The organism is Bacteroidales bacterium (assembly GCA_014860575.1).
Lineage (GTDB): Bacteria > Bacteroidota > Bacteroidia > Bacteroidales > JAAYJT01 > JAAYJT01.
On sequence record JACZJK010000005.1, the window covers coordinates 115,343 to 173,013 of the forward strand.

The 57,671-nt window shown below is 43.0% G+C and carries 49 protein-coding genes and 2 tRNA genes (2 of these 51 running past the window's edge); 21 read left to right on the plus strand and 30 right to left on the minus strand.

Features of this window, described 5'->3' with window-relative positions:
- Together IH597_00925 and IH597_00930 are read right to left on the minus strand one after the other, a co-directional pair.
- Positions 1 to 166, minus strand: partial view of a bifunctional enoyl-CoA hydratase/phosphate acetyltransferase gene (locus tag IH597_00925; GenBank protein MBE0661003.1) — the 5' portion only. Its footprint begins 731 nt before the window's first position; the window shows 166 of its 897 coding nt (coding positions 1-166); its start codon is at positions 164 to 166; the stop codon falls past the left edge of the window.
- 234 nt (positions 167 to 400) lie between these two features.
- Positions 401 to 1,669, minus strand: coding sequence for a peptidase M64 (locus tag IH597_00930; protein ID MBE0661004.1), 1,269 nt, complete (start codon positions 1,667 to 1,669; stop codon positions 401 to 403).
- A gap of 362 nt (positions 1,670 to 2,031) precedes the next feature.
- Here IH597_00930 and IH597_00935 point away from each other — a divergent pair, with 362 nt between their 5' ends.
- The gene (locus tag IH597_00935; GenBank protein ID MBE0661005.1) at positions 2,032 to 2,919 is read left to right on the plus strand and encodes a T9SS type A sorting domain-containing protein; all 888 of its coding nucleotides are present in this window, start codon (positions 2,032 to 2,034) and stop codon (positions 2,917 to 2,919) included.
- Positions 2,920 to 3,133: 214 nt separating this feature from the next.
- Positions 3,134 to 4,492 (plus strand): magnesium transporter, encoded by a 1,359-nt coding sequence (gene mgtE, locus IH597_00940; protein MBE0661006.1) that lies wholly within the window; start codon positions 3,134 to 3,136, stop codon positions 4,490 to 4,492.
- A 333-nt stretch (positions 4,493 to 4,825) separates the two neighbouring features.
- Here the strand turns inward: mgtE and IH597_00945 are convergent, their stop codons facing one another.
- From IH597_00945 to IH597_00960, 4 genes are all read right to left on the minus strand, one after another.
- Positions 4,826 to 7,711 (minus strand): PKD domain-containing protein, encoded by a 2,886-nt coding sequence (locus IH597_00945; protein ID MBE0661007.1) that lies wholly within the window; start codon positions 7,709 to 7,711, stop codon positions 4,826 to 4,828.
- Positions 7,712 to 7,840: 129 nt separating this feature from the next.
- Positions 7,841 to 8,428: a gliding motility lipoprotein GldD gene (gene gldD / locus IH597_00950; GenBank protein ID MBE0661008.1), complete on the minus strand. Its 588-nt coding sequence runs from the start codon at positions 8,426 to 8,428 to the stop codon at positions 7,841 to 7,843.
- The gene (gldE, locus tag IH597_00955) at positions 8,428 to 9,678 is read right to left on the minus strand and encodes a gliding motility-associated protein GldE (GenBank protein ID MBE0661009.1); all 1,251 of its coding nucleotides are present in this window, start codon (positions 9,676 to 9,678) and stop codon (positions 8,428 to 8,430) included. The genes gldD and gldE overlap by 1 nt, the downstream gene beginning before the upstream one ends.
- Positions 9,679 to 9,912: 234 nt before the next feature.
- Entirely contained in the window at positions 9,913 to 10,341 is a 429-nt protein-coding gene (locus IH597_00960; GenBank protein MBE0661010.1) for a single-stranded DNA-binding protein, read from the minus strand.
- 206 nt (positions 10,342 to 10,547) lie between these two features.
- On the opposite strand from IH597_00960, the gene IH597_00965 reads away from it, so the two are divergent.
- Complete coding sequence (locus IH597_00965) at positions 10,548 to 11,474, plus strand: CPBP family intramembrane metalloprotease (GenBank protein MBE0661011.1); 927 nt, start codon at positions 10,548 to 10,550, stop codon at positions 11,472 to 11,474.
- Between the two features lie 57 nt (positions 11,475 to 11,531).
- Here IH597_00965 and IH597_00970 read toward each other — a convergent pair whose 3' ends face one another.
- The 7 genes from IH597_00970 to IH597_01000 form a co-directional block, all read right to left on the minus strand.
- Positions 11,532 to 11,996 (minus strand): biopolymer transporter ExbD, encoded by a 465-nt coding sequence (locus tag IH597_00970; protein ID MBE0661012.1) that lies wholly within the window; start codon positions 11,994 to 11,996, stop codon positions 11,532 to 11,534.
- Between the two features lies 1 nt (position 11,997).
- Positions 11,998 to 12,570 carry a biopolymer transporter ExbD gene (locus tag IH597_00975; GenBank protein ID MBE0661013.1) on the minus strand — a complete coding sequence of 191 codons (573 nt, stop codon included), beginning with the start codon at positions 12,568 to 12,570 and terminating at the stop codon, positions 11,998 to 12,000.
- Between the two features lie 12 nt (positions 12,571 to 12,582).
- A complete protein-coding gene (locus IH597_00980) occupies positions 12,583 to 13,041 on the minus strand; it encodes a hypothetical protein (protein ID MBE0661014.1) in 459 nt (152 codons plus the stop codon).
- 2 nt (positions 13,042 to 13,043) lie between these two features.
- The gene (locus IH597_00985) at positions 13,044 to 13,871 is read right to left on the minus strand and encodes a MotA/TolQ/ExbB proton channel family protein (protein ID MBE0661015.1); all 828 of its coding nucleotides are present in this window, start codon (positions 13,869 to 13,871) and stop codon (positions 13,044 to 13,046) included.
- Between the two features lie 64 nt (positions 13,872 to 13,935).
- Positions 13,936 to 14,025, minus strand: a tRNA-Ser gene (locus IH597_00990).
- 118 nt (positions 14,026 to 14,143) lie between these two features.
- The gene (locus IH597_00995; protein MBE0661016.1) at positions 14,144 to 15,187 is read right to left on the minus strand and encodes a type I asparaginase; all 1,044 of its coding nucleotides are present in this window, start codon (positions 15,185 to 15,187) and stop codon (positions 14,144 to 14,146) included.
- A gap of 4 nt (positions 15,188 to 15,191) precedes the next feature.
- Positions 15,192 to 15,977 carry a TatD family hydrolase gene (locus IH597_01000; GenBank protein ID MBE0661017.1) on the minus strand — a complete coding sequence of 262 codons (786 nt, stop codon included), beginning with the start codon at positions 15,975 to 15,977 and terminating at the stop codon, positions 15,192 to 15,194.
- Positions 15,978 to 16,035: 58 nt separating this feature from the next.
- Here IH597_01000 and IH597_01005 point away from each other — a divergent pair, with 58 nt between their 5' ends.
- Positions 16,036 to 17,091 (plus strand): glycosyltransferase family 9 protein, encoded by a 1,056-nt coding sequence (locus IH597_01005; GenBank protein ID MBE0661018.1) that lies wholly within the window; start codon positions 16,036 to 16,038, stop codon positions 17,089 to 17,091.
- 108 nt (positions 17,092 to 17,199) lie between these two features.
- Here the strand turns inward: IH597_01005 and IH597_01010 are convergent, their stop codons facing one another.
- On the minus strand, positions 17,200 to 17,841 hold the full coding sequence (locus tag IH597_01010; GenBank protein ID MBE0661019.1) for an MBL fold metallo-hydrolase: 642 nt from the start codon (positions 17,839 to 17,841) through the stop codon (positions 17,200 to 17,202).
- A gap of 102 nt (positions 17,842 to 17,943) precedes the next feature.
- Here IH597_01010 and IH597_01015 point away from each other — a divergent pair, with 102 nt between their 5' ends.
- The 3 genes from IH597_01015 (at position 17,944) to IH597_01025 (ending at position 24,727) form a co-directional block, all read left to right on the plus strand.
- The gene (locus IH597_01015; GenBank protein ID MBE0661020.1) at positions 17,944 to 21,252 is read left to right on the plus strand and encodes a PD40 domain-containing protein; all 3,309 of its coding nucleotides are present in this window, start codon (positions 17,944 to 17,946) and stop codon (positions 21,250 to 21,252) included.
- 100 nt (positions 21,253 to 21,352) lie between these two features.
- Positions 21,353 to 21,724, plus strand: a complete 372-nt coding sequence (locus tag IH597_01020; GenBank protein ID MBE0661021.1) for a sulfite exporter TauE/SafE family protein — start codon at positions 21,353 to 21,355, stop codon at positions 21,722 to 21,724.
- Positions 21,725 to 22,177: 453 nt separating this feature from the next.
- A complete protein-coding gene (locus IH597_01025; protein MBE0661022.1) occupies positions 22,178 to 24,727 on the plus strand; it encodes an adenosylcobalamin-dependent ribonucleoside-diphosphate reductase in 2,550 nt (849 codons plus the stop codon).
- 226 nt (positions 24,728 to 24,953) lie between these two features.
- On the opposite strand, the gene IH597_01030 is transcribed toward IH597_01025, so the two are convergent.
- Entirely contained in the window at positions 24,954 to 25,352 is a 399-nt protein-coding gene (locus IH597_01030; protein ID MBE0661023.1) for a hypothetical protein, read from the minus strand.
- 32 nt (positions 25,353 to 25,384) lie between these two features.
- Complete coding sequence (locus tag IH597_01035; protein ID MBE0661024.1) at positions 25,385 to 26,167, minus strand: radical SAM protein; 783 nt, start codon at positions 26,165 to 26,167, stop codon at positions 25,385 to 25,387.
- A 201-nt stretch (positions 26,168 to 26,368) separates the two neighbouring features.
- Between IH597_01035 and IH597_01040 the strand changes: the two genes are divergently transcribed.
- Complete coding sequence (locus IH597_01040) at positions 26,369 to 27,352, plus strand: polyprenyl synthetase family protein (protein MBE0661025.1); 984 nt, start codon at positions 26,369 to 26,371, stop codon at positions 27,350 to 27,352.
- A gap of 163 nt (positions 27,353 to 27,515) precedes the next feature.
- Here the strand turns inward: IH597_01040 and IH597_01045 are convergent, their stop codons facing one another.
- Positions 27,516 to 28,565, minus strand: a complete 1,050-nt coding sequence (locus tag IH597_01045; GenBank protein MBE0661026.1) for a sensor histidine kinase — start codon at positions 28,563 to 28,565, stop codon at positions 27,516 to 27,518.
- Positions 28,566 to 28,727: 162 nt separating this feature from the next.
- Positions 28,728 to 29,411, minus strand: coding sequence for a response regulator transcription factor (locus tag IH597_01050; protein MBE0661027.1), 684 nt, complete (start codon positions 29,409 to 29,411; stop codon positions 28,728 to 28,730).
- 294 nt (positions 29,412 to 29,705) lie between these two features.
- Between IH597_01050 and IH597_01055 the strand changes: the two genes are divergently transcribed.
- Together IH597_01055 and IH597_01060 are read left to right on the plus strand one after the other, a co-directional pair.
- Positions 29,706 to 30,383, plus strand: a complete 678-nt coding sequence (locus IH597_01055; protein ID MBE0661028.1) for a CAP domain-containing protein — start codon at positions 29,706 to 29,708, stop codon at positions 30,381 to 30,383.
- A 59-nt stretch (positions 30,384 to 30,442) separates the two neighbouring features.
- A complete protein-coding gene (locus IH597_01060) occupies positions 30,443 to 31,051 on the plus strand; it encodes an outer membrane beta-barrel protein (protein MBE0661029.1) in 609 nt (202 codons plus the stop codon).
- 1 nt (position 31,052) lies between these two features.
- Here the strand turns inward: IH597_01060 and queG are convergent, their stop codons facing one another.
- Together queG and ruvB are read right to left on the minus strand one after the other, a co-directional pair.
- On the minus strand, positions 31,053 to 31,985 hold the full coding sequence (gene queG / locus IH597_01065) for a tRNA epoxyqueuosine(34) reductase QueG (GenBank protein MBE0661030.1): 933 nt from the start codon (positions 31,983 to 31,985) through the stop codon (positions 31,053 to 31,055).
- An 18-nt stretch (positions 31,986 to 32,003) separates the two neighbouring features.
- On the minus strand, positions 32,004 to 33,032 hold the full coding sequence (gene ruvB, locus IH597_01070) for a Holliday junction branch migration DNA helicase RuvB (GenBank protein ID MBE0661031.1): 1,029 nt from the start codon (positions 33,030 to 33,032) through the stop codon (positions 32,004 to 32,006).
- 186 nt (positions 33,033 to 33,218) lie between these two features.
- Between ruvB and IH597_01075 the strand changes: the two genes are divergently transcribed.
- The 3 genes from IH597_01075 to IH597_01085 all read left to right on the plus strand — a co-directional run bounded on the left by IH597_01075 (position 33,219) and on the right by IH597_01085 (position 35,516).
- Positions 33,219 to 34,064: a universal stress protein gene (locus IH597_01075; protein MBE0661032.1), complete on the plus strand. Its 846-nt coding sequence runs from the start codon at positions 33,219 to 33,221 to the stop codon at positions 34,062 to 34,064.
- 64 nt (positions 34,065 to 34,128) lie between these two features.
- Complete coding sequence (locus tag IH597_01080) at positions 34,129 to 34,539, plus strand: SPOR domain-containing protein (GenBank protein ID MBE0661033.1); 411 nt, start codon at positions 34,129 to 34,131, stop codon at positions 34,537 to 34,539.
- A gap of 125 nt (positions 34,540 to 34,664) precedes the next feature.
- Positions 34,665 to 35,516, plus strand: a complete 852-nt coding sequence (locus IH597_01085; GenBank protein ID MBE0661034.1) for a universal stress protein — start codon at positions 34,665 to 34,667, stop codon at positions 35,514 to 35,516.
- A 279-nt stretch (positions 35,517 to 35,795) separates the two neighbouring features.
- On the opposite strand, the gene fbaA is transcribed toward IH597_01085, so the two are convergent.
- The gene (gene fbaA / locus IH597_01090) at positions 35,796 to 36,875 is read right to left on the minus strand and encodes a class II fructose-bisphosphate aldolase (protein ID MBE0661035.1); all 1,080 of its coding nucleotides are present in this window, start codon (positions 36,873 to 36,875) and stop codon (positions 35,796 to 35,798) included.
- Positions 36,876 to 37,069: 194 nt separating this feature from the next.
- Between fbaA and IH597_01095 the strand changes: the two genes are divergently transcribed.
- Positions 37,070 to 37,143: transfer RNA gene (locus tag IH597_01095), tRNA-Arg, on the plus strand.
- A gap of 133 nt (positions 37,144 to 37,276) precedes the next feature.
- Here the strand turns inward: IH597_01095 and IH597_01100 are convergent.
- The 6 genes from IH597_01100 to IH597_01125 all read right to left on the minus strand — a co-directional run bounded on the left by IH597_01100 (position 37,277) and on the right by IH597_01125 (position 44,575).
- Positions 37,277 to 37,978: a type VI secretion system tube protein Hcp gene (locus IH597_01100; protein MBE0661036.1), complete on the minus strand. Its 702-nt coding sequence runs from the start codon at positions 37,976 to 37,978 to the stop codon at positions 37,277 to 37,279.
- A 183-nt stretch (positions 37,979 to 38,161) separates the two neighbouring features.
- Positions 38,162 to 38,761: a T9SS type A sorting domain-containing protein gene (locus IH597_01105; GenBank protein MBE0661037.1), complete on the minus strand. Its 600-nt coding sequence runs from the start codon at positions 38,759 to 38,761 to the stop codon at positions 38,162 to 38,164.
- Positions 38,762 to 38,818: 57 nt separating this feature from the next.
- On the minus strand, positions 38,819 to 41,794 hold the full coding sequence (locus IH597_01110; GenBank protein ID MBE0661038.1) for a DUF1566 domain-containing protein: 2,976 nt from the start codon (positions 41,792 to 41,794) through the stop codon (positions 38,819 to 38,821).
- Positions 41,795 to 41,839: 45 nt separating this feature from the next.
- Positions 41,840 to 42,997, minus strand: a complete 1,158-nt coding sequence (locus IH597_01115; GenBank protein ID MBE0661039.1) for a T9SS type A sorting domain-containing protein — start codon at positions 42,995 to 42,997, stop codon at positions 41,840 to 41,842.
- A 498-nt stretch (positions 42,998 to 43,495) separates the two neighbouring features.
- On the minus strand, positions 43,496 to 44,080 hold the full coding sequence (locus tag IH597_01120) for a hypothetical protein (protein MBE0661040.1): 585 nt from the start codon (positions 44,078 to 44,080) through the stop codon (positions 43,496 to 43,498).
- Between the two features lie 102 nt (positions 44,081 to 44,182).
- Positions 44,183 to 44,575 carry a DUF302 domain-containing protein gene (locus IH597_01125; protein ID MBE0661041.1) on the minus strand — a complete coding sequence of 131 codons (393 nt, stop codon included), beginning with the start codon at positions 44,573 to 44,575 and terminating at the stop codon, positions 44,183 to 44,185.
- Between the two features lie 135 nt (positions 44,576 to 44,710).
- Between IH597_01125 and IH597_01130 the strand changes: the two genes are divergently transcribed.
- Together IH597_01130 and IH597_01135 are read left to right on the plus strand one after the other, a co-directional pair.
- Entirely contained in the window at positions 44,711 to 45,922 is a 1,212-nt protein-coding gene (locus IH597_01130) for a PKD domain-containing protein (GenBank protein ID MBE0661042.1), read from the plus strand.
- Positions 45,923 to 46,011: 89 nt separating this feature from the next.
- Positions 46,012 to 46,455 carry a universal stress protein gene (locus tag IH597_01135; GenBank protein MBE0661043.1) on the plus strand — a complete coding sequence of 148 codons (444 nt, stop codon included), beginning with the start codon at positions 46,012 to 46,014 and terminating at the stop codon, positions 46,453 to 46,455.
- 38 nt (positions 46,456 to 46,493) lie between these two features.
- On the opposite strand, the gene IH597_01140 is transcribed toward IH597_01135, so the two are convergent.
- The 3 genes from IH597_01140 to IH597_01150 form a co-directional block, all read right to left on the minus strand.
- The gene (locus IH597_01140; protein MBE0661044.1) at positions 46,494 to 48,326 is read right to left on the minus strand and encodes a YgiQ family radical SAM protein; all 1,833 of its coding nucleotides are present in this window, start codon (positions 48,324 to 48,326) and stop codon (positions 46,494 to 46,496) included.
- A gap of 6 nt (positions 48,327 to 48,332) precedes the next feature.
- The gene (locus IH597_01145) at positions 48,333 to 49,349 is read right to left on the minus strand and encodes a 6-phosphofructokinase (GenBank protein MBE0661045.1); all 1,017 of its coding nucleotides are present in this window, start codon (positions 49,347 to 49,349) and stop codon (positions 48,333 to 48,335) included.
- 95 nt (positions 49,350 to 49,444) lie between these two features.
- A complete protein-coding gene (locus IH597_01150; GenBank protein ID MBE0661046.1) occupies positions 49,445 to 50,656 on the minus strand; it encodes a dicarboxylate/amino acid:cation symporter in 1,212 nt (403 codons plus the stop codon).
- A gap of 200 nt (positions 50,657 to 50,856) precedes the next feature.
- Between IH597_01150 and IH597_01155 the strand changes: the two genes are divergently transcribed.
- From IH597_01155 to IH597_01175, 5 genes are all read left to right on the plus strand, one after another.
- Positions 50,857 to 51,480: a TetR/AcrR family transcriptional regulator gene (locus tag IH597_01155; GenBank protein MBE0661047.1), complete on the plus strand. Its 624-nt coding sequence runs from the start codon at positions 50,857 to 50,859 to the stop codon at positions 51,478 to 51,480.
- A 247-nt stretch (positions 51,481 to 51,727) separates the two neighbouring features.
- Entirely contained in the window at positions 51,728 to 52,981 is a 1,254-nt protein-coding gene (locus tag IH597_01160) for a biotin/lipoyl-binding protein (GenBank protein MBE0661048.1), read from the plus strand.
- A gap of 234 nt (positions 52,982 to 53,215) precedes the next feature.
- Positions 53,216 to 53,917 carry an ABC transporter ATP-binding protein gene (locus IH597_01165; GenBank protein MBE0661049.1) on the plus strand — a complete coding sequence of 234 codons (702 nt, stop codon included), beginning with the start codon at positions 53,216 to 53,218 and terminating at the stop codon, positions 53,915 to 53,917.
- A 98-nt stretch (positions 53,918 to 54,015) separates the two neighbouring features.
- Positions 54,016 to 56,442 (plus strand): ABC transporter permease, encoded by a 2,427-nt coding sequence (locus IH597_01170; GenBank protein MBE0661050.1) that lies wholly within the window; start codon positions 54,016 to 54,018, stop codon positions 56,440 to 56,442.
- A gap of 583 nt (positions 56,443 to 57,025) precedes the next feature.
- On the plus strand, positions 57,026 to 57,671 hold the beginning of the coding sequence (locus IH597_01175) for a T9SS type A sorting domain-containing protein (protein MBE0661051.1). 9,956 nt of this gene lie beyond the right edge of the window; only the first 646 of its 10,602 coding nucleotides appear in the window; it begins with the start codon at positions 57,026 to 57,028; the stop codon falls past the right edge of the window.

The window sequence follows — 57,671 nt, forward strand, 5'->3', positions numbered from 1 at the left end:
TTTCAATAGCAGCTTTTTCGCCAATAAGTATGGGGTCGGCAAAACCTTCCTGTTTGGCCATCATGATGGCATCCAATACATGTTTATCGGCAGCGGCGGCCACGGCGATGCGGCAAACGCCTTTTTGTTTGGCAAGATCGAGGAGTGAGGTTAAGGACTTTAGCATGTTGCGTTAATTTTTATAATGAGATATTGTTGGATTAGGATTTGGGTGCAAATTACGGAAAAAACCGGGAATTTTCATTTGCCACGAATGCACGAATAAATTCAAAGATGCCACGAATGCACGAATAAAAATTATTATGCTACGGATTCACGGATAAAATCATGAAACCATGCAGAAATATCATTTTGACCCTAAATCTCCGCCACGGCGAGGACTTTGAATTTTGAACTTTACCTAGTTGCTATGAAACTCAATCTTCCTTTGGATCGCACGGATACAAACCGGACAGAAATTATCGTAGCCTGCTGATTTCATGGTGCAGTCGTAAAATGGGCGGTAAACCCCTTTTGCAGTATAGCCACCGCCTTCAAACACGCCAACGGTGGTTTTGTATTGATCTTCGCCGGGTGTGGGAACCGGGGTTTCAGCATCCAGCACGTCTTGCCATTTTGCTTGAAAATCAACCATTGTGGTGATGTTGGGTTCCCAGGGCTCTGTTGCGAGGTCATAATAATCGTTATAAGCCACTTCCGAACTGTAATATTCGTCGGCCAGTCCGGCAAAGGAATGCCCGAATTCATGTATGAACACATAATCGGAACGCAGGTGGTCGGTGGTAGTGATCGCATAATAGTTATAAATTCCGCCGCCACCGTATTGCTGACTGTTTACCAGAATAACAATCTGATCGTAAGGAACATTGGCAGCCAGGTTGCGCGTGTTTTTCACATCCATGGTGGTGAGATAGCGATCCAAACCGAAAGTGTAAAAATTGGAGTTCATCACGGTTTGTTTCCAGGTATTGGTTCCGGGAACATCAGTGCCCGATTCGCCGGAAGGCGCAAGCACCGCCCGGATGTTTATCTGATCGGTGTTTTCACTGAAGGGTTTGGCCTTGAGCAGGTATTCTGCGAACCGCAGGCAGTCGCTGCGGAATTTTGCCATTTCGTTTTGGGTATAACCTTCGGGAAGGAAAACAACGTCCAGCGCTTTCCATGAATCTGTGGCCACACGAACTTCAAATACGGGATATACCGCTTTGCGTTCGCGCGAAATGAAAATGCTGGTAGGATCAATGGTATAGCGGAAGTTTTCGAACCAAACGTTTTTTTTATCCCGTGTACTGAACACAACATATATTTTATTCAAGGGAAAAGGGAACACCAGGGTTTCGTTGAATGTGCGCCAGGTTTCACGGGCTTCACCGGTGGTTTGCCACTCCGAAAATAGCGAACTGCTGCTACTTGAAAAGATCAGGGTTTCCGTTGCAAAATCATAGACTTCAAATTTATGGTTTCCGTAACCGAATGCATCAATCAGCTTGGTTTTTGAACCGCCCCAATAGGGTTCTTCAATCATTTCATCAATGCTGATGATTTCGGTTTCGTGGTTGCCGGTGCGGAAATAATCAAGCCGCAGGGTTTTAAAGGCAAAGTAATCATCGAAGCCGGGAAAGGCATTTACGGTGATGAAACAAAGTAAGACAACAAGCAATGTTCTCATATGGCAGGGGTTTATTTTTCGAGCCGTGAAATTAAGCATTTCTTTGATTTTGCGAACCGGGTGGAGCTGGAAAATTGCAGCCTTTTAGGTAAAAAAAACCAGTTGATTTTACGAATACCGGCAATAAACCAGCGAATAATAAACGGATACTTGCTACCATACACTTATTTGCAATCTGCAGGAATGTAGGTGCAAAGCCGTGTATTCTTTCATGACAAAAAATGAAAATTTTCATTTTGGAGTAAGGGTAAGTGATGATAAGATTGTCTTAGATACCACGAGTATTACTGACTTTGAAATAGCAGCGATAAGCAAAATGAATTTGTGTAAAGCGTAATTAATTAACCATAACCCCCAACCTCATGAAACCACATTTACCACTTATCATTTTAACATGCCTGAGCCTGCAACTTTCGGCTCAGATTAAAAACACTTACAGCTTTGCCCAGGGCGACACCATTCAGGTAAGCGTTAGCTGGGATGCCTGGGCTATAAGCGGCGATCCAATACTGGGTTGCAATATCTATCGGATCGAAAATATGGATGTGCCGCTCAATGAAACATTGCTCACCTCTGTGGATTCAACTTACCAGTTTATTGATGATACAGAGTTTGACCCGTATTTCCCGCCTAAATATACGATCATGGCCATTCGTAGCAGCGATACCGTGGAAGTGGCTTATGCCCATGGATTCTCATCCATGGAATTCAAAACTGTGGGAACAGATTCGCTGGTGATGGAATTTGTTGTCTGGAACCCTGATATGTGTTGCCTGGGGGTTAACATTCTTCTCGAAGGCATTGTGGCAGGATATACAAACTATATTGATCCGTTCACACTTACATTCCCTCCTGGAATTTCTCTGTCAGGGGATTATGATTATTTTGAATTAGCATTTTTATCGGATTGGGGATTTTACGCTGATTTGAAAATTACCGAGGATTTTATTGCACATTTTCTCACCACTGTTGGTATTCCAGAAATTGAAGAACCGGTTCATCAGCTTGGTATTTTTCCTAACCCCCTCACTGAGGGCAGCGCTTTAAGTTTCTATCTTGCTGATGGTTCACACAGCCAAATTGAAATTTATAATCTCACTGGCAAGAAAGTGAAATCAGTTTTTGTGGGTTACCTTCCGGCTGGGTCTCATAAATTCAGCATCAATAAAAATGAATTTGCTCCCGGCTTGTATTTTTCCCGGCTACAAACCTCCGCTGGAAGCGTGGTTGGGAAAATGATGGTGAAATAATCCTTCTCCGACAAGTGTTATGAAACACATAGACACATAGTTCACATAATAGAAGGCTCTATATGAACTCTATGTGTCTACTGTGTCTATGTGGTAAAAAAAGATTTCAGACTTGGGTTGACCGCCGTTCTTAATCCTTGTGCGGATTCTATCAGATTCCTGAAATGTTGTACTTTCGCCACTGTTTTTCTGAAACATCCCAAATCCTATAGTTATGCAATTCGTATTAACCAGGGAATATCTCAGCACACTGTCCGACGCCATTGAGCGCCAGGATCAGCATTATGTGCGGCAGATGCTGGATGAATTGTATCCGGCCGATATTGCTGAAATCATCGAAGACCTTGATCTCGATGAGGCAAAATACGTTTTTACTTTGTTGGATGGAGAAGAAGCCGCCGACGTGCTCATGGAACTCGAGGAAGATGTACGAGTAGATTTCCTTGAGAATATTTCCTCGAAAGACATCGCCCGGCGCTATGTTGATAATCTCGATTCCGATGACGCCGCTGACTTGATTTCCGAACTCCCGCTTTCGGTTCGCTCAGAAGTGCTCTCACATATCGAAGATGAAGAACAGGCAGCCAACATCGCCGACCTGCTGAATTACCCTGAAGACTCTGCCGGTGGATTAATGGCCAAGGAATTGGTAAAGGTAAACATGGATTGGTCTGTGACAGCCTGTATGCGATCCATTCGTAAGCAGGCCGAGGAGATGGAGCATTTTTATGTTGTTTATGTGGTGAACGATCGCAATATCTTGCAGGGCATCGTTTCGCTGAAGGATATTATGCTTGCACCGGCCAAAGCCAAAGTGCTGGAAATAATTGATGGAGACATCCATTCTGTGAACGCCAATATGGAAGCCGAAGAGGTTGCTAACATGATGCAAAAATATGACCTTGTGGTTGTTCCGGTGGTGGATGACCTCGGTCGGTTGTTGGGTCGCATCACCATTGATGACGTTGTGGATGTGATCAAGGATGAAGCCGACAAGGATTATCAATTGATGTCCGGTATTTCTGAAAACATTGAAAGTACTGATAGTTTGTGGATTCTTTCACGCGCCCGTTTACCCTGGTTGCTGGTCGCACTCTTTGGAGGTATTATTGGTTCGCGTGTGATTAGTATTTACGAACCACAAATCAAGATTTATCCCGAAATGGCTTTTTTCATGCCCCTGATTGCCGCTATGGGAGGTAATGTGGGCGTTCAAAGTTCGGCGCTGGTGGTACAGGGATTGGCCAACAACTCGTTGAGCCGGAGCGGGATTGTGCCTAAGCTGTTAAAAGAGTTTTCCCTGGGTCTGTTGCACGGAATCATTTGCTCAACTCTGCTACTGGCTTATAGTATTATTTTCGATCATTCCATGGCGCTTAGCATAACTGTAAGCGTTGCCCTGTTGGCTGTTATCTCATTTGCAGCTATTTTCGGGACCTTTGTTCCGCTGGCCCTCGACAGGTTCAAAATAGACCCAGCCCTGGCAACAGGGCCATTTATAACCACTTCCAATGACATTGTGGGCCTGTTCATTTATTTTATGATAGGCCGCATGATGTATGGTATATTCTAGTAAAACCCAATCTTTCACTCCATCTCACCAATCAATCAAAGATCAAAATCCAAAGCCCAAAACCTAAAGGCTAAAATTTCATTTCACAATAAGTCATTTGTAGATTTACGAATCTTAAATCTGGTATTTTGAATTAGTAATTCCACTATTCCATCTGCCACCAACCCACATTCCCGTTCTTTTGGCGGACAAGTCACTCCATCATTCTAGGCTTCGACAAGCTCAGCCACCGAGTACCATTACTCCAACACTCCAAACTGCATTACTGCATTACTGCATCACAAGAAAAGCGACAAAATTGCTTAGTTTCGAACCCTAAGCTCCTTAGGATATTTACCTGATCAGGAGGATTTTCTTTACCATAACCTTTTCTCCTGTTGTGAACCGCAACAAATAGATTCCTTGTCTGAACCTGCTCAGATCGTAAAGGAGTGTTGATGCATTGCTGATTTCATCTGCCATGATCGTTTCACCGGTAAGGTTCATTAGTTCAATCAATCCTGAGGGTGATGTTCCTCCAAAATCAATCTTGATATGATCATTGGCCGGAATTGGATAAACCATGATTTCATCGCCTTCCACTTTACCGATTCCGGTATAGTCAATAATTGAAAGCTCAAGTGTATGTGAAGCGCTGCTGCAGATATCATACACCGGCAAACCTGTTAACGTTAGATATGCACGTTGAAGCTGGATATCGTTGCTGCCCGGTATATAGGTTGTATGCAGCAATGTAGCGTCATCAAAGGTTCCGTCACCGGAAGTTGACCACAGCAACGATTGGTAATTCTCAACCAGCGCTGCTGTAGCAGTGAAGGTTTCCCAGGGCAGAATTATGGTGTCATTGCCTGCTAAAACTTCGGGTTTGCAAAGGATTGAATCAAGTACAAGGATGTAGGAGTTTGCGAGGAAAGTATCGTTATCTAACTCATTGGACGCTGTGAGTTGCACATCATAACTTCCAGGAGAGTTATACACAACAACCGGGTTCTGAATCACGGAAACCAGAGGTTCCCCACCTTCAAAGTTCCATTGCCATGTATCAGGGTTTCCTATCGAGACATCGCTGAATGTCACTTCCGAACCTTCCATTATCAATGTTTCATTGGCTTCAAACAACGCATTTACAGGTGTGGTAAACGGAACCGATACGATTTCAATATCATCGAAATAAAACCCATCGGCAGTGCTTGTTCCCCAGCTTGAACTATACAAATGAAACCTGATAAGAACGTTCTGACCCATATAATTGCTCAGGTCAATCGTTTCGGTAACCCAATCAAGCTGCTTATCACTATAAACTGGTTGACCGGCAACGGCTGTAAATAAACCGGGACGGGTGTATTCGCCCGCAAGTGGCGACCAGCTTCCACCATTATTTACTGAAATTCTAGCCTGTACATAAGCGCCCATGCCGTTGATATCCCAGCGGGCGTAGTATTTCAGGTAAGCTGTTGCCGCGTTCGGAATAGCAACCTGGCTGCTGGTAGTAATGGTCCGGCTTCCTGAAGAGGGATAGTTTCCTGAAGGGGAATCTGTTATAGAAGATGGAGGTGAAACATATTGAAAATTAGAAAGTCCCCAGTTGCCTGTCCAACCCAGCAGGTTGTTGCAGGGGTCAATAAATGCAGTTTCTGACAATCCGTACCAGATTTGTATTGTATCATATTTAGTATACGAGCCATTATCAACTCCAATCATAAACTCTATCGCTGTGCCGCCACTGATTTCCGGGTCAAGACTATATGAAATTGAGTCAATTCTTTTTTCTAACTGTTCCATATCCAGGAATAACAATGGGTCGCCTGTGCTGAGGATATTTTCGCCAAGTGGTTCAAGAGAAACTGTATATTCGCCACCATCCTGGAAACCAAGCCTTTCAATTTCAAAAACCAGATGACTGTTCAACTTTTTTGTAACCGGAGGGTTTACAACTTTAGCTTCGGCATATTGAAGACTTAGAAAACCCGCCATAAGGCTCTGGTACATATTCTCCTGGCATTGGGGTATGATACGGTTTACTGAAGGCCAGAATCCATCATTAGTTGATCCAACTTCCGGCGTATAGGCAAAAATCTTGGGTTTTGTGAGTTGTTCACCGTACATCCAATCGTCCGATCCACCATTCACATTGTAGAGTATTGTGCTTGCAGGTCCATAGGTATAACCGTTATCAGAGGTCATGATTTGGGAGTGTTTCATGTAAGTTTCATTGTCAGGAGTTGCACTTGACATATAACCCCAGCAGGAGAGCAGCAGGTTAGAATAGGAATGATAGTTTAATGCTTTAGTGAAAGGGATTTCAGCACAAAGATTGCGGATTACCTGGGTTTCAGGTTCTGAAAACGGGCCTGTTCCGCGGTAGGTATCACTGCTGGGTGTTGGCGAAGAACCAGTATTATCGTAACCCCACATATAGCCAAAATTCCTGTTGAGGTCAACTCCATAGCTTCCGCCAGTATTTGCTTTTCGGTTTTTGCGCCACATGCCACCGCCATTCGGATTAGTTTGAATATTATACGCATATCCATCGGGGTTTACCATTGGAACCAGATAAAGTTCAGCATGATCAACCAGGTATTGTATTTCAGGGTCGGAATCATAATTCTCAAGGATGTAATACATAAAGAACAGCAAATGCTGCATCCCAATTGCTTCGCGGGCATGGATCATACCAGTGTACAACACCTTTGGTTTTTCGCCGGGCACTGTATCATTGGCTATCCTTACATAATAAATCGGGCGTCCTTCAATTGTAGTTTCGCTTAAAGGCATCTTTGCAGTGATGAGTCCAGGGTAAGTAGCATGTAAATTGTCGAGGTGGGTATGATATTCCTCTAAGGTGCAAAACCCTGCGTGCGAACCTAATGCGAACCCTTCAGGAACAGGGTAAGTTTCTGAAAGAATGTCGCGGGTTTGCGATTCACCCAAAGGTTCGGACAACAGACTGCGTTCTGCATAATACTTACTTATATCGGCAATGAGAACCTCAAAGCCAAGAGTGTTTTCCTGTAATATTTCAAGTTCTTTGGAAGAAGCTTCAACGATCAGGGAGCCATCTTCAAGAAAATAGGCATTGTCGAGGTTGATGCCAAGTTGCAGCATTGTGAGGGCCTGGGTTGCGCCTTCAGGCACTTTTATCCGAGAGTAATTAGGTGTTTGAGCAATTAGCAGAATTGAGATAAACGAGAAACTGAGAAATAAGTAGAACTTTTTCATGACCGTTAAGGTTAGGTTTAGAGCATCAGCGTGCAGGAATTCGAACGAACAACAAAAGTAATTGTTTCGCAAGAAACATATCAGAAAAACCACAATTAAAAGGATGGATAAAATGAATTTCCCGGGAGGTCATTCTGATTTCCACTGCAAGGTCATCGCCATATGCTGAATATCTTCTTTCAGAAATTCGATAACCGGGGCTAGAGAATCATTATTGGGTACCACGTTGAAGTATAATGCACCGCGTAGAAAGTGACGCGTGCTGTCAGTTACATAAAACTGACAGGTGCTTGCAACCCCGGTACCGCGTATGTTATAGATAATACCGTACACATTTCCTTCTTGGTTAACAATAATGTCTTCCCTGATACCAGATGCTTTTGAGATATGTTTGGTGAGTAGTTTATGCGTATCGTCGAGATATTCAGGCAGGTTATTGTCAACGCTTTTATAACTGAGATGGATTCTTGCCTTGAACCTTGGTATGTCAATATTGATCCACCAGGGCTCAGCAGTCGGTGATGGGTCAATTAAAATATTTGCATAAGTGGGGTACTCAAATGAGTATGGGAACCCGTTTTCGAATTTCTGATAGTTTTTTTCCGGCATGTCAATCCTGAAGAAGGATCTTGGCTTGGGCACGGGAGTTGGTGAACATGCAGCAAAGAGAAGCAATACAAGCAGACTTATTTGAACTATCCGGGCGTGCATCGGCATTACAATTTGTGGAGATTTTTGATAGTAACCTGTATTCGTTTGATCCTGCGCTTATCTACTGCTTCTACTTTAAACACAAAATTGTCGTACTCAACGGTTTCATCTTTTAAAGGAATTTTACCCATTAATTCTAGCAGCAATCCGGCCAATGTATCCGATTCTCCTTTTACCCTCGAAAATATTTTATCTTCAATTCCAATGATCTTACAAAAGTCGTTAAGCAAGGTTTTACCCTCAAAAATAAAATTACGGGCATCAATTTTTGAGTAGGTTATGTCTTCCGCTTCTACATCAAATTCATCGTTAATTTCACCAATAATCTCTTCGATGATATCCTCAAGGGTAATGATACCTGAAGTGCCGCCGTATTCGTCAACCACTATCGCCATGTGAATTTTTTTCGATCTGAATTCTTGTAATAGATCGTTAATGCGTTTATTTTCCGGAACAAAGAAGGCAGGCCTCAACAGATCAGGCCAGGTGATAGTAGTAGGCTTATCCAGGTAGGGAAGCAGGTCTTTGATGTAAAGGATTCCCTGCACCATATCAAATGAGTCTTCATAAACCGGAATCCTTGAATATCCTGAGTTGAGGATCACACTATGTAATTCAGCAAAAGAGGTGTTTATTTCCACAGCGGTGACATCAATACGCGATCTCATGATCTCCTTAACCTCAATATCGCTGAATTTTACAATTCCCTTGAGTATATTTCTTTCTTCTTGCGCCGTATTGTTGTCTGCGGTAATATCAATGGCTGCACCTAACTCGCTGAGGGATACTTCATGACCTTTTCGTTTGATGTGCTTGTCAATGAAAGAAGTTGAATTAACCAGAAGGGAACTCAGCGGATGAAAGATTATGCCAAGGCTCTTCAATAAACCTGATATTCTTGTGGCATATACAAGGGCAAAATTTGCTGCAAACATTTTTGGCAGTATTTCGCCAAGTAAAAGTATAAGCACTGAAACAACTAAAACCTGCAGGATAAATATCAGTATCGGGGAAGCATCAAAGCTGAAAAGTCTCGTGCTTATAAATGTTGAGAGGATGATAATGGAAACATTTATAAAGTTATTGGCTATCAGGATGGTTGCCAATAGTTTCTTAGGCGTAGCAAGCAATTCAAGTACGCGTTGGTTCAGCCTCGTGGAGTTCGAACGAAGACTGTTCAAATGTTCAGGGGTTAATGAAAAAAAGGCTACTTCAGAGCCTGATATCAGGGCAGATAAATAAAGCAGCAATCCCATTCCTATGAAAAGGATTACTACTTCAGATGAAAGGGGTTGCAACAAAATACCTGAGGTAAGGTCAACTGCCTGTTGAAGAGGCTCAGGGTCACTAGCGTCCAATGCTGAAATGATTTAATGATAACTGTTTGAAAAACACTGCAAAAATATAGTATTGCAATGAATAATTCAAGTGCATCAGGTTTGAGTTTAAATTATTTAAACTCGGCTTGGTCAATGAAAATGTTGAACGGACTAGAAAGGCAGGTCGTCAGCCGGTTCTGATATTGCTGGCTCAGGAGCGTTTGATTTATGGGTGTCCTCAATCGGCGGGCTGTATTCACCACCATCCTGGCGGGAGCCGAGCATGATCATGTTATCTCCAATAATTTCAGTGATGGAGCGTTCAACACCATCCTTATCGGTATATTTTCGTGTTGTAATTTTACCCTCAACGAAAATTGATTTCCCTTTACGGAGATATTTTTCAGCAACATCAGCCAGCCCTCTCCATAATGCAATGCGATGCCATTCGGTCTGCTCAACCTTGTTGCCGTCTTTGTTTTTGTACGATTCAGTGGTTGCAAGTGAGAAATTTGCCACTTTTGTGCCGTCCTCGAAGGTGCGGACTTCAGGGTCCTTTCCAAGGTTGCCAATCAGGATTACTTTGTTTAGTCCAGTCATAATTAAAGGTTTTTAATGGAACAATGAGATTTATGAAAATTATTGGAGCAAATATAGTGATAGTAAGTTGGTAAATCAAGCGTTGTGATTGAGAAATTATCTTTCCTTTGTATTAATTTTGGTGCATTATCCGTTGGTTTTTTATCGCTTGACAACAATTATCCGGCCAGCTTTTAGAATTATGCCACCCGAATTAAAAAACGCTTATGATTACTCCCGGAATTTTCAGTCATCTGTCGCCTTTTAAAAAGATTATTCTTCTTACGCTGATTGCGTTGCTTTCGATGCTGGCGATAATGAGTATTGGCTGGCTTATTGCAGGGCTGCTCTTTGATGACTTCCTTTTCGTGCTTACTAATATGACTGATTTTGAAAATGATCAGGTAATTGACTTACTGAAGTATTTCCAGGTTCTGAACCAAATTGGGCTGTTTGTTATTCCACCGTTGATTTTTGCTTACCTCGTAGGTGGTAATGTAAAATCATACTTGAAATTAGACCTAAATCCCGGATTAGGAATTGTAGCCTTGAGTACACTGATGATTTTTGCCGCTTTGCCCCTGGTGCATTGGTCAGCGGGCATCAATGAACTGATCCACTTCCCGGATTGGATGAAAGGTTTGGAAGAATGGTTGAAGCAATCTGAGGAAGATTTACAACAATTATCCTATGCTTTTTTAAAAACAACCTCAATAGGTGGATTTTTATTTAACCTTCTTATGATTGCAGTATTGCCTGCCATTGGTGAAGAGTTACTTTTCAGGGGAGTATTGCAAAAGGTGTTTCACCAATGGTTCAAAAATATACATTGGGCAATACTCATTACAGCCATTATCTTCAGTGCAATGCATTTGCAGTTTTATGGGTTTCTGCCCCGAACCATCCTGGGTATCATGTTTGGTTATTTGTTTGTGATCACCAAATCGTTATGGGTTCCGATTTTGGTACATTTTTTTAACAATGCAGCCGCGGTACTTTCCGCTTATTTATTTCGTAAAGACTTACTTGAAACCGACTATCAGGAAATTGGTCAATTTTCTGAACCAATCTGGGTGATAGGAAGCGTGATTACGGTATTGTTGCTATTTCTTGCAATTCACAGATTATCGGAGAAGCGGGGAGAAGTGAGATAAAAGTAAAAGGAGAGCGCAGCTTCGCTGCGCTCTCCTTTTACTTTTATCCGTAATTAATTAATTATTAGCTCTCTTGCGGGTGGAGTAGTTGATACGAAATGCGCCCACTTTTCTAAGCTCCTGCTTTACATCGGTTACAATTCCCATTCTCACTTCTTCATCCACTTTTAACGATGTGGTCAAAAGCCCCCTGTCAACTTCATCGCGTGCTTCACGTTCAGCAATTATATATGCCTGAATTTCATTTACTGTTGCGAAACGGTCGTTGAGCTGAATACGGGATTCGGTTCCATAAATCTGTGATCGCATAGGAGGCCCGACATAGATATAACTTACCAGGGATTTTCTTTCAATTTTTTGTACCTCTGTAGCGGATGGCAATTTCACCCTTACAATTAAGGTTGTTTCACGCATAACCGTTGTTACCATGAAAAAGAATAAGAGCATGAAAATGATATCGGGCAAAGATGCTGTTGAGATGGCCTGAACTTTTTTACCGCCTTTTTTTCTGAATCTTGACATACTAATTTCCTCCTACATCTTCTGGTTCAGCCTCTGAGATCGCTACAGGAATCGCTTTATTGATAGCATTCAGCCATTCGGGGTTATCCAGTTGGTCGTATCGCAAGCCAAATTCTTCCATGGCAAGTTCATTACGCATTTCGCTGAATGCGGCAGCCAACTCGTTTTGCACCTGTATATACATATCGTACGAAGTACCACGGTCATTTTTTAAGGACACTACACCCCTTGAAACAAATACTTCACCAAAAGGGGGAATGGTATCCAATCGTTTTTCCGGCCAATCACCACGATTTTCACGATTTTGAATAAAAGCCTTCACTCGTTGACGTAACATGGTCAAATCGCCTGGTTCACGGTTAACCAACAATGCATCGCGGCTGTTAACTAGAACATTCATAATATTTCTTTCTCTAACCGGAGGTGGTTCCACAGTTGGGTCAATGGGCGGTGGAAGCCTGCGCACTATCCCTGAATCAACATCCATGGTAGTGGTTACAAGAAAGAAAATCAACAGCAGGAAGGCGATGTCAGCCATTGAACCGGCATTGATTTCATTTACTGGTCTCGCCATTATTAATAGGTTTTATTTTTTTATTAGATTCGAAATCTCAGCATAAACAATAGCAAGAATAGAAGCACCGCCAATGAAATAGGTGGCAATGAGTGCAGCGCCAATTTGTCGTGAACCACTTTCAGTGATTTTATATGCCCTCAATTGAAGGGTATTAAATTCATTGTCGGAAATGGCAAAAGCTATAACACCTAATACTACAATAACCCCAATGCCAATCAAAACAGGAATTGCATTTTTGGGTTGTGAAATGATGTTGATGATTGGAAACAGCAGTGCAAGCAATACGCATAAACCAAGGGCTATGTATGCAATCGCAAAGTAAGGGTTCAGGATTCTGTTCTGAAGCCCAACATTCTCTTTCATGGCTGCTTCGCTTTGTGTCCATACGAGCACAATGCCGATTACAGCGCCAAGAATCAGGATAAGCGAGATTATCTTGAATATCCTAACAGTGAGGTTTTTTTCCATTATTACACGTGTTTTTTGTTTTTCACTTCATTCTTGACCAGGATTTCTATAAAAGAAATCGTGCTGTCTTCCATGTCGTTAACAAGGCTGTCAATCTTTGAAAGAATATAGTTATAGAAAATCTGCAGAATGATGGCAACGATCAAACCAAATACGGTTGTCAACAAAGCAACCTTGATACCACCAGCAACGATTGATGGGGAAATATCACCTGCTGCTTCAATAGCATCAAATGCTCCAACCATCCCGATTACTGTACCAAGGAACCCAAGCATAGGCGCAAGAGCTATGAACAAAGCTATCCATGATAAACCTTTCTCAAGGCGGCCCATTAATACGCTGCCGTAAGAAACGATTGATTTCTCAACAACATCAAGACCTTCGTTGTAACGATCCAATCCCTGATAAAAGATACTTGCAACCGGGCCACGGGTATTTTTGCAAATTTCTTTTGCTGCTTCCAAACCGCCTGTTTCAAGCGCTGCTTCTACATTGTTCAGCAGTTTCTGGGTGTTGGTTGTTGAAAGGTTCAAATAAATGATACGCTCAATAGCTAACGCAAGTCCGAAAATGAGTACGAGGAGTACGATACCCATAAACGCCGGGCTACCTTCGATAAATTTTTCTTTCAGGATCTGGTGAAAAGTTTTCCCTTCGGTACTTGGAGGTGTGAGTGTTGCGGGAGTTTCATCAGAAACTGGAGCAACTTCGGTTTGTTCGGTGGCAACCTCAGCCGTAGTATCAGGGGTTACTTCTTGTGCGTTAACCTGTTTTAAGAAACCGAACATCAGCATTCCTGCAATGGTCAGCAAAGTGATTAATTTTTTCATAGATGATTGCGATTAATTTTTAATTCACGGATATAATTTAGTTTTCACATGCACTTTAAAGCTGCGGAGAGAGAGGGATTCGAACCCTCGGTCCCGTTTCACGCGGAACACACACTTTCCAGGCGTGCGCCTTAGACCACTCGGCCACCTCTCCCAAAGAGTATCCAGGTTTTCCCTTGCTCATTTTGGGCAGCTAAATTATAAAAATTATTTACAATAGAAACGATGTAGGATTTTTATTTAATGGATTAAAATATTTACCCTTAGGCAAATCAGGAGTTATCCGTTAAACTCATCTCCCCCCTTAACGGTGTCTGAAGCAACTTCTCAACATCTTTTTTTGAATATTCGCCTCCCAGAAGATACATAAGCTTTGTAATGGCGGATTCAGTTGTTATGTCAAAACCCCCGATTACCCCAATCTGCCCCAAAGAAATACTGGTCTCATATTTTCCGATCTCAACCGATCCTCCCTTGCACTGGGTCACATTATATATAATGATATCCTTTTCTTTAATGGCTTCTTTTAATGCTTGTATGAACCAGGTTGCCGTAGGCGCATTGCCCGAACCATACGTTTCAAGTATTAATGCCTTCAAGCCGGCAGTTTCAAGCGTGGAGCGTACTATATTTTCCGTTATCCCTGGAAACAACTTCAAGATGGCGAGGTTTGGTTCTAGCTTTTTATGAACCTTCAACCGTTTGAAATTCGGCTTGAGAATATGGCTGGTATTGTATCGTATGTGAACGCCAACTTCAGCCAATGCCGGGTAGTTACCCGATACAAAAGCATTAAAGTTTTCTGCATTGAACTTGTTGGTGCGGTTTCCCCTGAACAGTTTATTTTCAAAATATATGCTTACTTCCGGAACAATAGGGGTATTATCGGTTTTAGCAGCGGCAATTTCGATTGCGTTAATAAAATTTTCTCTTCCATCAGTCCTTATCATTCCCATTGGCAGTTGCGAACCGGTAAACACGACAGGCTTGTTCAGGTTCTCAAGCATAAAACTCATAGCAGATGCAGAATAAGACATCGTGTCCGTACCGTGGAGGACTACAAAACCATCATACTTTTCGTAATTTTCTTCTATTACACCTGCAAGTGTGACCCAGAATTCCGGGTTCACATTGGAGGAGTCAATCACCGGATCGAATGTGTGGACATCAATACAGCAATTGAAATTGGCCAGCACCGGGATGCTGTTATACAAGTGCTCAAAATCGAAAGGTTTAAGTGCGCCGCTTTCCTTATCGAGCATCATGCCAATGGTCCCACCCGTGTAAATCACGAGAATTTGAGTTTTTTCTTCCATGAAATTATTTGATTTTACCCGGCAAAGTATTGAATAACTGCAAGGCTGTTTCGGAAGTAATTTCAGCAACTTTAGCCACTGTGATCCCATAAACCTCAGCTACGTGGGCGGCAATAAGCGGAATAAATGCGCTTTCGTTGCGCTTTCCTCTGTATGGAACCGGGCTTATGAACGGAGAATCGGTTTCCAGTACAATCTGTTTTATGCCTACTGCCTGGATTGTTTTGCCAAGTTTCGAGTTCTTAAAAGTAATCACCCCACCAATACCTAATTTAAAATTCAACGCTATGATGTTTTGAGCCTGCTCAAGCGAACCGGAGAAGCAATGAAAAACACCTCTTAGTCGGGGTTCATTCATTTCCCTTAGCATCAGGATGATTTCATCTATTGATTTCCGGGAGTGAATCACCAGTGGCAGATTATAAGCTAGTGCAAGTTCTGCCTGCCTTCTGAAAACTTCCTCCTGCTCTTTCCTGAAGGTCATGTCCCAATAAAAATCAAGCCCTACCTCGCCAATTGCGCAATATTTGCGTTTTGATAAATACTCTTCAACAAGCTGCAATTCTTCTTTCCAGTTCTCTTTTACTGATGTGGGGTGCAATCCCATCATAGGAAAGCAATTTCCAGGGTAGGCATAACAGAGCTTATGCATTGGTTCCACTGATGTGCTGTCAATATTGGGCAGCAACATATATTGAACCCCTTTTTGCAGAGCCCGCTTAACGGCTTCATGACGATCTTCATCGAAAGCGCTGAGGTATAAATGAGTGTGGGTGTCAATATAAAGCATGGTGCAAAAGTAGTACAATTGCATGACCCGGCTCGCAGCCCGATTGTTGTTTATTCGGATGGCAGCCATCAGACAGAAACCTAAAATTTCAGTACGTTTGCAGAAATACGGCAACTTGAAAAAAATACTCATCATACGTTTCAGTTCCATTGGCGATATCGTGCTCACAACACCTGTAGTGCGATGTTTGAAAAATCAACTGCCTGGCGTTGAGATTCATTATTGCACCAAAAAGCAATACTCTGATGTTTTAAGCGCCAATCCATATATTGATCACCTTCATTACCTCGATGAGAGTGTATCGGATCTTGCCGTGCAGCTCAAAAAAGAAAATTTTGATTTTGTAATTGATCTGCACAACAGCCTACGCTCAAAATTGCTCAGGTTGAAACTTCATCGCCCTTCCGGCACTTTCAGAAAACTCAACATTGAGAAATGGTTATTGGTTAACTTTAAGATCAACCGCTTGCCCGCATTTCATATTGTGGATCGCTATTTTGAAGCAGCACACGCCCTGAACTTAAAAAATGACAAACAAGGCCTTGATTTTTTTATTCCTGAAGCAGACCAGTTTGACCCTTCATGGCTGCCAGCCACACATCAGCAATCATTCATTGGTTTTGTGATTGGTGGCAGGCATAACACCAAAATTTTCCCGATTGAGAAAGTTGCCGAAGTTTGTAATTTGCTTAAGAGTCCGGTGGCGCTGCTTGGAGGAAAGGAAGATGTTGAAAGTGGTGAAACTATTGCCAGGGAATTTCCTCACAAAGTATTCAATGCCTGCGGGCTATTTTCATTAACCCGCTCAGCAGCTCTTGTGAAACAAGCCGGCCTGATCATCACCAACGACACTGGTTTGATGCATGTTGCGGCAGCGTTCAATAAAAAGATAATTTCTCTATGGGGAAATACAGTGCCTGTCTTTGGGATGTACCCTTACCTTCCGCAGGAATCAGAAAATAAGTCAGTAGTTTTTGAAGTCAAGGGTTTGAAATGCCGCCCATGTAGCAAAATAGGTTTTAAAAAATGCCCTGAAAAACATTTTGATTGTATGAACCGTCTCGATGCAACTAAAATTGCCGAAACTGCCAACCAGATGATGAACCATTTCTGATCCTTTCCCATGAACAACATCCCTTCCCTGGTCTCCCCTTCTCCATTGCTCCCTGACTCGTCCCTCGCCCCTTGTCTCTTGTCTCTTACTTCTTGTTTCTTTGTCCACTTACGCTTTCACAAAAGGATTCCCCGATTTTTCTTCACCAATGGTTGTGGCAGGCCCATGCCCCGGATGCACAACATAATCATCAGGCAGGGTATATAGTTTTTCTTTGATGCTTTCTTCCAGCAGATCGAAATCCCCTGTTGGTAAATCGGTACGTCCTACACTTCCATTAAAGAGTACATCGCCTGAGATTACGAACCGGTCTTCATGGTTCACAAGGCAAACAGAACCATCAACATGACCGGGAGTATAAAGAATCTCGAGATTGGAATTTCCAAACCTGAATATTTTTCCGTCCTCCAGATATTTTTCGGGCAAAGCCAATTCACTGACCCGCAAACCAAACATGACCCCATGCTCCGGCGCCGATTCAAGAAACACCTCTGCCGCCCTGTGAATTTGTGGCTTTAAGCCATAGGTGAGGGTAACAAAATTGTTTCCAAGAATATGATCAATATGCGTATGCGTGTTGATCAGCGCCACAGGTTTCAGGTTGTTGTCTTTTATGTAACCGGAGAGTTCTTTCTCTTCGACAGTAGTGTAACAGCCGGGGTCAATAATAATGCATTCGCCGGTGTTGTCGTGCAGTATATAGGTGTTTTCCTGGAAAGGATTGAATGTAAAAACTTTGATACGGATCATACGTTATAATTTAATTGCAATATGGGTTGCCTGCAAAAATACAATAAGCCGGAAAACCCCGTTAAAAGAATATATAGTAATTTAGCTGTTCATCTTTTAAACATGGCGGTACAAAAGAACTTCAGGAGATTTTTAATCAGGTCAGCGATATCAGCAGCCTTTGCATTCGTATTGCTTCCGTTGACTGTACCTGCCCAGTTCTATTATGGTTCGCAACAAAATTTTGGGCGTAGCCGCGTTAGCTTTTCCGACTTTTTGTGGACGTATTACCGTTTCGAAGATTTTGACACCTATTTTTATTTGAATGGTGAACACCTGGCGGCTTACACGGCTTATATCGCACAAACAGAAATCCCTCAAATTGCCGGGATGCTTGAAACATCTTTGCAGGATAAGCTTCAGTTTGTGATCTTTAACCGCCTCAGCGATGTGCGGCAAAGCAATATCGGTTTGCAAAATGAGACACAATACAACTATAATACGGGCGGAATAACCCATATTGTCGGTCGGCGTATCTTCCTTTATTTCGAAGGGAACTACAATGATTTTGACCGCCAGATCCGGGCCGGAATCGCGCATGTGCTGCTTGAACAAGCGCTTTATGGTGGCAGTGTCGGTAGCCAGATTACGGCTTCAGCAACGCAACGGCTTCCCGAATGGTATCTCAATGGCCTTGTTTCCTATATTGCTGAACCCTGGAGCGTGGAAACAGATAATATCGTGCGCAATGCTTTTCTTACCAACCGATACAAAAGGTTTAACCATCTTCAGGGTGAAGATGCGATGTATGCCGGTCATACAATCTGGAAGTACATTGCCGACAAATATGGGGAATCAGTGCTTTCTAATCTTGTTTATATGACCCGGCTAGGCCGGAGCCTAGATAACAGCCTGGTGTATATTCTTGGAATTTCTTTCAAAACCTTGCTGAAAGAATGGGAAAGCCATTACCGCGCATTATACGAACCATACAAAGAATCATTGCCGGTTGCTGAGCAAACAATCAGGTTAAAAAACCGCAAAGGCGAAGTTTATCAAAACCTTCGGCTCAACCCTGACGGGCGGCACGCTGCCTATGTTTCAAATCATGTTGGCCGGTACAAAGTAATTATTCATGACCTTATTACAAAAAAATCACGGGTTGTATTGCATGGTGGGCATCGGCTCGAAGAGGTCACAGATTATTCCTATCCTTTGCTTGCCTGGAATCCTGGTGGTGAACTACTCGCCATTATCACGGAAGACAAAGGGCTTGTAAACCTGTTTTTTTATAACCTCAGCGAAAAGGACAGAACCCAGCAATACATGTTTAATTTCGATAAAGTCCTCGATTTTAGCTATTCCAATGATGGATTTCACTTTGTTTTGTCTGGCGTTCAGAAAGGCAGAACAAACATTTATCGCTACCACATACCGTCAAATTCATTTGAGCAAATTACTGATGGAACCTACGACGACCTTTCGCCTGCTTTTGTTAATAATTCAGAGCAAATCATTTTCAGCTCAAACCGTCCGCTTGACTCACTGAACACCACGACTGCAATAACTTTTAAATCCACTCCGGACAACTACAGCCTTTTTCTTTACGATTATGGGAAGCGCGGTAAATATCTTAGAAGCCTGATAGATGACCCTTTGTCGAACCAAACAAACGCCTTGGGTTATACAAAAGGCCATTTTTCATACCTGAGCGACGAGAATGGATTGGTCAACCGCTATATTGGCCGCTTTGATAGTATCATTGCTTATGTTGACACCACTACGCATTACCGATATTTTGTTGAAAACATGGCAGTTACTGATTATCCCGGAAGTATTGTATTCTATGATATCAGTCAAAGAACCAACCGGCTCGGAGAAATCGTTTACCACCAGGGTAAGTATTTCCTGAGGATCGAGACTTTAAAAGATCCGTCAGAAATAGCGCCCGCCAACCCTCAACCTACTCCTTATATAACTGGTTTAATGCTTTCAAGAGGTATTGCAATAAATAAAGATGGTGTAGTTGAAAAACAAGAAATTAAAAAGCAAAAACGCTTTCGAAACGTAATTTCCGGTGATATATCGCAGGACAACAGAATACAGGAAAGCGAAATAAACCTTGCACCACCCGGCGATTCCATTCCCGCAGTCATAATCCCACAAAGGCTTGAGACAGTAATTGGCGGGGAAGAAGAAGCATTCATCATTCCCAAGCGCTTGAATTACAACGTGGAGTATTTTATTGATAAAATGGTAAATCAGGTTGATTTTACCTATCTGGCAGCTACATATCAACCCTACTCAGGAGGGCGCAGCCCCTTGTTTCTTAGTCCCGGCCTGAATGCCTTTTTTAGTGTTTCGCTAACCGATCTGCTTGAAGATTACAGGATTGTTGGCGGGGTTCGGTTAAACTCCAATTTTGTGAACAATGAATACGTACTCAGCTTTAGTAATCATAAAAACAGGCTCAACAAGGAGTATGTTTTTTACCGCCAATCGCTCGATGAATACCGCGAATCCTTAACAATCCGTAACCGGTATTTTTTGATCCGCCATCGCATTCATGAATTCCATTATATATTAACCTGGCCTTTCAACCGTGTATTCAGTGTAAAAGGAAGTCTGATTTATAAGCATGATAAAGCGGTTCATCTTGCTACTGACCAGCTTAGCCTGCAGCAAGATGATAGAACAAGGAACTGGGGAGGGCTCAAAGCAGAATTTATCTACGACGATAGCCGCTCTTTAGGCACCAACCTTTATCAGGGCACAAGGGCAAAGCTGTTTGGTGAATATTACCAGGGGATCACACAGGATAAGAATAACATGGTTGTGCTTGGAATTGATATCCGTCATTATTTGCCGGTACACCGGAATTTTATCTGGGCAAACCGTTTTGCTGCCAGCACTTCGTTTGGCAACAATTTGCTCATTTATTATTTGGGCGGTGTTGATAACTGGCTCATCCCTAAGTTTAACCAGGGTATGTCAGTTGACAACACCAAGAATTACGCATACCAAACCCTGGCCACTAATTTGCGTGGATTTACACAGAATATCAGGAACGGGAATAGCTTTTTTGTGCTGAATACCGAATTGCGCCTTCCTGTTTTTCGCTATTTTCTGAATCGTCCGATCCGATCACAGTTTCTCAACGATTTTCAACTGGTTGGATTTGCAGATGCAGGAACGGCGTGGACAGGCCTGCATCCACTTGCACCGGAAAACCACCTTTTCAGAAAATACTTTCAGCAGGGCCCCGTAAGCGGTTATATCGAGATGCAGAAAGAACCAATGGTAGCAGGTATTGGCGGCGGAGCAAGAACGACGATACTCGGCTATTTTGTAAGGGCTGATGTTGCCTGGGGTTTTGAAGACCAAAAACTAAACAAGCCTATATTCTATATCTCTTTCGGAACCGATTTTTAGCACTCTCATCCCCAAACCTAAACCTCTAAACCTCTAAACCACCTAAACTTCCTAAACCTCCTAAACCTCCTAAACCTCCAATCCATAAAACTCCTGACTCATGACTTTATCAACATTGTTATTGTTAATAGCTATCGGATTGATTGCCGGAATGTTCAGCGGAATGGTGGGGCTTGGCGGAGCTATTGTTATCATTCCCGCCCTGGTTTTGCTTATCGGCATGAGCCAGCATCAGGCACAAGGTACAAGCATTGCGGTCATGCTGCCGCCCATTGGTATACTGGCGGCCTATAATTACTATAAAGCCGGCCACCTAAACCTGAAATTCGCTCTGATCATTGCAGCCGCATTCGTAATTGGAGCCTACCTGGGTTCGGACATTGCCCTCCGGATACCGGCTCAGACCATGAGAAAGGGATTTGGATTTGTTTTAGCCGGAATGGCTGGTTATATGATATTTGGCAAGAGTTAAAATGAAGTCATTTATTTATATGTTGTAAATCAATGTTTTGTTTGGTTTGTAAACATTTCTTACACAAGAATTACCTCCGTTTTTTATAAAAAAAATTATCAAACAGGCTAAAATTTTATAATCAATCCTTTACGCCCTACTTGATAGCGATTGTTAATAAAGTTTTTTGATCCGGCTTGACTGAACATCGTATCTTGCTAATCCCAAAACCTTCCCTATGAATTTGTCGTAAATAATTAGCATCCTGATAGTTACGCGATAATTGAAAAGATGGTTATGAGAAAGTTAAAAAGTAGTGCGTTGGAAACCAACTTGTTTGAAATTATGAATAAAGAAATTGATGAAGTGAAAGAACCTGGTTTATTCAGCCAGATTCAGGAACAGCGAAAGAGGCCAAATATTTTAGAAGAAGCTCCGGCATTAGAAGCCGAAGAATTAGTTAAAGAAACAACTATGCAGGAACCCGGTGCAGAGAATTTGCAGGTTTATCCTTACGAAGAAGCCATGAAAGCGGCGGCAGTTTATTTTAAAGGCGATACCCTGGCAGCCAACGTCTGGGTGAATAAATACGCGTTGAAGGACAGCGATGGAAATATCTACGAGCTAACACCTGACGATATGCACCGCAGGCTCGCAAGGGAAATCGCACGTATTGAGAGCAAATATCCTGATCCCCTTTCGGAAGAAGAGGTGTACGCAGTGCTCAGGGATTTTAAATACATTGTTCCACAAGGCAGTCCGATGGCCGGAATAGGGAATAATTTTCAGGCATCATCGCTTTCAAATTGCTTTGTGATCGGTGGCGATGAAAAGGGCGATTCATACGGAGCCATCATGAAAGTTGACCAGGAACAGGTTCAACTGATGAAGCGTCGTGGCGGGGTCGGGCACGATCTTTCACACATACGGCCTGCAGGCAGCCCGGTAAAAAACAGCGCTTTAACCTCCACAGGAATCGTTCCTTTCATGGAGCGCTATTCGAACTCAACACGTGAAGTGGCACAAGATGGCCGCCGTGGAGCCTTGATGCTTACTATCTCAATAAAACACCCTGATTCAGGTAATTTTATTGATGCCAAAATGGAACAGGGCAAAGTAACCGGCGCCAATGTTTCGGTTCGCATCAATGATGAGTTTATGCAGGCTGTGATCAACGACACTAAATATACCCAACAGTTTCCTATTGATTCAGATAAACCGGTGTTTACCAGAGAAATTGACGCGAAGGTTCTTTGGGAAAAAATCACCCACAATGCCTGGCAATCGGCAGAACCTGGCGTACTCTTCTGGGATACAATAGCGAGGGAATCAGTGCCCGATTGTTATGCTGATCTGGGTTTTAAAACCCTTTCAACCAACCCCTGCGGTGAGATCCCGCTGTGTCCGTACGATAGCTGCCGCTTGCTGGCCATCAATCTTTACAGCTACGTAGACAACCCGTTTACCGAAAATGCAAGCTTTAACTCCGATCTGTTTACAAAGCATTCAAGGCTCGCACTTCGCATAATGGATGATATCATTGATCTTGAATCAGAAAAAATTGAAGGGATTTTAAATAAGATCAATTCCGACCCGGAAGATGGAGACACCAAATTCGTTGAAAAGCGCTTGTGGGAAAAGATTCGTGAAAAGACGCTAAAGGGCCGTCGTACAGGAATTGGCATCACCGCCGAAGGCGATATGCTGGCTGCCCTTGGAACCCGTTACGGCTCGGAAGATGCCATTAATTTTTCAGTTGAGGTTCATAAATTGCTGGCTACCGAAGTTTACCGCTCTTCTGTTGACCTGGCCAAAGAGCGTGGGGCTTTTCCGATTTTTAGTTATGAACGCGAGAAAGATAACCCTTTTGTTCAACGAATCGCCGAAGCTGCACCCGATGTAATAGAAGACATGAAGAAGTATGGCCGCCGCAACATTGCCATGCTTACCATTGCGCCAACCGGCAGCGTCAGTATCTGCACCCAAACCACTTCCGGTATCGAACCGGTTTTCCTGGTTTCATACAAGCGCAGAAGAAAGGTAAACCCCAACGACAAAAATGTTAACGTCACTTTTGTTGATGAAATTGGTGATTCATGGGAAGAATACAATGTTTTTCACCCTCGTTTTATTGATTGGCTCAAGGTTAAAGGTTTCGACCCTGACGAAGTAAAAAAATTCGATGAAGGTCAATTACAGGTTCTCATTGACAAATCGCCCTATTTCCAGGCAACATCCAACGATATTGACTGGGTAAGCAAGGTTCGCATGCAAGGTGCGATCCAAAAATGGGTTGACCACTCCATCAGCGTTACCGTCAATCTGCCGAAAGAAGCAACTGAAGAACTTGTTCGGGAAGTGTATAAAACAGCCTGGGAAAGTGGCTGCAAAGGCATGACTATTTATCGCGAAGGTTCGCGTTCAGGGGTGTTGGTGAGTAACGATAAAAACAAGGAAGATCTCCAGGATTTCCAGGAAACCAAAGCACCGCCAAGACCAAAAAATCTTGAAGCTGAAGTAGTGAGGTTCCAGAACTCTCATGAAAAATGGATTGCCGTGGTTGGTGTGCTTAATGGCCGCCCTTACGAAGTCTTTACCGGCCGGGCCGAAGAATTTTACCTGCCGGCATGGGTTGCAAAAGGATGGGTAATTAAAAACCGCAACGAAAAAGGTGAGAGCCGCTATGATTTCCAGTTCGAAGATAAATACGGATATAAAGTCACCATCGAAGGATTATCGCGTTCTTTTGATAAGGAATTCTGGAACTACGCCAAGCTTATAAGTGGAATTCTCAGGCATGGTATGCCTTTGCAATACGTTGTGAACCTGGTAGAAAAACTCAGTTTTGCCGAGGACAATATTAATACATGGAAGAACGGTGTTGTAAGGGGCCTCAAGAAATTTATCCCCGACGGAACCATTGCCGGCCGGCGTAAATGCCCCGAATGTGGTGAAGAAGGCGGGCTAATTTATAAGGAAGGCTGCATTTCCTGCACACATTGCGGGTACTCGAAATGTGGTTGATTTTCCATTGAAGACCTTTTGTTTGTTTGCTGAACCGATAGTATCGCCATCCAAACCCGATAGTATCGCTCCAAGCGATCCTATCGGTAAAACCCCACGTAGCGATACCATCGCAAGCCAAATCCGATAGTATCCGCGGCGGCGGATGCTATCGGTATAACACCAGATAGCGATACCATCGCTGGAAGCGATAGTATCGCTCAAAATGATGCTATCGGTCTTCTGTTTAAAAGCTTTTCTTATAGACGTTAAATTCCTGGTTATCCCTGAAATGCGTGATTTTGTTGGCAAGGATTATAAAAATTTCCAGATCGTTTTCTTTCAGCCATTGTATAGCTTCGGGTTTTCTATGGCAGGCATCAGCAAAGATCGCCAGGAAATCAAATTTATGTTTTATCAGCCACTGATAAGCGTCTACCTGTTTGTCTACCGCCAGATCAAAAGCGGCTAAATGCGGATAATTGTTTTTCATGAGCCATTGTGTTGCCTGCTGGCTTCCCCTAATGGAGCTGGAAAGCGCCGCAAGTTCCGGATAACCATTATGCAATAGCCAATTAAACAACTCTTCGTTGCCCGAGAATGTTTCGCCAAAGGCGATCAGTATTTTTTCCGGGTAGTTGAGCATACTCAAAAGGCTATTTATTAGCTGAAATCATTTTAATAGTAAACTTCAGTTTCAATGCCCATTTCATTTAGCTGTTCTGCAATCCGGTCAAGTTCTTCAGGCGTTAATTTTTCGAGCCCTGCAACTGGCGTTGCGCGGTCAATAGGATAGATCATCACCAGTTTTGGTGCAATTTCCCTGATTTGTTCAAGCCATGCCTTAACATGATCCTCGCTGCCAGAATCAAAATATTTACCATTGATATTGCCCCGGAGGAAAAGGCTTTGAATGATGAGGTTCCCATTAAACTGTTTTAAATTGCTTACAATTTCAGCCAACGATATTTTTCCCAACGGATCATTGATAAGCTGAAGGTATTCATCTGTTCCAGCATCAAGTTTCAGCACATTATTATCAATCTTCAGCAAAGCGTCCTTAATTTGTGAATCACTCAACGTAGTAGCATTAGAGAGAACAGTGATTTTTGAACCGGGGAAAAACTTATTCCTGAGTGCGATTGTATCGTCAATAATCAAATCAAATTCGGGATGAAGTGTGGGTTCACCGTTGCCGGCAAACGTGATGTTGTCAGGCTGAATTCCTTTTGCTGCTAATTCTGTGAACCGGGTTTCCATGGCCTGGCGTATGGCTTCACGCGGATAAAATCCCCCGGCACTTGGTTCGGGGCATTCAGGTGTCAGGCCGCATTCGCAGTAAATGCAATTAAATGAACAGACCTTTGTGTTCAAAGGCAAAAGATTGATGCCCAGCGAAACACCGAAACGCCTGCTGCGAACCGGTCCAAAAACAATGTCGTGAAAAAGAAAGCCAGTCATAAAGGATGTTTTCCGCAAAGATACAAGATGTTGTTGTGTTCGTTGGAATTTGCTGTCAGGTTTACAAACGAAGGAGCACTCAGAACAAATGTCTGGGATTTAACTGTTGTGGTTCGCAAAATGCAGGATGAAAAATCATTTATTAAATGAGCAGGTAATTCTTATTAGGTGATAAAAGCTTTTTATTACTTTTGACCGCTCATGAAACCAACCATCACACTTAGCAGCATCCGCCAGCCAATAAGGCCACAGCTTGAAGAGTTCGAAAAAACTTTCAGGAATTCCATGAAGAGTTCCATCCCCCTACTTGATATCATCACCCGTTACCTGATCAAACGCAAGGGCAAACAAATGCGACCACTTTTCGTGTTCCTTTCGGCTGGTGTTTGCGGGAATATTTGCGATCGCACCCAACGGGCTGCCGCCATGATTGAACTCTTGCACACCGCCACATTGGTGCACGACGATGTTGTTGATGACTCTCACAAACGACGGGGCTACTTTTCAATCAATGCGTTATGGAAAAATAAAATTGCTGTTTTGCTCGGCGATTATTTGTTGTCGCGTGGTTTATTGCTTTCGCTTGATAACAATGATTTCGACCTGCTTAAAATTGTTTCGGAAGCAACCCGCGAAATGAGCGAAGGCGAACTGATGCAGATTGATAAAGCCAGACGGCTGGACATTACAGAGGAAATTTATTTTGAGATCATACGGAAAAAAACTGCATCGCTGATTGCCGCATGCTGCAAGGCTGGCGCTGCTTCAGTTGGCGCCACTGAAGATCAACTAAAACGCATGCATGCTTTCGGTGAATACACAGGCATTGCTTTTCAGATTAAAGATGACCTGTTCGACTACCAGGCAAGCAATGATACCGGCAAACCTGTGGCCATTGACATCAGGGAAAAGAAGATGACGTTGCCACTGATTTATACCCTCAGCCAAAGTGGTTTTTTTGAAAAACGGAAAATCATTTCAACAGTAAAACGTAAAAATACTGATCCTGAAGCCGTGGACGCTGTGATCCGGACTGTGGATAAAACCGGTGGAATTGCCTATGCAACTGAAAAAATGCAACTGTACCGCAACAAAGCCCTGGAAGTCCTGAACAGTTTTCCTGCCAACGATATGACCCGCTCACTAGAGCAACTGGTGCATTTTACGATTGAACGGACCAAGTAAATTTACGATTTCGGGTTGCTATCCTTATCCTTAGCCTTCACCTTCGCCTCCGCCTACTAATTCTTCAGCGCAGACCACGTTGTAGTAAAATTCCCAAATTATTGGGTGATCCAATCTCCGCCTTAGCCTTAGCCTCTTCCTCAGCCTCAGCCTTAGCCTCTCCCTACTTCCCCTTCTTCAAAGTAAACCCAAAGGTGGTTCCAACATCAATAGCGCTCCTTGCATTGATTGTTTGTTCATGGGCTTCGATGATATGCTTAACAATGGCCAACCCAAGTCCGGTTCCACCCTGTTCGCGCGAGCGCCCTTTATCGGTTCGGTAAAAACGCTCAAAAATTCTGGGCAAATCCTGCTGGCTTATTCCAATTCCGTTGTCTGTAACTTCTACCAGGATATTTTCATCCATATCAAAGAAACTGATTTTGGTATTGCCATCGTGTTTCAATCCGTATTTGATTGAGTTATCAATAAGGTTAATGAGAACCTGGCGTATCCTTTCCTTGTCGGCTAAAACATAAATTGGTTTGTCGTAGGCTTCGGCAAGGTAAATGTGGAAATTCCGTTTCCTGGCTTTGATCTCCAAAAAATCAATGACTTCGCGTGCCAGGGCCACCAGGTCAAATTTTTTGTAGTTAAGTTTTAACTCGCCCGATTCCAGTTGTGCAATTGCTTCAAGGTCTTCAACAATTGCAATCATCCGGTTAATGCTCTTTTCGGTTCGCAACAAATATTCACGGTTGATGCTCGGATCTTCAAGCCCGCCGTCAAGCAACGTAAGTACATAGCCCTGAATATTAAATATTGGTGTTTTAAGCTCATGCGACACATTGCCTAAAAACTCGCGGCGGTAAACGGCAAGGCTTTTTAGTTCTTCAATCTCTTTCGTGCGATCCTGTCCCCATTCCATTACTTCGCGGTTCACACGTTCAATGGTGTCTTCACGAATATTCAATTTGAATTTTTCTCCGTCTTTTGGTCGTTTCAGGCTGTGAATGGTTTTATAAATGATCCTGATTTTTTCGTAAATGAATTTTTCAAGTGCGAACCGGAAAACCCAATACGAAACAGCAAAAAGCAAAATTAAACCCGGAAGTACATAATACCATGAAACCGACTGCACCAGAATGGCAAGGAGCAATACCATGAGTGCCGCCAATGCAGTGACTGCTGCAGCAACCATCATTGATAAGCGCCTGGGATCAGAATACTTCATGATTGTTATTTTGCTGTTTGCTTTGGTTGTTTAATGAATTGAACAATGGAATAATTGAACAGTAGAACAATAGAACAATTGAATTTTGAATTTAAAGGTTTAGCTGGATGAAGGTGCATTCGTTGAAGTGTCCGCCGCAGAATTATTATTGTGTTCTGTCAATTACACTTCGAATTTGTACCCAACCCCTTTGATGGTCTTTATATTATCCATGCCAATTTTTTCCCTGATTTTTCTCACATGTACATCAATAGTGCGATCGCCAACGATTACATCATTCCCCCAGACTTTCGAAAAAATTTCCTCGCGTGAGAAAACTTTATCTGGCTTCGAAGCCAACACCAGCAACAGTTCGAATTCTTTTTTGGGCAGCACTATTTCTTTACTATCCTTTACTACCTTATATTTCTCTTTATCAATCACCATGTTTCCAACTTTCAGTACAGTGCTGTTGCTTTCTTTTTCACGATACCTGCGTAGCAAAGCTTTAACCCGGCTAATGAGTACCCGTGGCTTGATCGGCTTTGTAATATAATCGTCGGCCCCGGCATCAAAACCGGCAATCTGGGAATAATCTTCTCCCCGGGCAGTTAGAAATATGATAATTGCGTTTTCAAGATGAGGCTGTTGCCTGATTTCCCTGCAGGCTTCAATGCCATCCATTGAGGGCATCATTACATCCAGGATGATCAGATGAGGCTTTATGCGAACTGCCAGTTCAATTGCATCTTTCCCGTTATTGCACGAATTTACCTGGTAGCCTTCTTTTCGGAGATTGTACCCTAAAAATTCCAGCACATCCGGCTCATCGTCAGCCAGAAGAATGCGGTATTGATCGTTATTCATTGCCTGTTGAGTTTGTTTGGTTTGGGTCAGAAAAAAATCCGGGTAAATATACAAACTGTTGTTTGAAATCGGCTAAACAAAGTCTCAAATGTTATGATTCTCGAATTAGAGAGTTTAGAAGTTTAGAGGGTTTAGAATTTTAGAGGGTTCAGAGGGTAGGAAGTATAGAGAGGATAGCGCTCCCATTTTCTGGTTGCCTTAAGAACGAAACTTAGCGTCTTTGCAGTTAGAAGTATTCAGCATGGCAAAGTTTTTCCGGGCTTCCTGAAAAACATTTTCAAATTATATGACTTTATGAATGATCTCCGTTATTTACGTGTTCATTCATTTTTCTTTCATCTGCAAAATCACCCTATGACAATCATTCACTTCTTACTGCCGGTTTTTTTACTCTTTGTTCCTGGCTGTGCCACCCAAAAGCTACAGGCCGTTGATCGCATGCAGCTTCCTAAAGAGATTTGCCTTAACCCTTATGAAATGGAACTTTACCAGGCGCTCAATACATACCGTGAAAAGCACAATCTGCCGGCAATAACTTTGTCAAAATCCCTTACGCTTGTAGCGCAGGTCCATTGCCGTGATCTGGCCATTAATCAGCCCGATAAAGATAGAAACTGCAATATGCATAGCTGGTCGCGCAAAGGCCCATGGACGTCTTGTTGCTATACACCCGATCATAAGAGGTCATCATGCATGTGGGATAAACCTAAAGAACTGACTTCCTACACTGGCGAAGGTTATGAAATAGCTTTCTTTTCAACAGTATCTTATTCCAACGCAACGGCTTTTGCTGAAGATGCCATGTTCAACTGGATGAAAAGTAAAGGGCATAACGATGTTATGCTGAACCTCAGTATCTGGAAGAGCATCCAGTGGAAAGCAGTTGGGATCGGGTATTTCGAAGGCTATACCACAATCTGGTTCGGAGCTTATGATGACCCGGATACTGCTATTGTTGGAGCATGTAATTGATGGTTGGCATTTTATATATACTTTTATGCTCGAAAAACAACAGGGTCTAAATCAATTGTATGAAGCCACAAATACTTTTCAGTTTTGCTATTATTTTGCTCTCATTTTCCTCTTTTGCGCAGGGATTTACCGGAGGCATCAAAGCCGGTGTTGTAGGCAGCCAGGTTGATGGTGATGGCTACCGAGGCTTTAATAAACCCGGAATTTTTGGTGGCGCCTATGTAAACCTCAGAACTTCTGAACTGAGCGCTTTTCAAATGGAGATTGCCTTTGTGCAAAAAGGTTCACGAAAAAACCCAAACTATGAAAAGGACGACTTTGAGCAGTATTTGCTACGAACCGATTATGTTGAACTGGCATTCCTGTACCATCTAGTATATTCTGACAAACTCACTTTTGAAGCCGGGCCTTCTTTCGGTTACCTGATGAGCACATACGAAGAGCGGAACCAGATGGAAACTGTTGCTGTTCCTTTCAGGAAAAGCGTTATCAATTATATTGCAGGCATGTATTATTATTTGAATGATCGTACGGCAGTAAACCTAAGGATCAATAATGCCGTCCTCAGCCTGCGCGATTATGAGCGGTTGCCTGGTGATACTTACCGTTTCTTTCATTACGGTCAGTTTAACATTGCAATGGTGCTTGGGCTACAATACAGGCTGTAAGCTACTTGCCTTTCAAAAATTCAATATTTCTTTTTATCCCTTCAAATTTGGGTCGCTTCAGCGGCGATTTCCTAAAAGTTTTATTAAAGCCATCCTTATCGAGGTTTTCCCAGTCCTTTGCTTCCCATTCCCTTACATTGTCTACAAGTTTAAAAGCATGTTCATTATGCGGAACTGAAAAACGATTCCAGGGACAAACTTCCTGGCAAATATCACAACCAAATATCCATTGTTTGTATTGGCCTTTGAACGCTACAGGCAATTCGCCTTTTTTCTCAATAGTCAGGTAAGAGATACAACGCCGGGAATCAATCATGCGGTCATTGCCGATGGCCTGTGTAGGGCATGCATCAATGCAACGGGTGCAGTCGCCGCAATAATCACCTCCGGAAGGTTTGTCGTAAGCCAGTTCGAGGTCAGTGATGATTTCACCGATAAAAAAATAAGAACCATTTCGCGGGGTGATCAGCATTGAGTTTTTTCCGATCCAACCCAGGCCGGCTTTTACTGCCCAGGCGCGTTCCAGCACTGGTGCAGAATCAGTAAAAACCCTTGAAGCATGGGCGGAAATATTTTGCTGTATAAATTCCTGCAATTTCCTCAGCTTTTCTTTGATCACAAAATGATAATCAGTTCCGTACGCATATCTTGATATCAGATAATCGGCATCAGCGGGCAATGGCTCCTCGGGATAATAGTTTTGCAACACAACAATTACTGAGCGGGCTCCATCCATCAATTTTGAAGGATTGAGGCGTTTGTTGAAATGATTGGCCATGTAAGCCATTTCTCCATGCCTTTCGTCATGGAGCCATTTTTTCAGACGCGGCTCATGATCTTTCAAGAAATCGGCTATGGCAATACCACAGGCAAAAAACCCAAGACTGAGGGCTTGTTGTTTAATGAGTGCTGAAGCATTTTTCAAGTCCACAATTACAATGATTGGTGAATCTTATTCAAACAATCCGGGCTGTTTTTGCTGCGGTTTGCCCAAATGCTGGTAGGCTCGTGGCGTTACTTCCCTGCCCCGTGGTGTTCGCATGAGAAAGCCCTCCATGATTAGAAAAGGCTCATAAACTTCTTCAATAGTGCCTGAGTCTTCGCCTACGGCAGTTGCTATAGTGCTTAAGCCAACCGGGCCGCCTTTAAATTTTTCAATGATGGTGGTAAGTATTTTGTTATCCATTTCATCGAGGCCAAACTTGTCTACATTCAGTGCATGAAGTGCATATTGTGTGATGGCAATATCAATGGAGCCGTTTCCTTTTATTTGTGCAAAATCCCTGACCCTACGCAGGAGAAGGTTCGCAATTCGCGGCGTGCCGCGGCTTCGGCCTGCAATTTCAACGGCAGCCTCTTTTGTGATGGCAACTTTTAATATCGCTGCTGAGCGTGTAATGATCTGTTCAAGAACCTGTGCATCGTAATATGATAACCTTGAGGTGATCCCAAACCTCGAACGTAATGGCGAAGTGAGCAAACCCGAACGGGTAGTGGCGCCAATCAATGTGAACGGGCTTAATGATATCTGAACGCTGCGGGCATTTGGCCCTGATTCAATCATGATGTCAATCCGGTAATCCTCCATGGCTGAGTAAAGGTATTCTTCAATTACCGGGCTCAGGCGATGAATTTCATCTATAAAAAGCACGTCATTTTCTTCGAGGTTGGTGAGCAGGCCAGCCAGATCGCCTGGCTTGTCCAAAACCGGACCAGACGTCAACTTCAGGTTCACACCTAGCTCATTGGCAATAATATGCGAAAGCGTTGTTTTCCCGAGACCCGGAGGACCATGCAGCAATACGTGATCCAGCGCTTCTCCACGTTGTTTGGCCGCCTTTACAAAAATTTTAAGATTCTCAACAACCCCAAGCTGCCCGAAAAAATTCCCGAAATCAGAAGGACGAAGAACTTTTTCCATTTCACGCTCACTTTTACTGAGGTGATCTGCTGTTGGATCCAGGTTATGGGTTCGGGGCATGATAGTAAATACTTGATTTTTTTTATGACTTGCCAAAGATACGAATCAAATGAAATTGCGAACCACATATATATACTCAAAAACAGCCAGCCGTTTTATTAAAACAGATGTAAATTTTATCCTGGTTTTCAGGGTATAAAAAAAAATCTTAATTTAGCGGCTTAATTATCATCATCAAAATCAGGCATGAAAAATATTCTTGTTGCCATAGATTTTTCGAAAGGTTCGATACATGCCTTAAGGTATTCCATTGAACTGGCGGGGCAGCTGAAAAGCAACCTTAGCCTTATCTGGGTTGATAATGAAACGGGTATAGGATCGGGCTTGTCATTTGACGACAATGAATACCGCAACGAAGCCATTAAGAATTTCAACGAACTCATTTCAACTTATGGCAAAGATTTTTCGGGTGAAATCAATTATAAGCTTCGCCGTGGAAAAGTTTACCAGGAAGTAGCCAACATGGCCAGGATGACGGATGCCGATCTTATCATTGCCGGAACCCATGGCGTTACAGGATTTGAACAATACTGGATTGGAAGCAACGCTTACCGCATTGTTTCGTATGCGCCTTGCCCGGTACTAACAGTCCGCTTTGATTATGATTACGAGCACAAAATCAGCAATATGGTGCTCCCGATTGATTCAACGCCTGATACCAGGCAGAAAGTTCCATTTGCCTGCGGTATGGCGAAAGACCTTGGCGCAACTATGCACATCCTGGGTTTACATTCTACAAGCCTGAAATCGCTGCAACGAAAAACAATCAGTAATATCGAAGAAGTTGTTAAGTTTTGCGAAAAGGAAAAAGTTGATTTTATCATTACCGAAGTGCAATCCACTGATGTTACCAAAGCCATTGTTGCTTATGCAAAACAAGCTGATGCCGATCTCATTGCGATCATGACCGAGCAACATCGTTCTGCATCTGGTTTGCTACTTGGCCCGCAGGCACAACAGCTTGTAAACTTCTCACCAATTCCTGTTTTGAGCATTCAGCCCAAAGAAATATATTCGCTATCCTCTCGTTAATATTACCGCTTAACCCCAGCTGCTAACCTGGTTATAGGCAGCTTTCTGTTTAAGAATTTAGCTTATGAAACCATTTATTACAATTCTGCTGGCGATACTTTCAATCACTGGGTTCGCACAATATAACAATATGAATAGCAATATTCGTGTTTATGCTGATCCGGGAATTGACCGCCTTGCGAAAGAATACCAGGAAATTGCAAGCCAGATTCATTATCTGGATGGTTATCGGATTCAAATCTTTTTTGACTCAGGCAATTTATCAAAACGCAATGCTTCAAAAGCGAGGGAAGATTTTATACTTCAATTTCCGGATGTGGAAGCATATATCACTTTCCGTGAGCCTTATTACCGGGTCAGGATCGGAGATTTCAGAACCAAGCTTGAGGCGGATGGTTTTAGAAAACGCATCCTGCATCAATATCCACATGCATTTACAGTGAATGACCAAATCAATTCTCCATCAATAAATTGAGAAGGAGTGTTTTTTTCAAAGGCGAACATTGATTTTCGTTGCTATTAATAGTACTTTAGCAAAAGCAATTTTTTACCATACTACCATATTTCTATTTCGTTGAACCACTGATTAAAAGCTATCTTATGAAGAATATTATTGTAGCTATTGACTTCTCAGATTGTTCGATTAATGCATTGGAACATGCAATAAGCATTGCCCAAAAGGGAAACTTTAATGTTTTGATGGTTTGGGTGAATAATCCAACAACAACTAAAATATTGCTTGCATCAGATCAGTCGGGTGATATGAAGGGTGAAGTTGAAAATCAATTCAAAAAACTGATTGCGAAGTATACAAAGTCACTGTCTGGCAGTTCTATCAGCTATACAATCCGTGAGGGCAAGGTTTATCACCAGGTGGCCCTGGAAGCAAAGGAAAAGGATGCCCTGCTTGTAATTGCCGGAACCCACGGCACTTCGGGGTTCGAGGAATTCTGGATTGGCAGCAATGCAAATAAAATTGTGAGCATGTCGCCCTGCCCTGTAATAACGATAAGAGGTGGAATTCAAGTGAGCCGCGAACTGACTAAGATTGTCATGCCAATTGACAGTACCCCCGAAACAAGGCAAAAGGTTTCGTTTACCGCCACGATAGCAAGTCTTTTTAATGCCGAAGTTCATGTGCTTGCACTTTACACTACCAACATAAGCAGTGTACAGGATAATATTGACAGCTATGCAAAGCAGGTAATCTCATTCCTTGAAGGTCAGGGAATTAAATCCCGTTTTGAAAGCCAGCGGGTTGACAATTTAGCCCGGGCAATAATTGACTATTCTGAGAAAATTGATGCTAACCTGATTTCAATCATGACTGAACAGGAAACGGCTGCCTCAAACCTGTGGCTTGGCCCCTATGCCCAGCAACTGGTCAACCACTCTCCAATTCCCGTGCTTAGCATCCATCCAATTGATTTGAATATTGTACTGGGGTATTAGGTGATGCAGTTATACAGTGATGCAGTAGGATTGGAGTAATGGAATTATATTCAAAATTCCAGATTTAAGATTGAGCCCACTCAGAAAAGTCAATCCACCCCTAAATCCCCTAAAGGGGACTTCCACAAATTGCTGATTTTTATCGTTTCCCCTTTAGGGGTCAGGGGCTAAAAACGATAAAAATCAGCAATTTGTGACTTTTCGGAGTGGATTCAAGATTCGTAAATCTAATCTCCCCGTCCCCATTTCTCCCCTTCCCAATATTTCCCCGTCTTTCCCCTAATACCTGTCAATACAGTTCAGGTCCTCAAAGGCTGTTTTTAAGCGGGCAACCATGGTTTTTTCGCCTTCGCGAAGCCAAACGCGGGGATCATAGTATTTTTTATTTGGCTTATCGTCGCCTTCAGGATTTCCAATCTGACCCTGCAGGTAGCCTTCATTTTTCTTATAGTAGTTTTTAACTCCTTCCCAATAAGCCCATTGGGTATCGGTATCAATATTCATTTTGATCACACCGTAGGAGATGGCTTCCCTGATTTCCTCACGACTCGAACCTGAACCACCATGAAATACAAAGTCAACAGGTTTATCTGCAGTGTTGAATGTCTTTTGGATGTATTCCTGGGAGTTTTTTAGGATTATAGGTTGCAACTTAACATTTCCCGGTTTGTAAACTCCATGCACATTTCCAAATGCTGCGGCAATTGTGAACCTGTCGCTGATGGAATTCAAGACTTCATAAGATGCAGCTACCTCTTTGGGCTGGGTATACAGCTTTGAACTGTCGATATTGGTGTTATCCACTCCATCTTCTTCACCACCGGTTACGCCAAGCTCCATTTCAATGTTTACGCCGATCTTATTCATGCGGGCAAAATAAAGTTTACATGTTTCGAGGTTCTCATGTAGTGAATCTTCCGAAAGGTCAAGCATATGCGAGCTAAAGAGCGGGTGGCCGTTTTTTTTGAAATGTTCTTCATTGGCAACCATAAGACCATCAATCCAGGTTAATAATTTACGTGCAGCATGATCGGTGTGAAGTATAACGGGAACCCCGTACAACTTTGCTACATGGTGGATGTGCATTGCACCTGAAACCGTTCCTGCGATGGCAGCTTTTTGCCCGTCGTTTGCCAGGGTTTTGCCTGCATAAAAAAGTCCGCCGCCGTTTGAGAACTGAATGATCACGGGTGAATTGACTTCCCTTGCAGCCTCAAGCACTGCGTTTACTGAGTTGGTTCCCACAACATTTACTGCCGGAATTGCAAACTGGTTTTCTTTGGCAATTCGGTAAATCGTTTTCACATCATCGCCGGTTGCTACACCGGGAGCTATTTTGCTGCTGATACGTTCTGACATAAAGATTCTTATTTTAGGTTCAGGAATGAAATGCTTTTCACGTGCCAAAAGTACTACTTTTTGAGCACACGATAAATTAACCAAATGGTGAAAAGAGGCCAAAATGCTGTAATCATCATTTTCGTTGCCTGTTAATTTCGGTTTTCAAAGGTAGGCATACAATCCCGAAACCTTCTTATCTTTGCAGGGAATTTGGCCCCGTAGTTCAGCTGAATAGAACGTCAGATTCCGGTTCTGAAAGTCACAGGTTTGAATCCTGTCGGGGTCACGCAAACTATTATAAGCCTGTATATTATTTATATGCAGGCTTTTTTTACAAATAGGAGCAACATTAATGCAACAAGTAGAATTGGCGATTTTATTCATTAAATCCATTCTCTTGCATCCATGCTTCCGTTGCATCAATACGGACCAATGACTTTTGTTACTAAATTGAATGTAAAACCGGAATCATTTATCCAGTCTTTGAACCCGATGTTTTCAAAGGTAAAACTAATGCTTTCAAATATTTCGCCTCCACTAGCCACAGACTGCTGCACACTTGAGACTTTCCAATTGGAGAGTTTTACTGAGTAATATGGTGTAGTTTGCCCGGGTGCATACATTTTGAATTCAATACCCCCATTCATCGAACCCGTAATCATCTCTTTGAAAAAGTTCACAGAATTGATGTCCTGAAGCTTGGAAATGGTCACATCCTGCATATTGGCATTGTTAATAGTGCCAAAATTGGAGCCTCCGTAAGACATAGCGAGCACATTGAAAATACCTGGCCCAAATGAATTTGGGCCGAAGAAAGAATAAGTAATTGATTCGGTAGTCGTTCCTGACATTGGACTTGTGCCTGCCAAAGCATTCCAGCTGGCGCCGTTATGAAAGGCAGGTGATTGGGCGTTTATGTCATAAATCATTAACCCGGCAGAAGGGTTGCTTACGGAAGTGGTATCGTTAACCCTGGGAAGCATGAGACCCTTGTCAGGACTGGTAAGATCCAGCACAGAATTAGGACTGGGGTTAGTGGTTCCAATACCTACCTGGGCATTCAAATTAATAGTTGTTACAATCAGTAACATCGTCAAAACTAAAATACTAAATTGTTTCATGAAATTTTGATTAAATTGATTGAAATTGTCCCTACTCTCTTAAAGGCTTTTCGGGTTCGCCTGTCGAATTTATTGTTCGTTTTTTATTGTTGTCTTCTTTCAATGAACGCCCGAAACAATGAATAAAATTGTTATCAAAACTTTAGATTTTTAGACAATTGGCTTTATTTGATTGATTTCTGACTACTGCCTGATCACTTTTTCCATATACAGGGTTTCCCCCTGTAGCACACGTACGATATAAATGCCGTTGGGATTGTTGCTTAGATTGAACTGGTAGCTTCTTTCGCTAAAGAGGGTGGTTTGCTGTATCAACTCACCCATCATGCCGTAAATCTCAACGTTTGCAATTGACGCTTCATCAGTTTCGGGCAGCTCAAGGAGAAAGAACCCCGTGGTGGGATTTGGATAAACTTTAATACCTGACTCTAATCGCAGGGCGTCATCAAATTTGATTTCAGGTAAGGGATGATCGCTTGCAGCAACAATGGATTTGGCATTTGTGCAATACATGCCATCAGTATCAATCCAGGCACGGAGGTAGCCGTTGGCTTCAACGAGGATTCCCGGAAGCAACAATACTGACTGCCCTGCAACCAGGTGAATAACTCCGCCGCTCTGAACCAGCAAATCCTGCACAGTTATCGTTTGCAATGCATCTCGCTTCATATCCTGCCCCAAGGTGTATTTATACTCCTTTGAAAAATCTTTGGTACACTCAAATATTTTCAAAATAAGCTTATGCGTATCTCGGTAAACCGGTAAATCATAGTACAAAGCCATAAATTTTCAAAATCAACCGCTACGCGGTAATATTTAAATAGATAAATGGTTAAATAGTTAAAAAGCCCGGACGGCACGGACACGTCTGGTGTTGTCCTTATAGTAGTAGCCCTGGAAGCCATTGTAGAAATCCTGCCTCCAGGCGTAGTTAGAACTGAACTCAGAAGAACTCCAATAGTAGGTGTCAGTAAAACCGCTGCCTCCGTTTGCCCCTGCGGCAGCATTAATAGTTGCCTTGTTTTGATACATTATATTTAATTCTTCTTTTGAGGGAAGATACCAGTCGCCATAAGTTTTACCTCCTTCGGTAACTTGCAGTTCATTACAAATGCGCGCTGCATAAGTGTTACCATCATCACCAATAGCTACATGAGCTGCAATAATTATTGAGGTATTTGCTTCGCCCGCATAAGGGCCGTCTCCTTTTGCCTGAGTATTACCATAAGTACCGGCAAACCATATTACCCCTGTACTTTGGTCCTGTTTAGCAGCTACCAAACCATGCTGTCCGGTTTCGTCTACCCAGAATACGATACCGCCTTGGGCAAAGTCGCCTACGGAGTAGGTGGTAGATGATGAAGATGAACCACCGCCAACTCCCTTCCATTTATTAGTAGTTGCATCATAATAATAAAAACCTTTTGCAGTAATATCTGCTGTTTCTGGTGTAGTAGATGCAACACTTATATCATTTACAAAAATAATTGCACCATCTTGGTCTGCGCCATAAGCAGCCACTTTAGCGTCTAGTTGTGCCAAAGTTAGAGAGGGCACTTGCACACCGTCTGCGGTTGTTGTACTTGCTGGGTATCCTTCGACTTGTAGGGTGGTCTTAGGTGTTGTGGTACCAATGCCTACATTTCCATTGTCATATATACTGCTATTCGTAGTAAGTGTTCCGTTTTGCCATTTGGGGAGGTAATTGTTGGTTCCAACATCTACTAGCATATCTCCACTCGTTAATTCCACCGACCAATTATTTAACACGCCCTGATCACCACCATATACATCAAACACTTTCAGAATCCACATGCCATTTGGGTTTATGTTACCCCCTCCAATTGCAGAAAAGCTACTAACGTTAGCGACAAAGCCACAAACTCCAGGAGACAGGGAGCCAATTGGTAAAAATGTTCCGGTATAAGGAGGTAAACTTGAAGACAAGGGTTCAGCAAAATTGTCACAAAATTGTGTGTTCACAAGGTTGTCATCACCACCCCCATTATTTTTCATAAGATTAAGTTTATCACCGTTGGGGGCAATTAAATATATTTCCAGATCCGCTACAAATGTGTGAGTCAGGTTTATGGTAACACAAATATTTTCAGATTGAACAGACTCAGGAAAGCCTGCAACATGAATTGTATCGCTTACTCCATCAGGACAATTGTAATCTACTATTGGAGTACCCGGTGCATTGCTTTGAGAAGCTAATTCTTCAATAGAATTTACCATTAATTTTCCCTGACTATCTGCATATATCTGCCTGAAACCTGCTCCTTCTAAATTTCTAACTCTTGCCTCGCCATTTACATCCAATAGTTCTGTAGGTGCTGCTGTCCCGATACCCACTTTGGTGTCTGAAGTGGCGCCATTCACACCATTTATGCTTCCGAGTACTAAACTATTGCTTTGGCTAACCAAGGCATTAGCACCAATGGCAGTAGCGTTAGTTAATGCCCCTGATGCGACGTTTGCCTGGTAGCCAAGGGCTGTGTTACCCGTTCCTGTGGTATTTGCACCAAGCGCTGCAAAACCAACAGAGGTGTTGTTAGAACCTGAGGTGTTGTTGTAAAAGGCATCCCTGCCAACTATTACGTTATGTGTTCCGTTGGTTGTATTTATTCCTGCCTGGTGTCCAACTGCAGTATTTGGACCGTTAAGCGCATTTTGAAGCGCTCCGCCACCAATTGCAGTAATTGCATCTGTTCCGGTTTTGCTCAAAGCTGCCTGATGACCGATCGCAGTGTTCCAGGATCCGGTTGTATTATTCTGGAGTGCTGCAAAGCCATTGGCCACATTGTTAATTCCGGTGGTGTTTTGGCGAAGTGCATTTACACCATTGGCCACGTTATCATTTCCTGTGGTGTTGGAGAAGAGTGCAGATCTGCCATTTGCCGTGTTGTTAATTCCAGTAGTGTTGTGGTGGAGTGCCTCTACACCAGTGGCCGTGTTATTAATTCCTGTGGTGTTGTTAAAGAGTGCGAAAAAACCATTGGCCATGTTATCATTTCCTGTGGTGTTGTTAAAGAGTGCCAAAGAACCATTTGCCGTGTTGTTAATTCCTGTGGTGTTGTTTTGAAGTGCAGCAAAACCATAGGCCGTATTGGAATTTCCTGTGGAGTTGAAGTAGAGTGAAAATGTTCCACTTGCTGTGTTTTCATATCCTGTAGTATTATTGTGAAGTGTAGCATACCCATTGGCCGTGTTGGAATTTCCTGTTTCATTTGAGTAGAGCGATCGAAAACCATTGGCCGTGTTGTTAACTCCTGTGGTGTTGAAATATAGTGCTTGTGCCCCATTTGCCGTGTTCCAATTTCCGGTGGTGTTGGAATACAGTGCTTGATAACCACTAGCTACATTGCTAGATCCTGCAGTATTGGAATAAAGTGCTGAAACCCCAAGGGCAAGGTTTTGGTTGTTTGAAAGGTCATCACTTGCTCCGGCGCCATCTCCAAGAAAAACACTGTTGCCACCTGTTCTCCCATCACTCAGATCATCTATTTTAGTAACCGTATTGCTTGTGCTACCATTTAGATTTATCCAGTCGGTTCCGTTAAAAAAGTAGAAACCATCTGCTTTATCAGTCTGGTAAACCAAAAGGCCAGTGGCAGGGGTGCTTATGGCTACACGTTGTGTTGAGTCCATCCGTGGGATTAAAAGTCCTTTGTCCGTTGATTGAACATCCAGCATGGCCGATGCGGCGGGAGTGGCGGATTCATTGGCTGAGATCACTACACCCTGGGCAAACGACTTGCTTGTGAGAGTTGCGATAATAAGTGCGAGCGAAATAATGAATATTATTATTTTCATAACTTTTTGTTTTTAAACTTTTAGATTTGTTTGATTAATTTCTGATTACTGCCTGATCACTTTTTCCATATACAGGCTTTCGCCCTGCAGCACACGCACGATATAAATACCGCGGGGCTTATCGCTTAAATTGAATTGGTAACTTCTCTCACCAATCAGTGTTGTTTGCTGAACAAGTTCGCCCATCATGCCGTAAATTTCTACATTGGCCCTTGAGTCTTCAACGGCCTCGGGTAACTCAAGTGTGAAACTACCGGTGGTAGGATTTGGAAATACCCTGATTCCTGCTGAAAGCGGCATTGCTTCCTCAAACTTTATTTCAGGGATGGGCTGGTCGGCTACAGCTATGATGGCTTTGGCGTTCATACAATACATGCCATCAGTATCAATCCAGGCACGGAGGTAGCCGTTGGCTTCAACAAGAATTCCCGGAAGCAACAATACTGACTGCCCTGCAACCAGGTGAATAACTCCGCCGCTCTGAACCAGTAAATCCTGCACAGTTATCGTTTGCACAGCATCAAAGCAGAGTTCCTGACCATTCGTTAAAGTAACATTTTCAACCAGCCTGTTTAGTGGCACATCGCTCCAGTGGATGCGGTTAAAGGGATCGTTTTCATAAGCCTCTCCGGCAAAGTTTCCGCTGAAGTTAGTGAAGGTTACCTCGCCGATGTTCAGGGTTTTGGCTACATTGTATAATTCGTTGCCGGGTGTGGAAATAAATGCCACGCCAGCAATGGTCAGTTCCTGGCTGTTGTTGATGGTAAGGAATGTGCTGCTCGAGGCTCCGCTTTGGAAAATGCTGTTGTTGAGCGGCAAAGCCGGGTCAATGGTAGCGCCTGACTGGATATTCAATCCATCGCCACTCATTTTTTCAAAAGTGGCGTATTCAGCGCCGATGGTTCCGCCGGAGCTGACTATGAACACAAAGTATCCGGCAGAGGTAACGGTAACAGGGTTGCCATCTTCGCCCATGAGGGTTAGTTTGCCGCCGTCGTTAACTGTAAGGGTGTTGCCATCGCTGAGTATGAGGGATGAGCCGGATTCGATTTTCAGGTCGCCGTCATTGTCAATGTCAACGGCTCCATCCACATACATGACTGTTTCACCGGTCATAATCATGTTTGTTCCGATTTTGATGCCCTGGGCAAGGATAATGCCTGGCAGGCAAATTGCCGTAATGATGAGTAAAAGTGTTTTCATGTTTTTGGGGTTATTGTTAGCCTTTTTTGAGTATCAGGGGCTAAAATGATTCAAATTGATTATAAGTTGCTGTGTTTTAATGAGAAGAATCGCATGTTGTAAACACACAAGGATGGTAATGCATGCGAGGCAATCACCTTTTTAACAAATAATTAACAGTTTGTAAGACAAGGTTGCCATCCCTGCCTTGCCGGCAGGCCCACTTCCGATAGTATTCTAAGACATACGCAAATTTTTCTTAATTTAATCTGCAAACTCAAATGTGTTACAACGGCAATGCAATTGTTGCTTAGCGGGAAAGACTACAAGGGTGGGGATTGAAACGCTTGCTTTAACTGGAAATGCAATTATTGTTTAACGGAGTTGGATAATTGCAAATTATCCAATGTCCCAAGCGGCAATGCAATTGCCGCTTAGCGGGGGGCAGCGCATTGGAACTGCCCTCTTTGTTTTTGTAAATACGGCAGGTAAGTGAAGTGCTGCCAATGATTCTACTGATTACTTATAAATCAGATTTTCTACCCGCTGTTTTACCTTGTTTTCAACCATTTTCCTGATTTCCTCAACAGTAATCCCATAGACTTTAAGTGCCCTGTGCGCTTTTAGAATGTTTGCCTCGAGCTTGGTTTCTGCTTCCTGAATTTTGGTTTCCAGCCTGTTAAAATTTAATTCTTCGGATGTAAAACCATTGTCAGCCATCCTTAATAGATCAGCATCATTATAGTTCAAAGGCAGGTTCACGGATCGCAGAATGCTATCATCCGCGAAGAAGGATGTTTTAGCTGCCACTTTTATACCCGCAATTGCAAGCCAACCGTCAGTAACTTCAGCTTGAATTTCGACATCTTTGTGATCTTTTATAACGTTGACAAGATAAAGATAAGGGAGTGCTGCTTTTGCCGAACCGGAAGTTTCAGCGCTGATGGAATAGGTAACGCCCGGGCAAGTGAAAGTGATATTCCCATCAGTGATGGTGATTTCGCAATAAACGGTCCTCTTATCATACGCGGTGCTTTTTAACGACACCTTCATTTGTGCAAGCGTTTGCTTCAGCACTTTGGTTTTCAACTTAAAATGAGCCATAAACTTGAATTAGCAATTTCATTAAAACAGGCATTCAAGATACGTGTATTGAGCCAATGGTTACTGCGAAAATGCAGAAAAGTTGTTAACAAAACATTGTGCTTACTTCAGGGCTTCAATAACCCGTATCATCTTCTTTTGAACCTCTCCGGCAATACATTCCAGGTCATTGTTTCCAACTGAGATCATGGATGACACCGGGTCAACAGCCGAGATTTCAATTTCGCCGTTTTCGTGTTCCTGAACAACAACATTGCATGGAAGAAACACCCCAATCCTGCCTTCGGTTAGCAAAGCCTTGTGAGCAAGACCCGGGTTACATGCACCCAGAATTTTATATTTCCTGAAATCCACATCAATTTTATTTTTCAGGGTTTCTTTCACATCAATTTGTGTAAGAATGCCAAAGCCTTCTTTCTTAAGTTCTTCGGAAACCCTGATGATTGCTTCATCGAAAGAAAGATTGTTAAGTTTTGTGCTAAAATGGTAACTCATGGTAATGTGTTTTTAATGATGACTCGTGAAGAGTTGATTTGACCCGGTTGTAGAACTATCAAGGCATGATTTTTGGTTGATCAGTAAGCTCTAGTTGGAACAGTTCAATTCAATTAACGCTTAAATTGCAAATATATGAGAACTTTTACTTTACTGTTGCTGCTTTCATTAATCGCCTCACCCTTCCTTGTTTCATTTTCACAAACTCCTGAAGCGAAAGCACCTGCACGCGCGGCATTCAATATGAATCATAACAATAATTTGCCGGAAGCGGATGGCATAGTTGCTGCTTTCAGCGCTGATGTTCGTTCAGGGTACGCGCCTTTAACAGTTTCTTTCACTGATCAATCAACCGGAGAAGTGCAATCCTGGAACTGGTCGTTTGGAGACGGGCAAACGAGCGATGAGCAGAATCCCGGACATACCTACACAGAGCCCGGCCTGTATAGTGTTTCATTGACCGTAGCTGATAGTGTGAGTCATTACACCCTCGAAAAAGAAGAATATATTCGGGTAAATGCGGAACCAGGTGCTTGCGATACCCTCGATTTTCCATTTTCCGGAACCTATACATATTATCCGCTTCAATCCCCCCAAAAAGGGTATGTATCAGGAACCAATTCTTATGGAGATCGTGCCAAGGCAAACGTTTTTGAGCCGGGCTATTCCTCATTGGTAAGTGGAGTGTTTGTTGATTTCGCTATTGCGGAAGATATTTCTGGCACAAATCCCGATGTTGAGATCGCGATTTGGAATGATGCTGGAACCAATGGTACACCAGGCTCAATTATTGCTTCCAGAGATATTCCCCTTTCCACTATCATTGATGATGTGGCTGATGACGTTGCAACCTGGGTCGAGTTTTTTGAACCTGTGAGCGTTTCCAACAAATTTTATATCGGCGTAGTATTGCCCACAACCAGTGATACGCTGGCATTATGGACTGATACCAGCCCTGAATCTCCTGCAAACAAAGGCTGGGAACAGTGGGAAAATCAAACATGGCATGCTTATTCCTCCGATCAATCCTGGGGTTTGATGATTTCCAATGCTATCCACCCGGTAGTTTGCCAGGTGAACAGCACACGAACAAATTTCCCGGAAGGTTCTATTGCTGTTTACCCGGTTCCAGCCAGGGACAGGCTTTATGTGAGCGTAACAGACCAGGTTAACCACATACAATCAATAGAATTATACGATATGCATGGCAGGCTTTGTTATTCAAATTCTTTTGATGGTAATGCAACAGTCAGGGTTGTACCTTTGGATTTTCCGGCAGGAATCTATATGATCAGGGCCATTGCTGCAGATTATGTGTTAAGCCAGAAAATATTGATTTCAGAATAGTTTGCGGTGCTCATAGCATCCGCTCTTGCTGCATTGACTTAAGCATTTCAATGTAGTAACTTTGCAGGAACCCAAATCCTGAGCATGCTATGAAAAATATTCTGGTTGCCATTAATTTCTCTGATCTCGCTCCCGATGTTCTTGCCAATTCAATTGAAATAGCCATAGCACTGAAAGCGAAGTTGTGGCTGGTTCATGTAGCCGATCCAAATCCTTTTTTTGTTGGGTATGAAGTTGAACCACCTTCCATGCGTGCTCAACGGGAAGATGAATTACAAAGGGAACGTTCAGAACTGGAAGCCATGGCCCGGCAAGTTCAATCACGGGGTGTTGAGGCGTATGCTGAACTGCTGCTTGGCTCACCCATCTCATCTATCATTGAAAAAGCGGAGGAAATTGAAGCCGATATGATCATCATCGGCAAGGAAGATCATGGATTTTTCTACAAGACCTTCATGGGAAGTACAAGTGAAGGAGTAGTTTCCAAGGCTTTCTGCCCGGTATTGGTAATCCCACTCCGGGAACAGGAATGATCGTTTTAAAACCACATTCTAATTAAAGCCTCAAAGCATCAGCGTATATTTCGTTTATTACTTTTATTACCAGGTATCCTGGCAGTTTGACTGTGTGGTTGGTTCGTGAAGAAATAATTTCGTTGAGATGTTTTTTCCTGCATCGTTCTTGCAACGTGAACGGGTTTCAAGGTATAAGGATCTAGGCCGGTGTAAAACATTGCAGTTGCCAGGGTTCCCGGAGTTGGTGTAAAATCCTGAACCTGCTCCAATCGAAATCCAAGGTTTCGCGTTTTTGCAGCCAGATTAGCCATATCCTTTTGTTCCGATCCCGGATGAGACGAAATAAAATAAGGGATCAGTTGTTGGTTCAGATTGTTTTGTAAACAAATCTTATCAAAGTCCTTTTTTAACTGTTCAAATTGCTCAAATCCAGGCTTGCGCATATATTTAAGCACCTTGCCTGATGTGTGTTCAGGTGCAACTTTCAGTCGGCCTGAAACATGGTGTGTTACAAGTTCTTTGAAGTATTTTCTGTGCCCTCTTGTGTTCGAAACATCCGGGTTTTGGCCCATGAACAAATCATATCGGACGCCGGAACCGATGGTAACTTTTTTGATTGCAGGATTTGAGCGCACCTTGCGGTAGAGTTCGATAAGGGGATTATGGTCGGTATTGATGTTAGGGCATATATTTGGGTAGATGCAAGATGCCCGTCTGCATTTTTTACATTTCCCGAAATCAATGGCTGTCATCCGGTACATATTGGCGGTTGGCCCGCCAAGGTCAGTAACATGGCCTTTGAAGTCGGGCATAACGGTTATCTGATCCACTTCACGCAAGATAGAATCCTGCGAGCGGCTGCTGATAAACTTTCCCTGATGCGCTGAGATGGCGCAAAAACTGCAGCCTCCAAAGCAACCGCGATGCATTGTTATGGAATGCCTGATCATTTCATAGGCCGGGATCGGACCACGTTTTTTGTATTTCGGATGGGGGAACCTGGTAAATGGCAAATTGTAGATATCGTCAAGCTCCTTTTCGGTACTAATCAAGGATGGGGGATTTATTACCAGCCAGCCTTCCTTGTTTTCCTGTATGATCCTTGCCGGGTTTGTGCGGTTATGCTCTTCTTCCCAAAGCCGGAAGGTTTTGGCAAAAAGGAATTTATCCTTTACCAATGCCTCATGCGATGGAAGTACAAGTGTTTCCCATTCATCAGCTTTTGGTATCAGGGATTTAGATACTACTAAAAACACCGATTGCTCAAGGTTCGTAATTTGTTTAAAATTTTCACCTTGTGAGCACCTTTCGAGTAACAATTTTATGGATTGCTCCGCCATTCCATAAATCAACAGATCAGCTTCACTTTCAATCAGCAGGGAAGGTTTGACTTTGTCGGCCCAATAATCGTAATAGGTAAGCCGCCGCATGGATGCCTCCACACCACCGAGTACAAGCGGAACATCAGGAAAAAGTTTTTTTAGAATCCGGGTGTAGATCAATGAAGCATTGTCAGGGCGGAATCCGGCCTTGCCACCGGGAGTGTATGCATCATCAGAGCGCAGGCGTTTGGCAGCAGTGTAATGGTTCACCATTGAATCCATGTTACCTGCCGAAACACCAAAGAACAAGCGTGGAGTCCCAAGTTTTTTGAAATCACGCAAGTCGTCGCGCCAGTTGGGTTGGGGCAATAGAGCCACACGAAAACCTTGAGCTTCGATTACACGGCCAATTACCGACGGCCCGAAAGAAGGGTGATCAACATAGGCATCTCCGCTTACGATGATTACATCCGGTTGTTCCCATCCATGCTGTTCAATTTCATCGCGCGTTATCGGGAGCCAGGAGGAAAGTGGCAGGTTTAAGGCTGTGTTGGCGGTTATTGACATTTTCGTTTATTTATCCCCAAAGCAAATATCCATACTTCTGGCTTTTTTAATCAACGAATGATTTGTGGGAACTAACTTGATCTGATTTCCGGCCTCTGATAATTTTACCGAAGTCATTGTCTCGCCGTGTTTGGCAACCATTAAACCGAATTTGCGCTCGGCAATAAGTTCAACTGCATAGGCGCCATATTGGGTTGCCAGTAGGCGGTCAACCGGCGAAGGGCTTCCACCGCGTTGTATATAGCCAAGAATCGTTTCCCGGGTTTCGAGCCCGGTTCGCATTTTGATCATTTCTGCGATGTAATGCGCTGCTGTTGAGTTTTTGGGTTTAGAGATTCCTTCGGCCACTACAACAATCGAATAGGGCTTTTTTTGTCTGACCCTTTTTTGCAGGTATGCACAAATAACTTTTTCGTCGTAGTTGATTTCCGGGATCAGGATCACATCGCCGCCGCCCGCAATTCCGCTGTAAAGTGCAAGCCATCCGGCATGATGCCCCATTACTTCGATTACCATTATGCGTTTGTGGGAATTCGCAGTTGTGTGCAGGCGGTCAATAGCTTCGGTATCAATCCATAGTGCCGAATCAAAGCCAAAGGAATAATCAGTACCCCATACATCATTGTCAATGGTTTTTGGAATACCGATAATATTGAGACCGGTTTCAGCCAGTTGACTGGCAGTACGTTGCGAACCATTGCCACCAATGCAAACCAGTGCATCAAGTTGTAATGCTTTGTAATTTTTTAAAATTAGTTCAACCTTTTCTCCCTTGATTCCGTCGCCGGTTTTTTTGAAAGGCTTCTCACGCGACGTACCCAGGATGGTTCCCCCAATCGTAAGAATTCCCGAAAGATCTTTTTCAAACAACTCGATGTATTCATTCTTGATGATCCCGGTAAAGCCCGATGAAAACCCGAAAACCGTCATTCCGTACTCGGTAATGGCTGTTTTGCCAACGCCTCTGATGGCCGCATTCAATCCTGGACAATCCCCCCCGGCTGTGAGGATTCCGATACGCATGCCTTTGCTTTTATTTGCCATTTTTTATTGTGATACAGTGTTACAGTGATGCAGTAATACAATCATACAATATTACTGCATCACTGCATCACAATCTAAACTTTAAGTTCTTCTCCTTCCGTTTTTGCAATAATGGTGGCTCCACAACTGTCGCTCCACACGTTTACTGATGTACGGAACATATCCAGGATTCTATCAACGGCAAGGATCAGACCAACACCTTCGAGTGGGAGCCCAACAGCAGTGAGGACAATCGTAATCATCACCAAACCGGCCATAGGAATTCCTGCTGCTCCAATTGAGGCAAGCAAAGCTGTTACTACAACAATCATTTGTTGAACAAAACTCAATTCCACGCCATAGGCTTGCGCTATGAACATGACTGCCACGCATTCATAAAGCGCTGTTCCGTCCATATTGACGGTTGCTCCCAGCGGCAAAGTAAAACTGCTTATCTTATTTGAAACCCCGGCGTTGTTTTCAACCGCATGCATGGTCAGGGGCAGGGTGGCGCTGGAGGAAGAAGTGGAAAAAGCTGTGATAAGTGGTGTTCGCATGGCATTGAAATGCTTGAGCGGATTTATTTTACCAAAAATCCTTAGAAGAAGGGGTAAGGTAAAGCCAGCATGGATGGCAAGTGCCAGAATTACCACCAACATGTACAACCCCATGCTCTGCATCAGGGCTAAAAGATTATCCTGCTCAGCAACCTTGGCAGCAACCAATCCAAAAATACCAATTGGCGTAAACTTAATTATGAAGAAAGTAAGCTTCATCATAACCTGGAAAACCGCGTTAAAGAAATCCGTTAGAAGTTCTCCGGATCTGCCCGGGGTTCTGATAATAAAAAAGCCAAAAAGTAAGGCAAACAGAATTACCGAGAGCATTTGGGAGTTATCTGAAAAGGAATTGAAAATATTTTCGGGGATTATTTTGATCAACGTTGTCCCAAGTGAATCAGCGCTTACCCCCAGATCAATATGACTGCTTAGGTTCAGATCAGCACCAACGCCTGGTTTAAAAATATTCACCAGGGTCAATCCGGTGAGGATGGCAAGTGTGCTGGTGGAGAGATAATATACAATGGTTTTTGCACCCAGCCTGCCAAGGCTTTCCGCGCTTCCAATATTTGTGACCCCCGAAATTATTGAACTAAGAACCAATGGAATAATTATCATTTTTAATGCCCGCAGGAAAATTTCCCCCATCCATTCAACCAGGTAAATATGATCAGCAAAATAAATTCCGTATAAAACAGCCAGGATCAGTGCAATGAGTATCTGCCAGTGCAGTGCTATCTTCTTCATAGACTTTGCTTATTTGGATCGCAAACGAGGGCTAAAAGTAGATAAAAATGATGACTGTATTCAAGATTTTATCAAATTAGATCATCTTTTGGGTTCAAAACTGTTTAGCTGTCAGAACTTAAAATCTGTCAATATTTTTGAATATGTTGAATTTTAATACTTTTGCACGATTATTGCAACCCGCTTTCTTAAAAAATCTTATGGACAGCAACCTCAAATCCATCCTCCACGATATCCGTGAACTCTCTATCCGCCGCGGAATCAAAAACCTCACCATCAAAGAAATCTGCCGGGAACTCAAAATCCCGGTTCAAACATTGTATGCCCACGTGAACAATGAAACGGAATTGGTGGTAATGATTTTGGATCTGGAAAGGAAAAATCTACAGGAAATATTTGAGAAGTACCCGTATAACGGTGAAAATGCAATTGACCTGTTGCTATCGGTCGGACGGGAAATCAGCGAGCAGTTCAAAGACATCACCCTCACCATCAGCCTTGATCTTCACAGGTTTTTCCCTGATATCTATCAACAACACCTTGAACTCAGAACACAGTACGTTTTTACAAAGATCAAGAACAATCTTGAACACGGCATCCGTCAGGGTTATTACCGTAGCGACCTCAGCACGGAACTCCTTTCACGCCTTTATATCAGCCGCCTGATTGACCTTCATAACCCCTTGCTTTTCCCACCCGATACTTTTTCATTCAACATTGTTTTTGATGTAATGATTGATAACTTCCTCCGCGGCATCGCTACTGAAAAGGGTATTGAGTACTATGAGACCCAGGTTCAGGCGATGGAGTTTGTTATGAATTAATGCCTAAAGCCCAAGCTCCAAGCCCCACGCCCCATGCTCCACGCCCAAAGGTATTTTCCCTTGGGACTTTGAATTTTGAATTTGGAACTTGGGTCTTCTATCTTGTACGTCTCTGTACAAAGCTATGCACGATAGCGAACACTTTTCTTTTATGATTATTCATGCTTATGCGATTTTAAAATTGATAACCAGCATGTTGTATTGATTGGCACGGTATTGGAAACAATCCGGAGAAAACCATTATTCCATGGACAGAACAATTGAAAAGAAAAGGTTTACCACGAAAAAAATTGTGATTTATGCAAGCATTGCTGCATTTGGTTTTTTTTTAGTTTACCTGATTTTCCTACGCGATTCCAGTTCCCGTTTATATATCGATTCTGCCAGGCTAACCATTGCCGAAGTCAGGCAGGAGCCTTTCCAGGAATTTATTCCGGTTGATGGAGTTGTCCAGCCGATACGAACCATATTTATTGACGCGGTTCAGGGAGGCCGTGTTGAGGCTATTTATGTAACGGATGGCATGGTTCTGAAAGCCGGCGATTCAATATTGCGGCTGTCCAATCCTAATATGGAACTTGATTATATCAACCGGGAAACCCAAATGTACGAGGTTATCAATAACCTTCAGAACACCAGGTTGAACATGGAGCAACGCAAGTTTGCACTTGAAAAGCAGATTCTTGATATCAACTACCAGATTGATAAAACCAGGATTGATTTTGAACGTAAAAAACAGTTCTTTAAAGATAAGCTGATTTCGCAGCAGGAGTTTGAAGACGCCGAACGTGATTATAATTACCTGGCTGGCCAATATGATATTGCCTTGCGAACCCAGCGCCACGATTCGGTTTACACGGTTAATCAACTATCGCAAATAAGTGCCTCGCTCAACCGGATGAATATGAACCTTTCCATGTTGCGCGAAAACCTCGACCATCTCTGTATTAAAGCGCCGGTTTCGGGCAGGCTCACAAGTTTTGCCGTTGAAATAGGAGAAACCAAAACCGCGGGTCAAACCCTTGGACATATTGATGTGCTGGAAGGGTTCAAACTACGGGCCCGTATTGATGAGCGCTATATCAACCGCACCTTCATCGGGCAGGAAGCTGAGTTCGACTATGCAGGAAGCAACTACCAGCTTGAAATTCAAAAAATTTATACAAACGTTCAGGGCGGGGCATTTGAAGTGGATCTGCTTTTTACCGCTGATGTACCTGAAGGTGTGAAAAGAGGGCAAACACTTCAACTGCGCCTGAAATTCAGCGGGACGACTATGGCCACAACCATACGCCGTGGCGGGTTTTACCAGGAAACAGGTGGCAACTGGATTTATGTACTTGATCCCAGCGGAGAATTTGCTTTGAAAAGGACAATTCGCATTGGCCGCCAGAATATAAACTCATACGAAGTCCTGGAAGGCTTAGTACCGGGAGAGAAGGTGATAGTTTCTTCATACGATGCATTTGGAGGAAAGGACAGGCTGGTGTTTCGGGAGTAGCCAAGACCCAGAAACCAAGTACCAAATTCCAAATCCCAAGTCCCAAATCCAAAGCCTAAAATTCAAATCTCAAAATCCAAATCTCAAAATCCAAAGTTCAATGTTCCAAGATCCACCACTCCATTACTCCATCACTCCATTACTCCAATCCTACTGTATCATGGCATTACTGCATCACTGCATCACAATTGAACCGCATCACTGCATCACAGAATAATTTAATACTTTACGAAAATGATCAGAACAGTCAACCTAACAAAAATCTTCAGAACCGATGAAATTGAAACAACAGCGCTCAACAGTGTATCTTTTGAGGTGAAACAGGGGGAATTTGTTGCTATCATGGGGCCTTCAGGCTGCGGTAAATCTACCTTACTAAACCTGTTGGGCTTACTTGATAATCCGTCTTCTGGCGAATATTATTTCCTTGACAAGGAAGTAGCCGGGTTCTCAGAAAAGCAGCGCGCCAACCTGCGCAAACAGAATATTGGTTTCGTATTTCAGAACTTTAATCTGATTGACGAACTCAATGTATTTGAAAATATTGAACTTCCGTTGATTTACCTTGGCTATAACGGCGCTGAGCGCAGAAAGCGGGTTGAAGAAGTGTTGGAACAAATGCAGATTTCGCATCGAAAAAAGCATTTTCCTCTTCAGCTTTCCGGAGGTCAGCAGCAACGGGTAGCCGTATGCCGGGCCGTTATCGCAAAACCCCATTTGATCCTTGCCGATGAGCCAACAGGTAACCTTGATTCAGCACATGGTGAAGAAGTGATGAACCTGCTTTCGGATCTAAACCAAAGTGGCACCACCATTATTATGGTAACCCACTCGCAGCGTGATGCAGGATACAGCAATCGGATCATTCGCTTGTTCGACGGACAAATCATCAATGAAAACATCAAGGCAGTCAACACTGCACAGGTTGTTATTTGAAACACAGGAAATTGCAATTGTAACTGTTCCGGGTTCAAAGTTCAAAGTTTCAGGTTCCGATACTGCATCACTGTATCACTGCATCACAAACATAAACAATGCTCAAAAACTTCATCCTTACTTCTCTCCGCAGCATGCTTCGCCATAAGGGCTTCTCATTTATCAATATAGCAGGATTGGCTATTGGCCTGGCAGCCTGTATCATCATTTTGCTTTTTATTGTTGATGAACTTAGTTACGATAAATTTCATAAAAAAGCCGACCGGATTTACCGGATCACTGTTCATGGTGTTTTTGGCAGCAACGAATTCAATAGTACCTATACACCCGCACCATTGGCAAAAGCGATGATTGATGACTTTCCCGAAATCGAAAATATTACCAGACTAATGCTACGGCCACAGCGCTCAGTTCGGGTCAATAATGATAAAACCTTTATTGAAGACCGTTTTTTCTATGCAGATTCAAGTTTTTTCGAAATATTCAGTTTTACACTAATTGCCGGCGATCCCACAAAAGTATTATCAGAACCGGGCAACATTGTGCTTACCGAATCAACTGCCAGACGGTATTTCGGCGATGAAGACCCAATAGGAAAAACAATTGTTGAGGACAACAGGTTTAATTACATTGTAAGAGGTATTGTCAGGGATGTACCCGGGAACTCACATTTTAAATTCAATGTGCTTGCTTCATTCACCACGCTGCCATGGTATGCCAATCCCAGCTGGTTTAATCAAAGCGCGCAAACATACATCCAGCTAAAAGAAAACGCCAGCCTCACAACAATAAGCGAAAAGCTTAATCCTTTTCTGTATAATCAGATTGGAGAGCAGTTGAGGCAGTTCATGGGCATAACCCTGGAAGAGTTTGCTGAGTCGGGGCAAAGCTACGGCTATGATTTACAATCTATTCGTGATATTCATCTGCGCTCAAAACTTGATGGTGAGTACGAAGCAAATGGAAGCATCACATATGTTTACCTGTTTGCGCTCATTGCACTTTTTATTTTATTGATTGCTTGTATCAACTTCATGAACTTATCCACGGCCCGTTCAGCAAACAGGGCAAAGGAAGTTGGTGTTCGCAAGGTATTGGGCTCCAACCGCAGCCATCTGATCAGGCAATTTCTCATGGAAGCCTTTTTGTATTGTACCCTGGCCATGATCATTGCCATGTTGCTGATAGAAATCAGTCTTCCGTTTTTTAATCAGATTGCCCAGAAACAACTTTCTCTTAACATTCAGCATGAGTGTTACATAATACTGATTATTCCCGGTTTTATTGTAATAACAAGTTTGCTCGCCGGCAGCTACCCGGCATTCTATCTTTCAGCCTTTCATCCTCTGCAGGTTATCAAGGGGCAATTGGTAAAAGGCATGACCAAAAGCCGGTTCCGGAGCCTGCTTGTATTGTTTCAGTACAGCGTTTCGATTGTTTTACTTATTGCTACATTTATTATTTTCAAGCAGTTGCAGTTTATTCAAAATAAGAACATGGGCTACGAAAAGGAGAATGTTATAGTAGTAAAACGTGTAAATGGTTTAGGACAAGGGATGCCGGTTTTTAAAAACAATATTTTGCAAAATCCAGATATAAAAAATGCAAGCTATTCCATTGATTTACCAGGCGATGATTTTAGCTCAAACAGTATGGGTGTAACCGGCCGTCCGCTGGATGAAGTAAACATTGTAATGATAATGTATGCTGATTATGATTTCATTGAAACTCTTGGGATGCATATGGAGGAAGGGTACTGGTTCAGGCGTGGCTACTCAAGTGATTCTGCAGCAGTAGTAATTAATAAAACTGCCATGCGCAGGTTGGGGATCAATGACTTTGAGAAGGATAGGCTCATACGGCATGCAACCCCCCCTGATGAGCACTCTGTTGACCGTATCATCGGGGTGGTTGAAGATTTTCATTTTGAATCTTTGCATCGCGCAATCCGGCCTATGGCGCTCTACCTGCTTCCTGAAGGAAACTGGGCCAATCGGCTGTCAGTCAGAGTTCAGCAGAACCGTGTCCAGGAAACTATTCTTTATCTTGAAGAGCAATGGATTGCTATGGAATCAGGGCAACCGTTTGAATATAGTTTGTTGGATAGCTCACTTGAGAAGTTTTATAAAAATGATGAGCAAACAAGAATCATTTATACAATATTCAGTATCCTTGCTTTACTTGTTGCTTCGCTGGGGTTGCTCGGCCTGGCGGCTTTCACCACTGAGAACCGGACAAAGGAAATTGGAATTCGTAAAGCGCACGGTGCTTCAGTTGGCAGCATTGTAATGATGCTATCGAAGGAGTTTACCCGCTGGGTATTGCTGGCGAATATTATTGCATGGCCTGTGGCTTATCTGCTAATGGATAACTGGCTGAACAATTTTGCTTTCCGGATTGCCATTCCGTGGTGGAGTTTCATTATGGCAGGTTTGCTTGCATTGCTTATCGCTATCATCACCGTGAGCTCCATTGCATTCAAAGCCGCCAATGCCAACCCTGTGGAGGCGTTGAAGTATGAGTAAATGAGCTCTGAAAATAAATAGAACTTTTGCTCTTAGTGGTGATGATTATTACTCATACTGAGTCCGTTTTCCTGGCACTCTAACGATTCAGGTATCATCAAAAACCTCATAAATCAGCCTGTGTTAGATGTTAATACGCCGGGAAAATTAGCCTGAAAGATTACCTTCTAGAGTTTCGAAAGGTAGGGGCGATTACAATAAAATCAAAGAACAATAGAGTAATCAATTAATAATCAGGTGGTTTTAAGTGCCTGCTACTGATTTCGTTTTGATGTAGAAAAGCCCTCTTTTGGTTGTATATTTGCGGAACTCATAATAAATTTTACTGGCAGACTCCTTTACTACGTTCCTTTCAAAGATGGCTTAAGATAGAGGTTACATCTCTTACTTTTTAAAGCAGGCGCATACATGAGGCAATGAGATCAAAACAAACATGCGCCTGGCTACATCCTTTTCTGCGACTTCCTTTTTAATCAGCCATATCGTTTACTAAACTTAACACGGTTTTAAAATAATCGCATTTACTCGTCCGATTTACCAATAAACGATATATACCTATCATTAATCAAAGAAAAGGAACGTTATGAAAAAGTTTTTACTTCTTATCTTCAGCATGCTGGCAATGACTGCCGGCATCCTGGCACAGGAGCCTGCAAGTACCCTCCTACGGGAATCTGGTCGTGGCTCAATTATTTATGTTAACGATGATGCCGGTGTCCCCAATAACGGAACAAGCTGGGCGAATGCCTACACCTCGTTCCAGTCGGCGCTGGATGTTGCAGCAGAAGGCGACCAGGTGTGGGTGGCAGCCGGTACCTACAATCCAAGTTATTTTTATGGTCTCACAAATGAACCCCGTTTTTATCACTTCTGTATGATCGAAGGTGTGGCCATTTATGGCGGCTTTGCAGGAACGGAAACGGATGTAAGCCAGCGAACCGATTTTGGTATGGGAGGCGCCAACGAAACCATCCTGAGTGGTGACCTGAACGGGAATGACGTGGTAACCGGTTCGGGCGCCACCCTTTCCATCACAAACAACAGCGAAAACTGTTACCATGTATTCTATCATCCGGACGGATATGTACTTACAAACACTGCCTTGCTGGATGGGTTTACCATCAAAGGCGGCAATGCGAATGTAAGCGGTCCGCATGACAGGGCGGGTGGGATGTATAGCTATAATTCAGCACCGATAATCACCAATGTTACATTCCTGAATAATGCCG

What these genes read in the sequence shown, in the direction of transcription:
- IH597_01060 (MBE0661029.1), top strand. Translation starts at nt 30,443, where the DNA reads ATGAAGCCACAAATACTTTTCAGTTTTGCTATTATTTTGCTCTCATTT.
- IH597_01150 (MBE0661046.1), bottom strand. Translation starts at nt 50,656, where the DNA reads ATGAAGAAGATAGCACTGCACTGGCAGATACTCATTGCACTGATCCTG.
- IH597_01120 (MBE0661040.1), bottom strand. Translation starts at nt 44,080, where the DNA reads ATGGCTCATTTTAAGTTGAAAACCAAAGTGCTGAAGCAAACGCTTGCA.
- IH597_01015 (MBE0661020.1), top strand. Translation starts at nt 17,944, where the DNA reads ATGGCGGTACAAAAGAACTTCAGGAGATTTTTAATCAGGTCAGCGATA.
- IH597_01155 (MBE0661047.1), top strand. Translation starts at nt 50,857, where the DNA reads ATGGACAGCAACCTCAAATCCATCCTCCACGATATCCGTGAACTCTCT.
- IH597_01040 (MBE0661025.1), top strand. Translation starts at nt 26,369, where the DNA reads ATGAAACCAACCATCACACTTAGCAGCATCCGCCAGCCAATAAGGCCA.
- IH597_01080 (MBE0661033.1), top strand. Translation starts at nt 34,129, where the DNA reads ATGAAACCATTTATTACAATTCTGCTGGCGATACTTTCAATCACTGGG.
- IH597_00985 (MBE0661015.1), bottom strand. Translation starts at nt 13,871, where the DNA reads ATGAAAAAATTAATCACTTTGCTGACCATTGCAGGAATGCTGATGTTC.
- IH597_01050 (MBE0661027.1), bottom strand. Translation starts at nt 29,411, where the DNA reads ATGAATAACGATCAATACCGCATTCTTCTGGCTGACGATGAGCCGGAT.
- IH597_00970 (MBE0661012.1), bottom strand. Translation starts at nt 11,996, where the DNA reads ATGTCAAGATTCAGAAAAAAAGGCGGTAAAAAAGTTCAGGCCATCTCA.
- IH597_01030 (MBE0661023.1), bottom strand. Translation starts at nt 25,352, where the DNA reads ATGCTCAACTACCCGGAAAAAATACTGATCGCCTTTGGCGAAACATTC.
- IH597_01025 (MBE0661022.1), top strand. Translation starts at nt 22,178, where the DNA reads ATGCAGGAACCCGGTGCAGAGAATTTGCAGGTTTATCCTTACGAAGAA.
- IH597_01100 (MBE0661036.1), bottom strand. Translation starts at nt 37,978, where the DNA reads ATGAAACAATTTAGTATTTTAGTTTTGACGATGTTACTGATTGTAACA.
- IH597_01005 (MBE0661018.1), top strand. Translation starts at nt 16,036, where the DNA reads ATGGCAGCCATCAGACAGAAACCTAAAATTTCAGTACGTTTGCAGAAA.
- IH597_00930 (MBE0661004.1), bottom strand. Translation starts at nt 1,669, where the DNA reads ATGAGAACATTGCTTGTTGTCTTACTTTGTTTCATCACCGTAAATGCC.
- IH597_00975 (MBE0661013.1), bottom strand. Translation starts at nt 12,570, where the DNA reads ATGGCGAGACCAGTAAATGAAATCAATGCCGGTTCAATGGCTGACATC.
- IH597_01135 (MBE0661043.1), top strand. Translation starts at nt 46,012, where the DNA reads ATGAAAAATATTCTGGTTGCCATTAATTTCTCTGATCTCGCTCCCGAT.
- IH597_01035 (MBE0661024.1), bottom strand. Translation starts at nt 26,167, where the DNA reads ATGACTGGCTTTCTTTTTCACGACATTGTTTTTGGACCGGTTCGCAGC.
- IH597_00935 (MBE0661005.1), top strand. Translation starts at nt 2,032, where the DNA reads ATGAAACCACATTTACCACTTATCATTTTAACATGCCTGAGCCTGCAA.
- IH597_01130 (MBE0661042.1), top strand. Translation starts at nt 44,711, where the DNA reads ATGAGAACTTTTACTTTACTGTTGCTGCTTTCATTAATCGCCTCACCC.
- IH597_01145 (MBE0661045.1), bottom strand. Translation starts at nt 49,349, where the DNA reads ATGCGTATCGGAATCCTCACAGCCGGGGGGGATTGTCCAGGATTGAAT.
- IH597_00965 (MBE0661011.1), top strand. Translation starts at nt 10,548, where the DNA reads ATGATTACTCCCGGAATTTTCAGTCATCTGTCGCCTTTTAAAAAGATT.
- IH597_01020 (MBE0661021.1), top strand. Translation starts at nt 21,353, where the DNA reads ATGACTTTATCAACATTGTTATTGTTAATAGCTATCGGATTGATTGCC.
- IH597_01170 (MBE0661050.1), top strand. Translation starts at nt 54,016, where the DNA reads ATGCTCAAAAACTTCATCCTTACTTCTCTCCGCAGCATGCTTCGCCAT.
- IH597_01110 (MBE0661038.1), bottom strand. Translation starts at nt 41,794, where the DNA reads ATGAAAATAATAATATTCATTATTTCGCTCGCACTTATTATCGCAACT.
- IH597_00945 (MBE0661007.1), bottom strand. Translation starts at nt 7,711, where the DNA reads ATGAAAAAGTTCTACTTATTTCTCAGTTTCTCGTTTATCTCAATTCTG.
- IH597_01085 (MBE0661034.1), top strand. Translation starts at nt 34,665, where the DNA reads ATGAAGAATATTATTGTAGCTATTGACTTCTCAGATTGTTCGATTAAT.
- IH597_01165 (MBE0661049.1), top strand. Translation starts at nt 53,216, where the DNA reads ATGATCAGAACAGTCAACCTAACAAAAATCTTCAGAACCGATGAAATT.
- mgtE (MBE0661006.1), top strand. Translation starts at nt 3,134, where the DNA reads ATGCAATTCGTATTAACCAGGGAATATCTCAGCACACTGTCCGACGCC.
- IH597_00995 (MBE0661016.1), bottom strand. Translation starts at nt 15,187, where the DNA reads ATGGAAGAAAAAACTCAAATTCTCGTGATTTACACGGGTGGGACCATT.
- IH597_01160 (MBE0661048.1), top strand. Translation starts at nt 51,728, where the DNA reads ATGGACAGAACAATTGAAAAGAAAAGGTTTACCACGAAAAAAATTGTG.
- IH597_01125 (MBE0661041.1), bottom strand. Translation starts at nt 44,575, where the DNA reads ATGAGTTACCATTTTAGCACAAAACTTAACAATCTTTCTTTCGATGAA.
- fbaA (MBE0661035.1), bottom strand. Translation starts at nt 36,875, where the DNA reads ATGTCAGAACGTATCAGCAGCAAAATAGCTCCCGGTGTAGCAACCGGC.
- IH597_00980 (MBE0661014.1), bottom strand. Translation starts at nt 13,041, where the DNA reads ATGGAAAAAAACCTCACTGTTAGGATATTCAAGATAATCTCGCTTATC.
- gldE (MBE0661009.1), bottom strand. Translation starts at nt 9,678, where the DNA reads ATGGGATTGCTGCTTTATTTATCTGCCCTGATATCAGGCTCTGAAGTA.
- IH597_01075 (MBE0661032.1), top strand. Translation starts at nt 33,219, where the DNA reads ATGAAAAATATTCTTGTTGCCATAGATTTTTCGAAAGGTTCGATACAT.
- IH597_01055 (MBE0661028.1), top strand. Translation starts at nt 29,706, where the DNA reads ATGAATGATCTCCGTTATTTACGTGTTCATTCATTTTTCTTTCATCTG.
- IH597_01140 (MBE0661044.1), bottom strand. Translation starts at nt 48,326, where the DNA reads ATGTCAATAACCGCCAACACAGCCTTAAACCTGCCACTTTCCTCCTGG.
- IH597_00960 (MBE0661010.1), bottom strand. Translation starts at nt 10,341, where the DNA reads ATGACTGGACTAAACAAAGTAATCCTGATTGGCAACCTTGGAAAGGAC.
- IH597_01115 (MBE0661039.1), bottom strand. Translation starts at nt 42,997, where the DNA reads ATGAAAACACTTTTACTCATCATTACGGCAATTTGCCTGCCAGGCATT.
- IH597_01000 (MBE0661017.1), bottom strand. Translation starts at nt 15,977, where the DNA reads ATGCTTTATATTGACACCCACACTCATTTATACCTCAGCGCTTTCGAT.
- IH597_01045 (MBE0661026.1), bottom strand. Translation starts at nt 28,565, where the DNA reads ATGAAGTATTCTGATCCCAGGCGCTTATCAATGATGGTTGCTGCAGCA.
- gldD (MBE0661008.1), bottom strand. Translation starts at nt 8,428, where the DNA reads ATGCCGATGCACGCCCGGATAGTTCAAATAAGTCTGCTTGTATTGCTT.
- ruvB (MBE0661031.1), bottom strand. Translation starts at nt 33,032, where the DNA reads ATGCCCCGAACCCATAACCTGGATCCAACAGCAGATCACCTCAGTAAA.
- IH597_01105 (MBE0661037.1), bottom strand. Translation starts at nt 38,761, where the DNA reads ATGGCTTTGTACTATGATTTACCGGTTTACCGAGATACGCATAAGCTT.
- IH597_01010 (MBE0661019.1), bottom strand. Translation starts at nt 17,841, where the DNA reads ATGATCCGTATCAAAGTTTTTACATTCAATCCTTTCCAGGAAAACACC.